The sequence below is a fragment of the Lentimicrobium sp. L6 genome (genome assembly GCF_013166655.1).
Taxonomy (GTDB): Bacteria; Bacteroidota; Bacteroidia; order Bacteroidales; family UBA12170; genus UBA12170.
Genome location: NZ_JABKCA010000049.1, coordinates 1 through 43,967 on the forward strand (window position 1 = coordinate 1; position 43,967 = coordinate 43,967).

The 43,967-nt window shown below is 34.9% G+C and carries 25 protein-coding genes and 1 rRNA gene; 8 read left to right on the plus strand and 18 right to left on the minus strand.

Annotated elements, in window-relative coordinates:
- Positions 1-130 precede the first annotated feature (130 nt).
- The 3 genes from rrf (at position 131) to HNS38_RS12885 (ending at position 2,068) form a co-directional block, all read left to right on the plus strand.
- Positions 131-239, plus strand: a 5S ribosomal RNA gene (gene rrf, locus HNS38_RS12875).
- Positions 240-338: 99 nt separating this feature from the next.
- Positions 339-1,163, plus strand: coding sequence for a 1,4-dihydroxy-2-naphthoyl-CoA synthase (gene menB / locus HNS38_RS12880; RefSeq protein ID WP_172346576.1), 825 nt, complete (start codon positions 339-341; stop codon positions 1,161-1,163).
- 5 nt (positions 1,164-1,168) lie between these two features.
- Positions 1,169-2,068, plus strand: a complete 900-nt coding sequence (locus HNS38_RS12885) for a 1,4-dihydroxy-2-naphthoate polyprenyltransferase (protein WP_172281997.1) — start codon at positions 1,169-1,171, stop codon at positions 2,066-2,068.
- A gap of 74 nt (positions 2,069-2,142) precedes the next feature.
- Here the strand turns inward: HNS38_RS12885 and HNS38_RS12890 are convergent, their stop codons facing one another.
- The 10 genes from HNS38_RS12890 to HNS38_RS12935 all read right to left on the minus strand — a co-directional run bounded on the left by HNS38_RS12890 (position 2,143) and on the right by HNS38_RS12935 (position 24,462).
- A complete protein-coding gene (locus HNS38_RS12890) occupies positions 2,143-5,664 on the minus strand; it encodes a C25 family cysteine peptidase (RefSeq protein WP_172281999.1) in 3,522 nt (1,173 codons plus the stop codon).
- Between the two features lie 162 nt (positions 5,665-5,826).
- The gene (locus HNS38_RS12895) at positions 5,827-8,907 is read right to left on the minus strand and encodes a collagen-like protein (protein WP_172346577.1); all 3,081 of its coding nucleotides are present in this window, start codon (positions 8,905-8,907) and stop codon (positions 5,827-5,829) included.
- 31 nt (positions 8,908-8,938) lie between these two features.
- A complete protein-coding gene (locus HNS38_RS12900; protein ID WP_172282003.1) occupies positions 8,939-9,424 on the minus strand; it encodes a T9SS type A sorting domain-containing protein in 486 nt (161 codons plus the stop codon).
- Positions 9,425-9,627: 203 nt separating this feature from the next.
- Positions 9,628-11,457 carry a SusF/SusE family outer membrane protein gene (locus HNS38_RS12905; protein ID WP_172282005.1) on the minus strand — a complete coding sequence of 610 codons (1,830 nt, stop codon included), beginning with the start codon at positions 11,455-11,457 and terminating at the stop codon, positions 9,628-9,630.
- A gap of 69 nt (positions 11,458-11,526) precedes the next feature.
- Positions 11,527-13,014 carry a RagB/SusD family nutrient uptake outer membrane protein gene (locus tag HNS38_RS12910; protein WP_172346578.1) on the minus strand — a complete coding sequence of 496 codons (1,488 nt, stop codon included), beginning with the start codon at positions 13,012-13,014 and terminating at the stop codon, positions 11,527-11,529.
- Between the two features lie 13 nt (positions 13,015-13,027).
- Complete coding sequence (locus HNS38_RS12915) at positions 13,028-16,003, minus strand: SusC/RagA family TonB-linked outer membrane protein (RefSeq protein WP_216663717.1); 2,976 nt, start codon at positions 16,001-16,003, stop codon at positions 13,028-13,030.
- Between the two features lie 192 nt (positions 16,004-16,195).
- Positions 16,196-18,040 carry a glycoside hydrolase family 13 protein gene (locus tag HNS38_RS12920; protein ID WP_172346580.1) on the minus strand — a complete coding sequence of 615 codons (1,845 nt, stop codon included), beginning with the start codon at positions 18,038-18,040 and terminating at the stop codon, positions 16,196-16,198.
- A gap of 79 nt (positions 18,041-18,119) precedes the next feature.
- On the minus strand, positions 18,120-19,253 hold the full coding sequence (locus tag HNS38_RS12925; protein WP_172346581.1) for a SusE domain-containing protein: 1,134 nt from the start codon (positions 19,251-19,253) through the stop codon (positions 18,120-18,122).
- Between the two features lie 19 nt (positions 19,254-19,272).
- Positions 19,273-21,468 carry a RagB/SusD family nutrient uptake outer membrane protein gene (locus tag HNS38_RS20230; RefSeq protein WP_216663718.1) on the minus strand — a complete coding sequence of 732 codons (2,196 nt, stop codon included), beginning with the start codon at positions 21,466-21,468 and terminating at the stop codon, positions 19,273-19,275.
- Between the two features lie 18 nt (positions 21,469-21,486).
- Positions 21,487-24,462, minus strand: coding sequence for a TonB-dependent receptor (locus HNS38_RS12935; protein ID WP_172282014.1), 2,976 nt, complete (start codon positions 24,460-24,462; stop codon positions 21,487-21,489).
- Between the two features lie 193 nt (positions 24,463-24,655).
- Between HNS38_RS12935 and HNS38_RS12940 the strand changes: the two genes are divergently transcribed.
- Positions 24,656-25,663: a LacI family DNA-binding transcriptional regulator gene (locus tag HNS38_RS12940; RefSeq protein WP_172282015.1), complete on the plus strand. Its 1,008-nt coding sequence runs from the start codon at positions 24,656-24,658 to the stop codon at positions 25,661-25,663.
- Between the two features lie 8 nt (positions 25,664-25,671).
- Here the strand turns inward: HNS38_RS12940 and HNS38_RS12945 are convergent, their stop codons facing one another.
- Complete coding sequence (locus HNS38_RS12945) at positions 25,672-26,235, minus strand: molybdenum cofactor guanylyltransferase (protein ID WP_172346582.1); 564 nt, start codon at positions 26,233-26,235, stop codon at positions 25,672-25,674.
- A 105-nt stretch (positions 26,236-26,340) separates the two neighbouring features.
- Here HNS38_RS12945 and HNS38_RS12950 point away from each other — a divergent pair, with 105 nt between their 5' ends.
- From HNS38_RS12950 to HNS38_RS12960, 3 genes are all read left to right on the plus strand, one after another.
- Positions 26,341-27,546 (plus strand): M20 family metallopeptidase, encoded by a 1,206-nt coding sequence (locus HNS38_RS12950; RefSeq protein ID WP_172282017.1) that lies wholly within the window; start codon positions 26,341-26,343, stop codon positions 27,544-27,546.
- 208 nt (positions 27,547-27,754) lie between these two features.
- Positions 27,755-28,864, plus strand: coding sequence for a hybrid sensor histidine kinase/response regulator (locus tag HNS38_RS12955; RefSeq protein ID WP_172282018.1), 1,110 nt, complete (start codon positions 27,755-27,757; stop codon positions 28,862-28,864).
- Between the two features lie 116 nt (positions 28,865-28,980).
- Positions 28,981-31,677: a histidine kinase gene (locus HNS38_RS12960; RefSeq protein ID WP_172346583.1), complete on the plus strand. Its 2,697-nt coding sequence runs from the start codon at positions 28,981-28,983 to the stop codon at positions 31,675-31,677.
- A gap of 7 nt (positions 31,678-31,684) precedes the next feature.
- On the opposite strand, the gene HNS38_RS12965 is transcribed toward HNS38_RS12960, so the two are convergent.
- The 5 genes from HNS38_RS12965 to HNS38_RS12985 form a co-directional block, all read right to left on the minus strand.
- Positions 31,685-33,697: an alpha-amylase family glycosyl hydrolase gene (locus HNS38_RS12965; protein ID WP_172346584.1), complete on the minus strand. Its 2,013-nt coding sequence runs from the start codon at positions 33,695-33,697 to the stop codon at positions 31,685-31,687.
- Positions 33,698-33,730: 33 nt separating this feature from the next.
- Positions 33,731-35,410: an alpha-amylase family protein gene (locus HNS38_RS12970; RefSeq protein ID WP_172346585.1), complete on the minus strand. Its 1,680-nt coding sequence runs from the start codon at positions 35,408-35,410 to the stop codon at positions 33,731-33,733.
- Positions 35,411-35,491: 81 nt separating this feature from the next.
- Complete coding sequence (locus HNS38_RS12975; RefSeq protein ID WP_172282025.1) at positions 35,492-36,127, minus strand: P-loop NTPase fold protein; 636 nt, start codon at positions 36,125-36,127, stop codon at positions 35,492-35,494.
- Positions 36,128-36,196: 69 nt separating this feature from the next.
- Positions 36,197-39,343, minus strand: coding sequence for a beta-phosphoglucomutase family hydrolase (locus HNS38_RS12980; RefSeq protein WP_172346586.1), 3,147 nt, complete (start codon positions 39,341-39,343; stop codon positions 36,197-36,199).
- Positions 39,344-39,537: 194 nt separating this feature from the next.
- Positions 39,538-41,241 carry an alpha-amylase family glycosyl hydrolase gene (locus HNS38_RS12985; RefSeq protein WP_172282029.1) on the minus strand — a complete coding sequence of 568 codons (1,704 nt, stop codon included), beginning with the start codon at positions 41,239-41,241 and terminating at the stop codon, positions 39,538-39,540.
- Between the two features lie 253 nt (positions 41,242-41,494).
- Here HNS38_RS12985 and HNS38_RS12990 point away from each other — a divergent pair, with 253 nt between their 5' ends.
- Positions 41,495-42,343 carry a T9SS type A sorting domain-containing protein gene (locus tag HNS38_RS12990; protein ID WP_172282031.1) on the plus strand — a complete coding sequence of 283 codons (849 nt, stop codon included), beginning with the start codon at positions 41,495-41,497 and terminating at the stop codon, positions 42,341-42,343.
- Positions 42,344-42,376: 33 nt separating this feature from the next.
- On the opposite strand, the gene HNS38_RS12995 is transcribed toward HNS38_RS12990, so the two are convergent.
- Positions 42,377-43,396 carry an isochorismate synthase gene (locus HNS38_RS12995; protein WP_172346587.1) on the minus strand — a complete coding sequence of 340 codons (1,020 nt, stop codon included), beginning with the start codon at positions 43,394-43,396 and terminating at the stop codon, positions 42,377-42,379.
- A gap of 2 nt (positions 43,397-43,398) precedes the next feature.
- Positions 43,399-43,815 (minus strand): hotdog fold thioesterase, encoded by a 417-nt coding sequence (locus tag HNS38_RS13000; protein ID WP_172282035.1) that lies wholly within the window; start codon positions 43,813-43,815, stop codon positions 43,399-43,401.
- Positions 43,816-43,967 lie beyond the last annotated feature (152 nt).

The following is a 43,967-nucleotide window of genomic DNA, read 5'->3' on the forward strand; positions in this document are numbered from 1 at the left end:
GTCGCCACTCCTTTATAATAGCAAGTTCAATTTTTTTGAACTTGCTTTTTTTATATCTCTATGTATTATAGAGTTTTTCTTTGCATCTTTTTATACTGTATATGATTAGTAAAAGCTAATATCAAGATATTATGGTGATTATGGCAGCGGGGTACACCTCTTCCCTTTCCGAACAGAGAAGTTAAGACCGCTAGCGCTGATGGTACTGCCAATGGTGGGAGAGTAAGTCATCGCCATTCCTTTTTAAAGCGAGTTCAATTTATTTTGAGCTCGCTTTCTTTGTATAAAACCTATAGATTCCTTTAGATTAATTACTATTTTTGTAAAAAAGTATAAATATGTCAGAGAAAAGAAATTGGGTCAGTTTATATGACTTCGAAGATATAAGATTAGAGTTTTGGGAAGGAATTGCAAAAATAACTATCAATAGGCCAAGATATTATAATGCATTTACACCTACAACAACAACTGAAATGTCTGTAGCAATGGATATTTGCCGCGAAAATCAAGATGTTTTAACTGTAGTGATTACTGGAGAAGGGGATAAAGCATTTTGTGCTGGCGGAGATCAAAATGTAAAAGGTAAAGGTGGCTATATTGGAAAAGATGGAATTCCACGTTTAAATGTTCTTGATGTACAAAGAAAAATTAGATCTATACCTAAACCTGTAATAGCTATGGTGAATGGATATGCCATCGGAGGAGGACATGTTTTACATGTTGTTTGTGATTTAACTGTTGCTTCTGATAATGCTAAATTTGGACAAACAGGTCCCAAAGTAGGTAGTTTTGATGCTGGTTTGGGTTCCTCATATTTAGCTGCTATAGTAGGACAGAAAAAAGCTAGAGAGATTTGGTTTCTGAATAAGCAATATACTGCTGATGAAGCATTAGAAATGGGGTTAGTTAATAGAGTTGTTCCTTTCGATAAATTAGAAGATGAAGTAGTGGATTGGTGTAAAACAATGCATATGCGAAGTCCAATGGCTTTGAGAATGATAAAATTGGGTATGAATGCAGAGCTTGATGGTCAAATTGGGATCCAAGAATTCGCTGGTAATGCAACACTACTCTATTATATGACTGATGAAGCACAAGAAGGAAAGAATGCCTTTCTTGAGAAAAGAGATCCTGATTTTCATAAATACCCTAAATTCCCATAGTGTAAATGAGCAAGTTTAATAATTGGTTAAATGCATTTAGGCTTCGTACTCTTCCTTTAGCATTAGCCAGTATACTAATGGGAATCGCTGCGAGCGAAATGCATGGTGTTTTTAATTTAGATGTAAGTATATTTGCTATTATTACTACTCTTTTCCTTCAAATTCTTTCAAACTTGGCTAATGATTATGGGGATGGTATTAAAGGTACGGACAATGAGAACAGACTAGGACCAAAGAGAACAATACAATCAGGACTTATTTCTATTGAGGAGATGAGGAATGCGATTATTGTATTCTCCATATTTTCTTTAGTTTCGGGTTTATATTTAGTCTATATCAGTCAGATAAATATTCTAGAAATTACAATCTTCATTCTTCTTGGGGTTTTTGCTATTCTAGCTGCTATCTTTTATACTGTTGGTGAAAAATCTTATGGTTATCGTGGTTGGGGTGATATATTTGTATTTCTTTTTTTCGGTTTGTTGGCTGTATTAGGTTCTTTCTATTTGAATGCAAAATACTTTAGTCTAGATGTTGTTTTTCCTGCCATCACAGTAGGCCTTTTGAGTACAGCAGTATTGAACCTTAATAATATCAGAGACCTGAAGAATGATAAAGAAAATGGGAAAATGACCATTGCAGTTAAGCTAGGGGTGAAAAGGGCAAAATTTTATCATACCTTATTAATTAATCTGGCATTTTTTGCTTTACTGCTTTTCGTCAGTATGAGTGCAACTGCATGGCAGAATTATTTCGTATTCTTTATGTATCCTTTTTTCCTAATGGATTTATTGAAGATTGATAAAGAAACCGATTTGAAGAAATTGGATCCATATTTGAAGAAGACTGCATTAAAAACCTTTTTATTGGTTTTAATTTTCACCTTATTAGTATTTATATATTAGTAAGTAATGATAAAAGCAAAACAGGCTGTTCATTTAAATTTGAACAGCCTGTTTTTATTGTATTGTTTATTCCATTAAAGTTTAATAAATGGAATAATTTGTTGGTCACCTTTATTATTCAAAAGTTGAATATAATAGGTTGTAGGCTTGAATAAATGAGTATTAATTATAAAGCTACTCGAATTACTTCCACTTTCTATCAACTGTCCCATAGTATTAAAGATACGATATTCAATTTCCTCTTCAGATTTCAGTTTGATATTCAATACTTCTGAAATTGGATTTGGATATAATTGAGCAAGGTTATTATTCTTTGAAGAAGAAATATCTTCATTGCCTAAAATAACTGGATTTCCTGGAGGAAGAATAATAAAATCTAACCATGCAGCATCTAAACCACTTTCTCCGGTCTCATCCTTCATATATTCCCATTTAAATTCATGAATACCTTCAGTTACTGGGAACATAAATTGTTCAAATAAAACTAAACCACTCCATGCTGAAACTAAATAATCATCTATATAGAAATTTAGATAATCATGATTTTCTTCACTTGAAACCTGAAGATAGAATGATATTTCATTATCCGCAATTAATTCATATTCTAATGATAAAATGGAACTTTGATTGTCAGATATTTCACCAGAACGAGCTGAGAAATCTCCATCAACAGTATAATTATCCGCTATTGTCCATTCGAAGTCTCCTGTATTAGTCCAATTAAAACTATCAAAATTTTCAGATTCCCAATTTTCCACAATGATTCCAATATTGAAATAGAGCTCATTTTGAATAGTGAACGGATTAGCATCTAGCTCAAAAATTATGTTTGCAATATAGCCTATAGGTGCTGAAACATCTGTGATAATTTCAAAAGTTGCAGCTAAAGTTTCACCAATTTCAATTTGTTCAAAATTTGAGTTGCCTGAGTTGAGGGTGATAAATTCAGAATTAGGACTTATACTGATAGAACCTGCTGGTAATTTCATATGCCCATTATTCTTGATTTCTATAATTCCTGTAGCAGATTCACCTGCATCTAAATAGCCATTTCCATTGCCTTCAGTTTCCTCAAAACTAATGACGCTAAATTCTAAAGAAGGAGCAAAGACTTTAATTTTGAAGGTGCTTTCCCAAATAGAGTTACCATCAGTAGCAGAGAATGTAAATTCTACATTATGATTATCTGGAATATCAACTGAGGTGTTAAAACTAAAAGCATCAGTAATATTTATTTCCTCACCCGATGATAGGTTGCCAACAGAATATTCTGAACTTGTAATAGTAATATAAGAATCATCAGTTAAAAGTGAAATAATTACATTTTCAGCATCTGCAGAACCAATGTTTTTCACAATAAAATCTAAATCCACGGTTTCATTATAAGCAACGATACCATCCTCAGTTTCATCATTAATGGTATAACTTGTTTTCATAACATAGGCTCCTTCTGATGGAACAACTAAAATTTCACCTTCGTGACGGTAATAGTTTTGCTTAGTAATTACAATTTTAATGATAGTTCCCTCATTTTGATTAGGAATGGTTAAATTAGCAATACCATCCTCTATAAATCCATTGGAGATTAACTCTCCATCTACTGAAAGACCAATCAATGAACCATTTTCCCCACTGACTTGAATATTTGTAGTCGAAGTAGTTATTCCAGCTTCATAAGCAACTGGATTTTCTATAGGAACTTCAGTGTATACAGTATTAAAAGCATCACCATGGTGATGAAATAACCTATAAGTAATAGTTTTCATACTATTACTAGCCCAATTTGTTGAGGATAAGAAGTATTTTCCAGATGCTACTCCAAATGCAGGTCTAAAATCCCGTTCAGGAATTAGATTCCCACCGTAGTCTGGCATAAAATCTGGCCACATATTGTCATATAAACCCCAAACTAAAGCATCGTTTACAAAACTATAGGATACTTGTGTTGGAGCGGTTAGACTTAATGCTCCACCATTTTCATGCCTATGAAATTTTTCAGCGAAACAATTTTCACCTTCATTAAATTGACCTGTTTGGCAATTAATTGTAAATACATGACTTAATAAGTCAGCATTAGTTAATGAGTTAATATTATTGGTGTTAAAGTCTGGTTCTCCCCATCCATTATAATTTCCGTGATCTCTATGTTGAAGAATAAAAGCCCCAGCGTTTAGAGCATTGATAACATCAGTTTCAGTGCCACCGGTCCAATTTCCTAATTCGCCAGGTGTTGCAGGAAGGTATCCTAGACCATTTGGGCCAAAATAGCCTAAAACTGAACTTGTATTTGAAGCTGTAGACCATGGATCTATGGTGGGATTACCTTCGTATATAGCATTGATTCTAGTTGGATTTTTTCCAAGGACAGTTCGCATATATCCACCAACGGTCTCAGAACAAATTTGAAACCATCTTTCGGTTTGCCAACCAAGTGCTGTAATGGGTTCGTTATAAAAAGATTCTAGGGTAGGAGGGTTACGTTCATAATTCACAAATTTGTGTACCAGTACTTCAAATTCTTCATAACTTCTACCTGTCATACGGGCAAATACAAAATCAGGAAGGTTGTTTCCGGTAACATCTGCATAATAATTATCTGAGATATAAGTACCTTCATAGGGATGTGTCCATGAATTAGAAGTAATTCCATTTTCATCTTCACTGTAATCTGCCATTAGTAATACTGCTGATGGAACAGGATCCCAATTATCATATACTTCTTCAAAAAAACTATTAATATTTTCAATGTCATTGCCACCAATTTCGTCAACGGTCATTATTTTAGTATGAATACCTTGTTCATTTCGGAATTTTTTTATGGTATCTGCCCAAGGCAAGAAGTCTATATTATCAGGTACAACAATTAAATATTCACAACCTTCTTCTTTTGTGGTATTCATTCTTTTTGAATAGTCTATAGCAGGAATATCATCAATATTATAAGTTAAATCGCTTAAAATTTGATCCCAGAAAGGAGAACGGAATCTATCTTCACCATAGGTGCCTTTTGATTGACTTAATGAGATTTCTATTTCAATATTGTGATGAACCATTAATTCTTTACTTATGGCATTAAATTGGAAAGGTGAAATGGCAATTTGCAAGAATTGCATTCCTCTAATTTCTGATTGCTCAAAACTTGCAATGCTGCTTGGGTAAAATTCGTTTTTTTGATATTGAACTCCTTTTTTAGCCTTTATACTTTTTTGGGTGTCGAAAGGAATTGGAGCATTTGGAGCTAAATTAATACTTTCAATTATTTCTGATTGCGTGCTTTTAATAGCCAAATGAGGAATGGCACCATCGGGAATTAAAATTGATCTACTAAAGAAAGGAAGCTCGGGAGCCCCTTCAAGGCCAGGAACTAAACTTTCTTGGAATATTACTTTATTGAAATTCTCTCCATCAACTTCAGCTTCAATAAGTGTAAACTGATGAATATTAAAGCTTAAGTTTATAACTTCTTGTTTTGAGGAATTAATAATTAATCCTTCTTTACCTTTATTTGCGTCATAAGTATATTGCTGTGCTTGAAGAAATAAACCAATACTTAAAAATGAAAATATAAAAGTAAATTGTTTTAAAAAATGACTCATAGAGGTAAGTTTGTGTGTTTGAATGCACAAATCTAACAAAAATGACTAAGAATCCCCCCGATAGTTCAGACTCTTAAGTATTTATTTTGAAATATAATAAATAATGCCTACAATTAGCAATTATCTTTGTAGGCATTAAGTTCAGCTATTTTTAAATTGAGTTTATCTTGTAAAACAACATCTAAACGATTTGTTATTACTCATATCTTCTGTACTTGCATCATTACATGAGCCGTTACCTACTACAGTTGCTGTAGGAGATGCACCAGGTTGACCAGTATTTAACCATTCCCAGTCATTGGTCATATTAGTAGTACCACTGCCTGACTTCTGACATGTGTAATACCATTCGTCCCAAGTGCATAAACGGGAATCTTGATCACCACATAGTTTTGAAGCATCCCACCAGGTAATTGCACTTCTTTCATTAACTTCTATACAGAACTGTTCATTGATTGCCGACCAATCTCCAGCAGGGCAATCTCTTAAACTCGTTCCAGCAGGACCAATTGGTCCAGTGGGTCCTTGAGGACCTGTGGCACCATCAATTGTCATGATACTCCATGTACTTCCATTATATATGAAAGAAGCTTTCAATACGATATTATAATAAGCATCGTTTAGACTTGGGTTTGCAGGATCTCCTGCAGCTAATCCTCGCCAATTGATACTAGTGCCATCTGCTCCTGCAGGACCTGTATTTCCATCTGGTCCCTGAGCACCAGTTGCTCCAGTAGCACCAACACTTCCTTGTGGTCCAATAGGACCTTGGATTCCTTGAGGCCCAGTAAAATCTTCGCTAAGGAATGTAGTTCCATCTGTATAGGTTATAGTGAAAGTTCCATTGCCATTATTTACAGTTGATTGGATCCCAAGCCCTGTATTTCCAATTGGTCCTACGACACCTTGGGGACCAATAGGTCCTTGTACACCTTGAGGACCAGTTAGATCATCACTTATAAAAGTATTCCCATCAGTATAAGTTATTGTAAATGTTCCATTACCATTATTAACAGCAGATTGTATTCCCAAGCCTGTGGCACCTGTTAATCCAGCAGGTCCTTGGGTTCCAGTGACTCCTGTAGGTCCTTGAGGACCAGTTAAATCATCACTTATAAAAGTATTCCCATCAGTATAAGTAATGGTGAAAGTTCCATTTCCATTATTAACAGCAGATTGTATTCCTAAGCCTGTAGCTCCAGTTAATCCAGTTGGACCTTGGGTTCCAGTGGCTCCTGTTGGTCCTTGAGGACCCGTAAAATCATCACTAATGAAAGTTGTTCCATTAGTATAGGTAATAGTGAAAGTTCCATTTCCATTATTTATAGTGGATTGTATTCCAAGTCCGGTAGCTCCAGTTGCTCCTGCTACACCTTGCGGTCCAACAGGGCCTTGTACGCCTTGAATACCTTGTGGTCCTGTTAAATCGTCACTAATAAATATAGTTCCATTTGTATAGGTAAGAGTGAAGGTCCCATCTCCGTTATTTATAGCTGATTGTATACCTACTCCATCCGTTCCAGCAGGCCCTGTTGAACCACTTTCTCCTTGAGGACCTTGTGGTCCTTCTTGTCCAATAATAGAAGAAATATCTAGTGTGTTTCCAGAACTTATACTTAATGAATTTCCATCTAGACTTAAATACTGATTATCTGATGAAGTGATATCTAAGGTTTTGGTGGCAGGATTAAAAAATAAATTCGTCGCACCTGCTCCATTAATTTGCAATTGCTCTCCTAATTGAACCTCCCCAGAGTTTCCATGATCATCGTTTATTGTAATGGCAGAATGCTCTAATTTTTCATTAGTCACATTGGCATCGGCAATTTTATTAGTGATGATAGAGGCGGGGTTTAATATCATAACTCCAGTATTTGTTAATTGCGCATCGCCACTCAAATTAACTCCTGTAGCTATATTACTATTATTACCAATAAATATTTTTCCATTTTCTAGGCTTGGGTCTAAACCTCCTCCAGCTAATCCATTGATTTGATTCTGGAAGTGGGTACTATCTGTTATATTTTTGTTGTATAAAATTTGAATGGAGTCACTATTAACTGCATCTCGGTAGATGGCACGTGTTATTTCGGCTTGCAAAGAAAAATCTAAAGCATTTATTTGATTTTGAAAGCTTGTACTGTCTTCAAATATATTTAGTTGATTGATTAAAATCTCTTGAGTGTTGGCAGAAATACTATTTGAATTTTGCAATTCAGCTGAAATAGCTCTTGTAATTTCACCCAAAATAGAATTGGTATTGGCATCTATTAATTGTTTGAAATATAATGAATCACCATCGTATGAATTCTGAAGATTAGCAATAGCATCTGTATTGATTTGAATATTACTATTATTGATGGCTTCAGACATTATTGCACGAGTTACTTCTTGTAATATGGCATTTTGATTGGCATCGATAAGTGATTTGAGGTAAATACTGTCAGAAATAATTTTAGAGGTATTATTATCGATGAGGGATTGAAAGTAAAGACTGTCACTTTCAAATGAAATATTATCAAATAGATCTTGGAAATATAAACTGTCGCTAATAATTTGGATGGCATTCTGGTTGATAAGTTCTGCCAATTCAGTTTCAGCTCCAATGGCTCTATTCATTTCTTCAATGATACTCAGATCTAACAGCTCAAGAGCTTCATCTATACTCTGGAAATTTGACTCAAAATACAAACTATCGACTTTTATTTTTGAAATAAGTTCTTGAATTTCTTGAGAATTATCGAAAAAACTTAAATCAATACTTCCCCCTTCTTGAAGAAGGCTTAGAATATTCCCTTCCAATTTTATTTTTTGTAGTTCGTTGGTATTGCTAGTATCCACTACATTACCAGCAACAGCAGCATAACTAGCCATAGGTACAGATAATAATTGGGAAGTTCCCATCAGTACCCAGTTAGTACCTCCTTGGGGGTCTATACTCACTTCAATAAAATGTTCACCAAATCCCCAATCGATATCATTAAATGAACCTTGAGTCATTTCACCATTACCTACTTCAATGTTGATTAGTCCAAAACTATTGGTAGTCACAAAATGAGCTTCTAAATAATCAGCTGCATTTTCGCTAGTTATTTTAATTTGAATACTTACGTCGGCATCAGCGATAGGATAGCCAGCAGCATCACGAGCCACAGCTTGATATTTAAATGCCTGAGTATTTTGTCCAAAAGCAATGATTTGCAAGAGGAGCAATAAAAATAGAGGTATAGCTTTATATTTCATTTTTCTGTTTTTTAAATCGAGGATTCAATAATTATTGTTTAATAATTTTGAAAGTTTTAGTTTGTTGACCAAATACTATTTTCAAAATATAATGAGATCTTTCAAAAGATTGAAGGTTCCATTGAATGATGTTATGGCTAGATATTTCTTTTTCTTCTTTTATTAATCGGCCATTGGCATCGAAGAGTTGAACAAGGCAATTTTCATTGATTTGTTTTTCAGTATTAATTTTGATATTGACAAAATTGGGAGTAGGGTTAGGGTAAATATCTACTGATACATTATCTAATTTTATTTCATCAATAGCAGTAATAATATATAAATCCTGATGAAATCCTTGGGTTAAAATGTAATTTCCTTCAAATGTAGCAATGACAGGTTCCCCAAGAGTCCAACTTAAAGACACATTCCCATTTTCAAAATGATCACCTGCTGATGCAATAACTTCTGGACTAAGTTGTTGACTATAAGAATTTAATCCAAAAATTACAAATACGATTATAATAATTTGTTTCATGATCATTTGATTTTAATTTCAGTTTCACTCATCATTAGCTGTTTCTACGCAGAGCTATTGAAAATGTTACTTGTTTGGCGTGTTTTTGAGTTCTCATCCATCAAGCCTAACAAAGTTAAGAATATTGAAGAGGGATATCAATTAATGGCATAAAAAAAAGGCTACCTGAATAAGGCAGCCTTTATGAGAAATCTTATTAAAGCTTATTGAGCGATATACGACCAAGTAAGCGCATTAATATCAACTGTAAATTCATAAGAACCAGCAGCAGGAACTTCTAAGTTTCCAGCACTAGGATCGATAGATAAAGTACCATCTGTATCACCAGCTCCATAATTTGTGCCATCCCAAGAACCTTCAGAGGTAAACTTGAAAATAAGTTCATCACCAGTAATATCAACTATACCTACGAAAATACCATCAGCATTATCATCAGTTATTGTAGGTGCTGTTGCAGGATCCCATCCTTGATGAGCACCAGGAACATATAACATAGCTACAGGAGCATCAGAAACTACAGAATAGGTCATGTCATTTGTATTAACAGTGATAACATAAGTACCATCTGCTTCAACAGGGATTGCAGCAGGATCTGTACCAGTACCATCATTAACAGCAAGTTCACCAGCATTAGCTCCCATACCATATTGTGGTTGCCATTGACCAAGAACTGAAATAAACTTGATACCTTCACCACCAGCAATTAAATCAGCAGTGAGAGTGTATACTCCACCTGTTCCATTAAATGGAATAGCAACAGTATTATCCCAACCTGCAGCACAACCATCACCTAACATATAAAGTTCTGGATCAGTAGTACCTGCAGATTTAACTGTAAGTGTATAAAGTTCAGTTATAGCATCAATTTCTAATACGAAATCATATGTTCCATCAGCAAGAGGAACAAAGTTTCCATCACCATTACCTTCGAAATCAGCAGCAGCAGTACCAGCCATTGTTACATCTGGGAAACCGATTGATTTACCATTCCAGTCTTGACCTTCTCTAATTTTGAAAGAACCAGCAGTAGTTACTTCAACACCTTCATAAGTCCATGTGTAATTTGTTTCATCTACAGCAGGAACAGAAGTAAGAATAGTAACATCCCAGTTATGTTGCTCTCCACCAACTACAAGACCGTCACCAACTAAACCTAGTTCAGTAGCAGAATAGTCAATAGTTTCCAAGTCACCAGTTTTAACCATAGTAGCTACAGTACCACCAGTTAGAGACCAAGTTACTGTGATTGTATATTTACCAGGAGTATCATTAACAATATTATCTCCACCAGGAACTAATGCATTAACAGCACCACCATAGTTAGAGTTAACTTTGATACCAGCATTTCCATCACCAAGATCAAAATCGGGGCTTAAGATAACTTTCCAACCATTAGAATAACGGAATTTGAAATCAGCTTTAGTCATGACGATGTCAGTACCTGAGAAAGTCATAGTATTAAGATCGAAAGTAGCATCTAATTGAGTACTTCCACCCCATCCACCAGGAGTAGCAGCACCAATAACACCCCAAACCACTTTAGCTACAGTTACAACTCCCAATTCTGAGTCATAAGCAATATGGTATAAACCATCTTCAGATACTGTGAAAGGTGTAGTTGATTCAACTAAAGAACCACGATATAAACCTAAAGTAGGCTCATCACCATCAAGGTCTGCTTCAGCAACCATTCCGAAATCAGCACCAGGACCATAAATAGTCTGAGTAGCACCATCAACAGTAATAATATTGAATCCTTCAGTACCACCTTTAATAGCAACATAAAGATCCATTAATTCTGCTCTATCTTCTTGTAAAACTTCGTTACGAGTGATAGCCATTTTACCTTTAGTATCGAAATCAACTAAGGCTGTTCCAGCACCTTTAACATAAGTTCCATCCAATACGATTACTGGAGGAGTATCATTTGTATCATCGTCATCATCTTTGGTACAGGATGTACTAATTAATGCGAATGACATTAACATTACCCATGCGATATGGGTTAATTTGAAAAGATTATTCTTTTTCATAAGTCTAATTTTTGATAATTATTTAATCAGTTAATAAATTATATTTTGTTTTTGTAATGACAAAGATAGTTAATTTCCTAAATTGGGGTTACCATCGATAGCCCATTGTGGAATAGGGAAGATTTCTTTCTCAGCAGTCTGAGCTTCTTTTTCCCACCAAGAGTTTCCCCATTTACCAAAACGGATTAAATCTTGACGTCTATGACCTTCCACAAACATTTCGCGACCTCGTTCTTCAAGAAGTTGATCTAATGTACATCCACTATAAGGAGAAACATTTGCTCTTGTTCTTATTGGGTTCACCCATTCGTCACCACTATTTCCTAGTCTAATTTCACATTCAGCTTTCATTAAGTAAAAGTCTGACAAACGGAATAACGGAAAATCGTTGGATAAATTTTCTTTGGCACCTTTTTTTATTTCATATTTACCAATTCTTGCACCAGTTGTTCTAATTTGTTCTGGAGAAAAATCATCTGTCATTGACAATGCTGGCAAATATGGATCGATAACTAGAGGCTCTCCTAATACACTTTCTATGATTTCTTCACCAGTACTAGCATATTGCGGACCCCAAATAAAATGAGCTTCTTTTCTTAAATCAATATCTTCATAGGTATCAAAATGAGTAGGTACAACAGCAAAACCATTCCATGGTCCTACAGGCATATCATAAGTAAGGTTATGTTGATAATGTAGTGTTCTCATATGCAGTCTAAAACCTTCGAAGTTGTTTTCGTCATAAGGAATAGAGAAAATAATTTCTGGAGAAGCATCATTATCAGTTACAAATGGCGACTTTACATCATTTGCAAGACTATAAGGACCTGACATTACACTATCACAATATTGGTTAGCTTTTGACCATTGTGCAGTTCCAGTATATACTTCAGCATTAATATAAAGCTTCGTTAATAAGGCAAAAGCCATATTTTTAGTAGCCATATATTTTAAATTACCTTGATTTAAATACTTTAAGTTTTGTTCAACAGTCGAAACTAAACTGTCATAAATAGCCTCACGTTCAATTTTTTCTGGTAAGAAACTTTCAGCTTGAACTGAAGTTACATAAGGAACATCACCATAATTATCGATTAATAAATAATAGAAGAAAGCTCTTAAAACTTCTAATTCTGCAATTTTAGCTTTGATATCATCACTGTCACCAATGCTTTCTAATTGCCCAATTGTTTGGTTACAAACTGTAACTCCACCCCAAAAGAGGCTCCACATTCTATTTACACCTTCGATATCATTTGTCCAACGATGCGTGTGCATATCGGCCCATTTTCCACCATCAAACCAGTCAGCACCTCTAGTAGGTCCACAAAGTTCATCTGATGTAATTTCTTGAGCCAAAAACCACCAACCATTATCATCAGCCATATTTTGTAGTTGTTTATAAGCGTTAACACTTAATGTAGCAACCTGGTCGCTGTTCTCAGGATATAATTCTGCTGGTATTTGATCGTAATATTTTTCGTCGAGTTTCGTACATGAAGATGACAAAAACAATAGAATTACGAATAAAGATGATATAATTTTTATATTTTTCATTTTTTATTCCTCCTTAAAATGTTGCTGTTAAACCAAAAGTTATTGTTCTGGTATTAGGATAGACATTATATTGATCCCAACCATAGGTAAGCCCATTATAATATATTTCTGGGTCAGCACCACTGTATTTTGATAATGTGAATACATTATTTACAACAGCAAATAGTTTTAAATTACTAATCCATTTTATATTTTGAGTGTTGAAATTATATCCTAGAGAAATATAATCTAATTTAACAAATGAAGCATCCTCTAGATATTCAGTGGCTATAACTGCAGTTGTTACACGACCTTGTTCAGCCCAATCTAATGCTTCTTCTACAGCATTTAATTCAGGTAAATCAAAAGGTGCATCCATAAACATTTGTGTTGCATTATATTTCTGATGACCAATCATTGATCTAAATGAAAAGTCTAAGGTCCAATTTTTAAAGAAAGTCATATAGTTAGCCCAACCCAACTCAATATCTGGGTTTGGAGAGCCAACAAATTTTCTTTCTGCATTTGCCATTTGGTCAGTATATCCTCCTGTTTTAGACCTGAAAATAAACTGTCCATTTTGAATAGTTGCAATTTCTGGCAAATAAAACTCACTAACTTCATGTCCCTGTTGGTTTCTAATTAAATAAAAACCATCACCTATAGCACCACGTCCTGAAACGTAACCTCCATTTTGAAAACCATCATCACCAGTTCCACCTTCACTCACTAATTCAATCCATTTAGATTTATTATGAGCCATTGTTAAAGATGTTTTGTAAGAGAAATTCGATTTATTAATAACATGTGCTTGTAAATACAATTCAATACCTCTATTTTCAATATTACCAGCATTGTCAAAAGTAACAGCAGCTAAATTTGATCCTTCTGAGGAAGTAGATCTAGGGTATAAAAGATCTGTAGTGTTTTTATAATAAACTTCTAGACTACCATTAATTTTACTGTTGAATATCGCAAAATCAATACCTAAGTTAGTTTCAGCTGTTCGTTCCCACTTTAAATCTGGATTATCATTACGAGCAGCTACAAAGGTAATTACTTGATTGCCATTTTCAGGGTTAGTAGCAAGTCCACTAGATATGTATGATACTTGACTGCTTCCTGGACTGAAATCTTGATTCCCAGAAACTCCATAACTTGCTCTAAGTTTTAGCTGATCTAGCCAAGTGACATTTTCTAAAAAATCTTCTTCTTGCATGTTCCAAGAGGCAGAAGCTGTTGGGAACCAACCCCATTTGTTATTTTTACCAAATTTGGATGAACCATCTCTTCTTAAACTACCAGTTAAATAATACTTTCCTTTATAATTGTATTGAGCTCGTCCGAAGAAACCGATTAGAATATCATCAGGATTTCTATAAGACCCAACATCGCCCCAAACAACATCGGTAAATGTTCCTAGGTTATTAGCTCCAATATAGGGAGACTGAGGGTCTCTAGCTTGGGCATTAAATCCTTTAGAGGTTTTTTCACTCCAAGAATATCCAGCCATAAAATTAATATTATGAACTTCATTAATACTCTTTATATAAGTTAAATAAGCTTCTAATTGTTTGTTATCTTGCGTGTGATAGCTTCTGCTTCCGTATCCATCATCTGCTGAGGCATATACACCCTTAGGGCGGAAATACGTATATTCTTGATCTGTTCTTTTGTAACTAAGTGTAGCAGTTCCAGTTAGACCTTCAAAAAACTCAAAGTCTCCTTTTAAACTTCCTAAATAGCTTTTTGCATCGCGAATATTAGTGATATTATTGATTACAGAAATTGGATTTTCATAATTAAATGCTCTCTGAGTCATATCATAACCGCCACTAGAATTATAAACAGGATCTGTAGGGTTCCTAGTTAAAGATTGATAAATAACAGCGTCTTTTCCGAAACCATTTAAGTTCTCATAATCATTGTTCTCAAAAGAAGTTATTAAGTTGGCATTTAATGTTAAACGATCTTCAACTCCCTTGTGAGTAATATTCATTTTTGCAGTAGTTCTTTCTTTCTCAGTACCATTCATAACACCAGTCCAGTTGTTATGATTAATAGAGGCACGGTAATAACTGTTTTCACTTCCACCTGCAAAACTCAAATTGTTTTCAGTATTATTTCCTGTTCTGTACAATTCATCTTGCCAGTCAGTGTTGGCTCCACCATCAATAAAGTCAATATTATTTTCACTGGCATAAGCTCTAATCTGACTAGCATCCAAAACCTGTTCGGTTTTAGCAACACTACTAATAGAATATTTAGTGCTGAAATTAACCTCTGAAACTAAAATTCCATTCTTTTTACCACCTTTTTTTGTAGTTATGATAATTACTCCATTTGCACCTTGTGAACCATAAATAGCAGTAGAAGCAGCATCTTTAAGAATATTATAACTTTCAATATCTTCAGATGCGATACTTGTAGGATCACCACCAGGAACACCATCAATCACATAAAGTGGACTTGATGAAGCTGTAAATCCTGATGAACCACGGATTCTTATAGAAAATCCACCATTCGGGTCACCACCTTTTTTAGTAATGGAAACTCCGGCTGCTTTTCCTTGTAATCCTTGAATCGGATCAGAAAGTGCACCTTGATTTAACTCCTCAGCAGTAACATGTGAAACAGCTCCAGTTTTGTCTGTTTTCTTTTGTGTACCATAACCAATAATAATGACTTCATCTAATAACTCAGATTTTGGAGCAAGGATGATATCAATGGTTGATTGTGCAGCTACAACTTCTTGTTCGTTATAGCCAATGTAAGAATAAACGAGCGTAGAACCTTGTTCAACAGTAATGGAATAATTTCCATCGAAATCTGTAGTAGTACCTTGTGTGGTACCTTTTTGAATTACAGAGACACCTATTAATGTAGTTCCATCTTCCGAATCGGTAATGGTACCAGTCACGGTGATTTGCTGTGCGTTAGATAGCGATACCATTCCTATCATCAAGAATAGAAAAAGTATAGGCCATTTCCCCAGTTTTTGTAACATCATACTATGTTTTTAGTGTTAATTTTTGATTAATAACCCCGCTAAAGTAGTAAATTTTTAGTGATTTACAGTGGTTTTGCTATATAGAAGAGTCAATAAAGTCCGCAATCGTTTGCGAAAACGTTTGATGTTGACAAATATTAAAAAAGGCCATATTTATTAATATGGCCTTTAAATATTTTGTAAGTAATTTACTTATTTGAACTGGATGATGGTAGATTCTTTTGCGGGAATCTCAAAATCATCGATAATAATGGTTTCTTTTGAAAAAATATCAGTCCCTTCAATATTAGCTATTTCCATTTCAGGAAAGCTAGAAGAATTCAACTTTCTACTTCTATTTCCTTTATTGATGATCACCATGATTTTCTGATTTTCATCATATCTAAAGAATACATATAATCCACTGTCAGGGGCATAATGCATTAATTTCCCTTGATGGATGGTGCTACAGTTCTTTCTAAAATTCAATAAAGTTTTGAGGAATTCTTGTGCTTCTAAAGCTTTTGGACTTAAGTTTTCTCCAGTAAATGCATTCACTTTATCATTTGGCCATCCACCAGGAAAATCTGTTCTGATTTCACCATGATCGTGGGAAAGTGGATTTGACATCAGAATTTCAGTTCCATAGTATATTTGAGGTATTCCTCTTGTGGTGGCAAAGTAAGTTAATCCCATTTTATAGAGCTCAAAATCTTCATTCAACTGCGTATAATATCTGTCCATATCGTGGTTGTCGGGAAAGATAACCAAGTTATTGGCATTTGGGTAAACATAGTCACAGGCAATGAGTTCGTATAGGTTATTTAAACCAGTATTCCATGCTTCCTCTTGTTTTAGGGACTCTACTAGTGTAGCCTGTAAAGGGAAGTCCATTAATGATGGAAGGCATGAGTTTAGGTTTTTGGTTTGTTCATTTCCTCTTTGCCATTTGGCGATAATAGAGGGGTTTAGGCTCCATTCTTCACCCACTATATTAAAGTTTGGGTATTCATCCATGATGGCACAGGTATAGGCTGACATGAATTCTGCTCCTGGATAAGGATGGGTATCGTGACGGATTCCTCCGAGGTCGGCTACTTCAACCCACCAAATGCTATTTTGTATCAAATTATCGCGTAGTAGGGGATGATCGCCATTTAAGTCTGGCATTTCACTAACAAACCAGCCTTTTTCGAATTTCGCTTTGTCTGAAGGTGCCACATAAGGATCATTTATAACTGTTCTGCGGTGATTGGTGATTTGATAAATATCTTTATCATTGATCCAGTCTTGGTCAGGCATATCCTTCATCCACCAATGTTCGCTTCCACAGTGGTTCATGATTTGATCCATGATGAGTTTAATCCCTCTTTTATCTGCTTCTTTGGAGAGGAGGATATAATCATCAATTGTACCATAGCGAGGATCTATTTTATAATAATCGGTTGTGGCATAACCATGATAAGAAGTACGAGGCATATGGTTAATGAGTATTGGATTCAGCCAAATGGCAGTGAATCCCATTTCTTGAATATAGTCTAAATGATCGATGACACCTTGTAAATCTCCTCCATGCCTTGCTTGGTTATCTTTCCTATTGAGCTCATCTCCTAATTCATCAAAGTGATCATTATAAGGATTTCCATTGGCAAAACGATCTGGAGTAATGAGATACATCACATCGGAGCTGTTGAAACCTTCTCGCTGAGCTGATTTTTCTCGTCTGTCTTTTAATTCATATTGTATAGAGGAGGCTATTTTATTATTCTTGAGAAAATTTATTTTAAAGGCATCCTCCGAAAACTTTTCATCGATAGCAATATAGATAAACAAGTAATTGGAGTTGTTGGTGAGCTCAGTTCTTAAGAGCTGAATCTGTTTATTCTCGATTTCAATTTTATGTTCAGCAATATTCTCTCCATAAAACATGATTTGTAATTCAGGATTATTCATGTTTTTCCACCAAAAAGGAGGTTCCATTCTTTCAACCAACTCTTCTTGGGCAAAACTATTTATTGAAAATATAATGGCTAGAATTAAGATTATATATTTCTTCATTATTGAGATTATTTAATATAAAAAAGCTGCTTATGAATTAGCAAACTAAAACATAAGCAGCAATGATTTGATCACCTTTTTACTGAGGTGTTAAATTATAAGTTTGAGCAGCTAAATCTACTTCAATAAGGTAGGTTCCATCAGCAGGAACAGGAATATTCACTGGGTCGGGATCTGCTTCAGTTGGTCTGAAAGCTAAACTTCCACCATAACCAGAAGCTCCGTCTACAGTTCCCCATTGTGGCGCCCATTGACCAAGTACTTCAACAAATTTGATGCTATTGGCAGTTAAATCAGCTGTAAGCGAGAATTTACCAGCTCCATCATTTGTCATTTCGGTAGCAGCAGTATTGTCCCAACCAGCAGGTGAACCATCGCCTAATAAATATAGAGTTGAAGATGCAGCATAAACCTCATATGTAAGATTTGCAGTATCCACAACAATTCTATATAATCCAGCATCTGTTGGACATGGCATAGCCACAGGATCTGCTACATCTTCTGTTGGACGGTAAACTAAGTTTCCATTCTCACCAGTTCCGGCATCATCAGTTCCCCATTGAGGAGCCCATTGACCAAGAACAGAGATGAATTTGAAGAATAACCCTTCACCTCCTAGATTTGCTATAATGCCAAATTTACCATCAGCAATATGACTGGCTGGAAGAGCGTCTGTATTTGACCATCCGGGGTCTGTACCATCACCTAACATATAGATAGACTTAATTTTAATTTCAGAAGAATAAGGAGTAATACTAAGAGTAATGGTTTCAGAAACAGCAGATTCGCTAGTGTTGTTTGAAGTGATATTAGACTTCACACGGAAGTTTAAATTAGCAGCTTCATCAGCAGGGAAATTATTGGTGAGAAGCAAAGTATTCATTTGTGCAACTGTATAGTTGATTTCCAATTCTTGGGTGTTTTCTAAGAATATAGGAGATTCAAAATTATTTGATGCTTCATCCATTTCCACAGTATAAACAGTATTTGCTAAATTATTGAGGTTGTATCCAGTAGCTTTCCATTGAAAGGCATCAAACATTTCAGAAGCATTAGCTTCCAATAGTACATGAGCAGTTCCGCTGCTGGGGCTTGTAAATACTGGAGCGGCTATTTGCTCTGTATTTAAGATAGGTTCTTTTTCTTCCTTTTCACAAGAATACATCAGGAGTAAACTGAACAATCCAAGGTATAATATTGTTATTTTTTTCATTGTCTTCGTTTTTAAAAAATTAGTATCCACTGTTTTGTGTAAGATTAGGGTTAGCACCTATATCTGTTGATGGAATAGGAAATAGATTATATTTTTCATCAACAGCAGTACCTGTAGCTACATTTCCTTTCCAATCCCAAAGATAATTACCACTAGTGAATTTACCGAAGCGAATGAGGTCGGTTCTTCTGTGACCTTCCCAATACAATTCTCTAGCCCTTTCATCTAATAAGAAATCAAGAGTTAAATCTGCAGCTGTAATGTTTTGAGAATCCTCACCAAAAGCTCTGGAGCGAACTCTGTTTACATATTCTACGGCTTTTCCTAGGTCACCATTACCACCTCTAATAACAGCTTCAGCATACATCAAGTAGAAATCAGCCAATCTGAAGACAGCATAGTCATTATCTGGATAGGTTAAATCAGAACCAATACTTCCATCTCTATTGATATTTCTAAACTTGGTGATGGCATAACCTTCAGTAAATTCAAAGATATTGTCAATCATTAATGTTTGACCATCAGCATGAAAAGCTGCACGAGAATCGTAAGAAGGAGCAGAGAATAATTCAACTAAATAAGTATAATCTGGAGCTCCAAGTTTGAGGCTGATTTTATAGGTTCCAGGAGCTGCAATAGCTATATTGTCTCCTCCCTCAGTTAGGATGCCGTCAGCACCAGTATCACCATAGTTTAGGTCCCAAGCATCATTAGCACGGAATTTAATTTCACCTTCTGCAAGGTCTGTAGTTAGTTCCCACATAGAAGTTTCGCTATTATAAACCATATCTTGGTCGGTATCCCATCCACCAGCAGTAGCAGAACCAATAAGTCCCCAATACGTATTTAATAAGGTATATGTTTTAGCAATTGTATCTACATTGATTTTATAGTATCCTGCATCGGAAGCAACAATATTTGCACCGCTTCTGTCTAAAGTTCCATCAGCATCATCATCACCCCAATCGTATGACCAGTCAGGATTAGTTGTAAATTTAAATTCTGTGCCTGCATCAGGGAAATTTAAGTATCCTTCATAAGTTCCATCATCAAGTACTGAAGCCAATACAGTTTCAGTATTACTTGGGTCCCAACCTTGGTGTGAACCGGGTACATATAATAATGGATAGTCGTTTAACTGTGGAGTAGGTGATAGCTTTAATGTCTCCTCGGTAATCTCTGGGTAGAATTTCTTAACGAAAGCACTTGTTGTACGAGTTCCTCCCCATCCACCATCGATACCAAAAGCAGCAGGATCCATAGTTCCACCAACTGCAGCATGAATGATAAAGGTCATACCTCCCCATGTACGAGTACTTATTCCATCAAATGTAACTGGGAAAATAACCTCAGAGCTTAAATGATTGTCAGCATTGAAATTATTGAAATAATTGTCTTCTAGTGAATAACCACCATCAATAATTTTACTACAATACTCAATAGCTTCAGTATTCATTTCAGAGTTGATATAAACATTTGCATTTAAATACAATTTGGCTAAAAGCGCCCAAGCAGCAGCTTTGTCAGCTCTTCCATATTCATTTGTTTTAGGATCGGGTAATTGACTTTCAATTGACTTTAATTCACCTTCAACATAAGCAAATAAAGCAGTTCTATCTATTTGTGTAGGTTGGAATGCTCCAACAGCATCGTTCTCAGTTACAAAAGGAGTGCTTCCATACATATCAAGCGCATGATAATAACTTAAGGCTCTTAAGTAACGAGCTTCTTGTCTATAGGCAATAATATTGGTTTTGTCATCTCCTGTGATATTTCTTTCAGATAATTTATCATCAGTAGATTCTCTAATGAACTCATTACATAAAGAAATTTGATAGAAAATACGATTATACATGGCAGTAACAAATTCATTTGAAGCTGTCCAATCCATGTCATGATAATCTCTTAAGTTACCATCGTTCCAAGCAATAACAGCTTCATCTGTTGTTAACTCTTGAGCTTTCCAATATTGTCTTAAATAGGTTGAAAACCCTTCGTCGATACCTGCTATATCGGGTTGTCCGGCAGGACCTTCTTGTCCACTAACAGAAAGGCCAGCATATAGTTTGGCCAGTACATTATAGTAATTAGCAGGGTTTTCATATACAGAGGCGGATGTGATCACAGTCTCATCCAAAGGGGTGGTGTCTAAATCTTTCATGCATGAAGAAAGACCAAGAGCCAATACTAATAATATGATATAATATTTTTTCATGATTTTATTTTCTTTGGATTAGATATTTAATTTTAAGCCTAGTACGAAGTTTCTAGAGCGTGGATAAACATTATTATCAACGCCACCAAATACTTCAGGATCAAGACCAGAATATTTTGTAAGAACAAATGCATTTTGCACTGTGAAAGATACATTAAGGTCTGATTTTTCACTAAAAAGTTTGCTAAATGTATATCCCAATCTAATATAATCCATTCTAAAGAAAGAAGCATCTTCTAGATAGTAATCTGAGAAATATTCATAATTACTAAAGTTAGTTTCAAGAGCGTCTTGTGTTACATTTATTAAATACTGAGTGTTGTTATACATTTGACCAACAGCTCCAGTAGAAGAACGAACATTATTATAGACATAATTTCCAATGTTACCATGACCTGCAAAGCTCAATTCTAATTGTTTGTAAGTAAATCTAGAGTTGATACCAAATGAATAATCTGCTGTAGGTTTATGAACTCTATATTTATCATCATCAGTAATAGTACCATCACCATTTCTGTCTACATAAAGGCCTTGTATGGGTTTACCTGCTTCATCATAAACTTGTTCATAAACATAGAATGAATTCATTGGGTAACCAACAGTATGAATTTGAATATTATTTCCTACACCACCACTGATTCCTCCGGTTGGAACGCCAATATAATCTGGATCATCATTTAGTGTTAATTTGGTGATTTTGTTTTCATTATAATTCATGTTTACACCTAATTCCCAATAAGTGTTTTGAGTAGAAATAATTCGTCCCGTTAAAGTAACTTCATAACCTTTGTTTTCCATAGAACCAATATTGGTTAAGATATAGTTAGACAAGTTTGATCCAGCAGGTACAGGAATGAAATTAATCATATCATCTGTGGTTTTCTCATAATATTCTAAGGAACCAAATATTCTATCTCTAGCAAAACCAAAATCTAAACCAACATTAAGCGTTGTTGTTTCTTCCCATTTAATATCTGGGTCATAACCACTAGGACGTAAGGTATATACAAATTGATTTCCGAATTGATACATAGCTGTCATTTCACTCCACATATATAACGGAAGGTAAGGATAATTAGATGTTCCAATATCTTGTTGACCTGTGACACCCCAACCTCCTCGTAATTTCAATTGAGATATGGCATTCACATCTTTCAGGAATGATTCTTCATTAATTTTCCAAGCTAAAGCAACGGAAGGAAATATACCAGCTCTAGTATCCTTAGAGAATCTGGAAGAATTATCATTTCTAACTGTAGCAGTTAAAAGATATTTCTCGTTAAGAGTATAGTTTAATCTACCAAAGAAAGATATTAAATAACTTTCAGTTGGTCTAATTGGACCATCTACAATATCAGTTTGAGAGATATTACTGTTATATCTATAGTCGTTACGATAAAAATGCTGCCAAGAATAACCAGCTGTCACATCAAATTTTGATTTAATGGACTCAATAGTTTTAGTATAATTTAAGTAAAAATCTAAAGTATTGTTTCTTTTGGCTTGAGAATAGTGATTCATGGTACCACCAATGAGGTTACCATCTCCATCAATGTCCCAAGAACTTCTTGCATTCATCGGAACATCTATTCTGCCTCTTGAACCACTAACATCGAAAGCCATATTCAGGTTGGCACGAAGTTCGGGTAAGAAATGGAATTTATAATCAGCCATAAAGTTTCCTAAATATCGGCTGACTTCTGAACGATCTTCTCTTTGTTCTAGCATTCCAACTGGGTTAGCAGGAGCAATAGTTATTGGATTCCCATTATCTTGCAACCATTCCCAATACCCACCATAGGCGTTTCCTTCGTCTCGAACAGGTTGAGTAGGGTCAAATGTTACAGCATTACCTATAGCACCATTATCGGCAAATCGGGTTTCTGTAAACATAGTTTTTATATTGAAATTTAGTTTTAAGTAATCATCAAAGAGTGTAGGGCTTAATGAAACGGCTGCAGTAGTTCTTTTGTAATTAGAAGTATTTACAATACCATTTTGGTCCATATATCCTAGAGATACATAATAAGGTATGTTTTCTGTACTTCCCTTTACGCTAACGGTGTGGTCTTGGCTAAAAGAATTACTCATGATTTCTTTTTGCCAATCGGTATTTGCAGTTCCTAATAAGGCCGCTTGAGTGGATTCCTCTCCAAAATAGCTTTTGATTTGGCTTCTGAATTGATTTGCATCAAGAGACTCTATATAGGCAGGAATAGTATTTACCGTAGCTTTTCCATTATAAGTCAATACAAAAGGAGCTCCCTTTGTACCTCTTTTGGTAGTCACCTGAATAACACCATTTGAAGCTCTAGAACCATAAATAGCAGTAGCACTCGCATCTTTTAGTACCGTCATAGATGCAATATCATCAGGGTTAATAGTACTTAAGGGATTACCTAATCCAGAAATTCCATCATTATCCACTGGAATACCATCGATGACCACAAGTGGATCATTGTTTGCACTCATACTAGCACTTCCTCTAATTCTTATAGTGCTACCACCACCAGGTGCACCATCAGTAGTAACTTGAACACCAGCAATTTTACCTGTAAGTAGTTCTTGCGGAGAAGTGATAACACCTTGGTTAAAGTCTTTTTCACCAATAGTGGCCACAGCTCCTGTTGCATCCCCTTTTTTTACTTCACCATAACCAATAACTACAATTTCATTTAAAATCTCTGATTTGTAGTTCATGCTGACATTAATTCGAGTACCAGATACTAGAATCTCTTGTTCCTCATAACCAATGTAAGTGAAAATTAATGTAGCACCTTCATTAACGGAAATAGAATACCTTCCGTCGATATCGGTAATGGTACCATTCATAGTACCTTTTTCAAGAACAGTTACACCAATTAAGGTAATACCGTCTGATTCATCAATTATTGTCCCGTCCACAGTCGTTTTCTGACCATAAACCATAACTGAAAATCCAAATGCTAAAATTAAAAGGCATAAGGACCGTAGTTTTTGATAAATTTGTAACATATTTGATTTGTTTGATGTGTTATTAAAATAACATAGTTTTGATTAAAAATTCAAAGCACTAATTTAAGAAAAATTAACATGAATAACAGGAAATCAATATTATAATAAAATATAGCTAACGCAATCGTTTTCACAAACGTTTGCAGTTGAAAAAAAATGTGTAATTTTATACCATAAAACTAAGAATAATCACATGAGTAGACACCCAATCACCATAAAAGATATAGCTAGAATTCTTAATGTCTCCGTTTCCACGGTGAGTAGAGCTTTAAAAGATCATCCGGATATTAGTAAAGCTACTAAAAAATCGGTGCAAGATATGGCTCGTGAACTCAATTATCGGCCTAATGAAATTGCATTGAGTTTAAAGAATAGAAGAAGTAAAATTATTGGGATTATGGTACCTCAGTTGGTACATCATTTTTTCTCTTCTGTGATTGAGGGTGTTGAGAATGTAGCCTATGATCAAGGCTATCAAGTTATGATTTATCATAGTGATGAATTATTAGAAAGAGAATTGCAATTGATTCAGTCTTTTATGTCCTATAGATTGGATGGTTTAGTGGTTTCTATGAGTAAGGAAACCAAAGATTTTGCTCACTTTAATAAACTCTCACAACTGGGCGTCCCCATTGTGTATTTTGATAGAGTTCCTGAAGGCGATTATAATAAAGTTTTATTTGATGATTATCAAGGTGCTTTTGATGCCGTTCAACATATGATAGATTGTGGATGTAAGAAGATTATTCATTTTGCAGCCTCCTCAAGTATGGATATTGGAAAAAAGAGAAAGCAAGGGTATATTGATGCATTGAAAAAGAATGGATTAGAGGTGAATGATGCCTTTATTGTAGAATGTGATACCTATGAATGTGCTTTGAAATCTGCAGAGGATATACTCTATTTGTTTCCTGATTTGGATGGGATTTTTGCGGTTAACGATTTAACAGCAATTGGAACGATGAAGCAATTGGTGAAAAAAGGCAAGAGAATTCCTGAAGATATTAAAGTAATGGGCTTTACTAATGAAACGAGTTCCGCTATTTATTCGCCAAGTTTGAGTACAGTGGATCAACAAGGTGTGCAAATGGGAGAGGAGGCTGCTAAACTCTTATTAGACAATATGGATGGGATAAAGCGTGCCATAACCAAAACCATCTCGGCTAGTTTAGTTTTACGAGAATCAACAGGAGTAAAATAGTTGAGTAATTACCAGTCGTTTGGTAAATCTTTTTGAGAATTAAAATTTCTAAAACATGTTTGTAAAGCATCTTCATGAGAAAGTTTGATGATATTATGTGATCTGCTTCTGATAAAACTAATAAGTTTTACCTTCTTGCTTTTGATATGCTCTTGCATGCTTTCCAGAATGCTTTTATGATAAAAACCAATGAGTGGATGTATTTTTCCGTCAGCTGTTTCAAATAATAGGATTTCCTCACCATTATAAGTATCAATGAGCTTTTGAATTAATTCTTCGGAAATAAATGGGCTGTCACAGGGCAGTATTAAATTTAATGCTAGATTTGATTCCATTAATGAAGAATATAATCCGCCCATAGGCCCTAGTTCTGGATAAATATCATGGATAACTGGATATCCAAAACGAAGATAATCTTTTTGATTGGCAGATATTAAAATTTTCGTGGAAAATATTTGCGCCATTTCTAGGGCATATTCTATCATTTGTTTCTTCCTGAAAACAAAAAGTCCCTTATCAGTACCAAACCGACTGCTTTTTCCCCCTGATAAAATAATAGATCCGAATTTCATATATGCAAAAGTACTATAATATTCAGTATGGATTGTGAATCGAAGTACCACGAAAAATATCTTTAAATTGCCATACAATTTATATCTTTGAAAAAAATTGCAAGCATGCTACTTAAAGAGAGAATACTGAGTTTGTCTGAAGAACTTTTTGAAACCATTAATGGACACAGAAATTGGCTTCACCAACATCCTGAAACTGCTTTTGAGGAGTTTAAAACAGCTAATTATATCTGTGCATTTTTAAAGGAGCAAGGCATTAAATATGAATATGGTATTGCTAAAACGGGGATAGTTGGAATCATAGAAGGCAAGAATCCTCAGAAGAAGGTCATTGCACTTAGAGCTGACATGGATGCTTTGGAAATTAAGGAGGAAAACGAAATTCCTTATAAGTCATTAAATGCGGGAATGATGCATGCCTGTGGTCATGATGCTCATATGGCATCATTAATGGGAACATTGAGTATTTTAAATCAAATAAGAGATCAATTTGAAGGCACTGTTAAATTTATTTTTCAGCCTTCGGAGGAGAAAAATCCCGGTGGTGCTAGTGTTATGATTAAAGAAGGAATTCTTGAAAATCCAGCACCAGAAAGTATCTTCGGACAACATGTTTATCCAGATTTAGAAGTTGGAAAAGTGGGTTTCAGACCAGGGAAGTATATGGCAAGTACCGATGAGATATATTTAGATGTACGAGCTAAAGGAGGACACGGAGGAATGCCACATCAAATTATTGATACTGTATTGATTGCATCGCATATCATTGTGGCATTACAACAGATAAGCAGTAGACGAGCCAACCCGACTATGCCCACAGTTTTATCCTTTGGTAAGTTTATAGCAAACGGACAGACTAATGTAATTCCAAGTCATGTTCGTATAGAAGGAACCATGCGTACTTTTAATGAGGCATGGAGGCAAGAGATGCATCAAGAAATCAAGCAAATTGCCTCAGGAATAGCAAAAAGTATGGGTGGAGGTTGCGAGGTTGAAATAAGTCATGGTTATCCATTTGTAGATAATAATGAGGAACTAACATTAAGAGCAAAACAGAATGCTATTGAGCTTTTGGGTGAAGACTTAGTTGTGGATTTAGATATGCGAATGACTGGTGAAGATTTTGGTTTTTATTCACAAGAAATACCAGGGTGTTTTTACCGTTTTGGAACAAAAAATGAAAAGCTAGGTATTCAATCTAAACTTCACACACCAACATTTGATATTGACTCAGATGCACTAAAAACGGGTATGGCCCTTATGGCATGGTTGGCTATTAAAGAATTACAAAATGTTGCGAATCAAATTTAAAAGCTCTACTTTTACATCTGCTTATTTAAAATCAAATTTATTGCCAATCATTTACTTGAATTAAATGCTTAAGTCTGTCATGTTGTTGGTTGCTAGTGCTGTATGATGGGTTTGAAATGGGTTGACGAATATAAAACTGTTTGGTAGAAGAAAAAATATTCTATTGGCACTTTATGCGTTTGATTACTAGAGAATAAAAATTAACGTCATGTTGGAGGATAAAAAGAAAGTTTTAATTGTAGATGATTCAATAACCAATTTGCAAGTTATTGGCAAGATGCTTGAAAGAGAACAATTTCAAGTTATTTTTGTTGAGAGTGGTTATGAAGCCCTAAATCTTTTAAAAGAGAATTACATGCCGGATATTCTTCTTCTTGATATTATGATGCCGGGTATGAGTGGTTTTGATTTTAAGGAACAAATTAATAAACATGAAATCTGGAAAACAATTCCAGTTATTGTCATTAGCGCCCTGTATGAGCAAAATGATAAATCAACAGCATTTGAATTGGGCTGTGTGGATTTCATGGTTAAGCCGATTCACAAGCTTGAGGTTTTGCACCGGATAAATGTGCAGTTAAACGCTAAAGAACAACAAAGGCAATTAAATACCATAAACTCAGAACTTCAAGAGGCCAATAAATCTAGAGATAAAATTTTTTCTATTATATCTCATGACTTGAGAACTTCTATAGGGAACATAAAAAATGTTTTTAGGTTTATTTTGGATGGTCTAATTGATCCTAAAGAGGATTTTGAGCTTTTATCCGATGCTGAAATCACAGCACGTAATACTTATAATCTTTTAGAGAATTTATTGTTTTGGGCGAAATCTCAACAAGGCCAAATCATTTATCGTCCGGAGTTGATTAATTTATCACGACTAATTTCCGGAATTGTGGAAATGGAAAGAGGTTCTATAGTAAGTAAAGAAATAGAACTAGTTGAAGCAGTTCCTGCAGATTTCTTTGTTTGGTCAGATAAAGTACTACTTTCCATTGTTGTTAGAAACCTTTTGGCTAATGCCGTTAAATTTACGGATGAAAAAGGTAAAATTATCATCCAAGCACTGCCAGACGTAGATAAAATTAAACTTTCCATTATTGATAATGGAGTTGGAATGAATGAAGAACAATTGAATAAAATAAAAGGTAAAGAAACCTTCACTTCGATGGGTACTCATAATGAAAAGGGCACTGGATTAGGATTGATTCTGGTTAAAGATTATGTGGAGACATGTAATGGAGAATTTGAGGTGAAGTCAGTTCTTAATGAAGGCAGTGAGTTTATTGTTTTTTTACCTATAGAAGAAGATTGATGAAATTATTGTATTCAAAAGCAAAGATTGTATCACTAATTATTCTATTTTGTTTTTTATTTATAGGAAATTTAAAATCACATGGTTTCGTTTTTGCCTCCTATGAAAATATATTATTGAATAAGGGTTACAAAAATGCGAATGGGTTAAAGGCAGCTAAGAATTTAGAAGATAATTGGTATTGTAATGAGGACAGGTTAGTACTTATTGATAGTTTGCTTAATCAGTATAAGAATGATGCTCAGATGACAGAGTATTTAATGATTCAGAAAAGCACTCATTTTAGGTTTTTTTCCAAGCATGATGAGTCTTTGAAAATTTTAGATCAGGCTCTTCAAAATAAAATAGTATTTAATAAAGGCTTATTACTACAGTTAAAAGCTGTCAGTTACATTCAAGATAATCAACTTGCCCAAGCATATGATTTACTTCTTTTAGAACAAGAAGTAGAAGAAAATAATACAGATACTATTCGTCTTATATATAATAGAGTTTCTCTAATGAATACTCTAAGGAACTATCGTGATTTATTTTTTTCGAGCAAATATTATTTTGAAGCATTATTACTAGCTGAAAGCTATGGGAATAATGTAGCTTTAGCTTCCGTGCTTAGAAGATTTGGACACCTTAATACTATCGAAAACCCTGATTTTGCAGGAGAACTATTTGCTAAATCTTGGGATATCATGAGAAATGAGAAAAGTGTTCAGAGAATCCGTGGAGCAATATCATATTTAAAATTTTTAGTTACTCATAATAATTATGAAAAATTTAATATTGTTTTCAAGGAAATAGAAAAAGAACTAGATGAATCTTGTTTTTATAATTTAGCAGGAACAATATTTACACTCAATGCATTTAAGTATTCAAAATTACAACAATATGATTCTTCACGAATTTATAATAGTTTGGCTTTAGAATCTCGACTAAAGGGAGGAGTGGCTCAACTAATTGGAGCTTCGTATTTAAATCTTTTTCAGAATGCTTTGAAAATTAATGAATTAGATGAGGCTTATGAGTGTCTATCTTTGTCAAAGAGTTATTTATTGCAGAATAAAGCATTGAGTAATAAACGATATTATTTACAATATAAACTTGATTATTATACTATTGTTAATAATACTGATTCTATTATTGATACTCAAAATCAGTTGATTGGATTAAATGAAAAGTTTTATAAAGAGCAAAATGCATCTTATGTGGCACGGATAAACTTAGAACATAATCTAAAAGTTAAACTTGAAAGGGAAACCTTTGAAATAGAAATAAAGAGCAGAAAGAGTAAGATTACCTATTTGATAGTTATTTCCTTTTTACTCGTGATTATTATTATTGGTTTAAGTTATTTATTCGTCAATAAATCTAGAAGGTTTAATATTCTTAAGATTCGCTCAAAAATAAGCTTCGCCAGTATTGATGAATACAAAAAAGAAATAAAGCAATTAAAAAATGTATTTGAAAATGCTGTAACTGGATTTTTTATACTTGATAGGGATTTTAAAACTCGCTATGTAAATAAGAGAGCGGAAAGTATTTTTCAATCGCATGAGAAACAGATGGCGTCAAAGCCATTTTCTGATATGTTTTTAGATATATATCATAAAGAAATTGAAAAGGGTTTGGAGAAAGTAACTATGACTTTGCAAAATTGCGAGTTGCAGGTGAAACATAGAATTAATGAAAGTGATTTAGTATTAAATCTCTCTTTCTCCCCAATGATCATTAATAATGAACTAGAATCTATTTTGGTAATTGCTCTTGATATATCCAGTAGGGTTAAAGCACTTGAATTAGAAAAGAAGCAGCGAATGATTCTACAAACTTTGTTTAATTCAGTTACCGAGTCTATTATATTATTGGATGGCGAAGGAAATATTGAATCCATAAATGAAACTGCAGCAAAACGCCTTGGTAAAACGGTTGAGGAATTAATAGGAGATAATTATTTTAATCAGTTGCCAGAAATAGTTAAAGCAGGTAGAATTCAGAAAGTGAGAAAATCTATTCAAGATAAAAAGGCAGTTATTTATGATGAAAATATCGATTCATATAATTCATTAGTTTCTATTTATCCCAGTTTCGATGCTGATGGTGATGTCAATTATATTGCGGAATTTCTACAAGATATTACAGAACGGAGGATGGCAGTTGAGCAGATAAATTCTTTAAGGCAAAAAGTATTGAGATCACAAATGAACCCTCATTTTGTCTTTAATTCATTGAATGCAATACAAAGCTATGTTTTGAAAAATGATGCTAAAAAAGCTGTAAAATATCTAAATAGTTTTGCAAAATTAATTCGGATGATTTTAGATAGTTCTCGATTTGACTATATCAATCTTGATAAAGAAATACACATTTTGGAATATTACCTAGACTTACAACAACTCAGGTTTGGCGATAAATTTGATTGGTCTTTAAATGTAGATCCTAAAATTGATACTGATGGTACTTTAATTCCTGCTATGTTAGCACAGCCATTTATTGAGAATGCTATTGAGCATGGCTTGCAGCACTTAGAAGGTTCTGGTACTGTGAAAATCAGTTTTGTTAGAGATAAAGAAACTATTGTTTTCAAAGTGGTTGATAATGGAATTGGCAGAGAAGAAAGTAAGAAGTTAGATAAGGGAGAATCTCGTAGTGCTGAAAGTCTTTCTACAAAGCTATTTAAAGAACGTCTTTATACACTCAATAAATATACCGAACGAAAAATTACTTACGATATCATTGACCTAAAAGATGAACAGTCAAAGTCAAAAGGTACAATGGTGGTCATTAACTTGCCTATCATCTATAATTCTAATATAGATTAGTCTGTTATTATACTACTCTTCTATAAACTTGAACACTTCTATTTGGAGAATAGATATTCATTTTTGGCATGCCATTCTCATGTTTTGATAAGAATGGTAGATTTCCTTGGATTCTATCGAAGCCACCAAAATAACCAGCATCGGAATTGAAAACTAATTCATAAGAACCAATCTGAGGAGTCTGAATTGAATAATTAAAAGGACTGTTGATAGGGTGGAGGTTGAAAACAAAAACTAAGTTTTTGCGTTCAAATGCAATGATATTATTGGTCTCGTCCAGCCAAAGTTCTTGTGGAGCTCCGGATTTTAATATATCATTTTCTTTAGTAAAAGATATCATCGCCTTATCAAACTCTGAAAGATATTGGTATTTAAGACTGTCATTCTCTAGTAAAGACCATTGACGTCTAGCATACTGAAAGCTCCAATTATTTCCTTCTCTAGGAAAATCGATCCATTCAGGATGACCAAATTCATTACCCATAAAGTTGAGATAGGAATCACCACCTAATGAGATGGTCATCATTCGCATAACATTATGAAGATTGATACCTCTATCTACAATAATATTGGCGTCATCTTTTTTCATGTGGAAATACATCTCCTGATCCATCAGTCTGAAGGCAATGGTTTTGTCACCTACCAATGCTTGGTCATGAGATTCAGCATAGGCAATGGTTTTAATATGATAGTTTCTATCCACCATCGTGTGATAGAGCTGTTGCATATTCCATTCTTCATCGCTTTGTTCTTTGAGGAGCTTGATCCAATTGTCAGGAATTCCCATGGCCAAACGGTAGTTGAAGCCAAGGCCTCCATCCTCAATGGGGTGGCATAAACCTGGCAAGCCACTCACATCTTCTGCAATGGTAATGGCATTTGGATTAATGCTGTGACAAAGGTCGTTGGCCAATTGCAAATAGGTAACTGCATCAAATTCTACTCCTTGACTAAAATACCCATCTCTATTTCCAAAATCAACTCCTAGACCATGATGATGATATAGCATACTGGTTACGCCATCGAACCTAAAACCATCAAATTGGAATTCTTTCATCCAGTATTGAACATTGGAAAGTAAGAATTGTAAAACCTCTGTTTTCCCATAATTGAAAAGCTTAGAATCCCAAGCATCATGATATCCTCTAGGTCCTTCGTGGAAATATTGGTCTGGACTACCATCAAATTCATTCAAGCCTTCGAAAACATTTTTCACAGTATGACTATGCACAATATCCATAATCACACGAACTCCCATTCCATGGGCAGTATCTATAAGTGATTTGAGTTCTTCGGGAGTTCCAAAACGAGAGGAGGGAGCAAAGAAATTACTCACATGATAACCAAATGAGCCATAATAAGGATGCTCAGCAATGGCCATAATTTGAATGGTATTATAACCGCATTCTTTAATATATGGAAGTAGGTTTTCTTCGAACTCAGCATAGGTTCCAACATCAGCTTTTTCCTGTGCCATCCCCACATGAGTCTCATAGATAAACAAACTGTCATCAGCATTGAAATCAGCTTTGTTCTTCCATTTATAGTTTTCTTCCATCCATAACTGTCCAGTAAAATCTTTAGTCTCCTCATTTTGCAATAAGCGATTCATATAGGCAGGAATTCTAGCTGTGACCCCATTTTCCGTTTGAACTGCTACTTTTATTTTACTACCATGAATGAGTTTTTGATTTTCACTTCTCTTGATTTTAATTTCCCAAATTCCATTCTTTTTTAGGCTTAGTGGGTGTGTGAAATATTCCCAATCGTTAAAATCGCCCATTAAATACAAGCCTCTTGCTGCAGGCGCCCATTCTCTATAAATGATATAGTCTTTATCTTCAGAAAAATGAAAGCCCATATATTGATAAGCAGAAGCAAAGTTTTTTAAACTTCCGAACTCATTTTCTATGTTCTTTTTTCTATCAACATATCTTTGATAACGTTCGTAAATATCTTTAGATACAGGCTCTAGCCATGGATCTTCATTAACAATAGGCATTATTTTATATTCACTCATTGACCAGGGATTTTAGAGCACTAATTTAAGAAATTAAAATTCAAAAACTTGATAATAATAGGGTTTTAAATTCACAGATATTCCATCATTTACCATGGTATAATAAGGGAGTTTAATATTTTCTTTTGAAAAGACATTTTTGAAAACTTGATCTTTTAGTTTTGTGGTGTCTTTTTGTGCAAATTCAAGGGCGTGTCCAGGAATAATTACTTTTTGCTCCAATGTTTTATCAGAGAAATTAAGGATAAAAAGCAAACATTTTTTTTCAAAAGATCGGAAATAAGCAAAAACATGATTATGATAAAAATGATGGTTATATCTATTGGCCCATGTTAAATCATAAAATTCTCCATTTGCTATAATCGGATTGTTGATGCTCAGTTTCAATATCTTCTGATATTCCTTTTGAAGTAGTTTTTGACTAGAATTTAAGCCAGAACCAGAATAGGCTGACTTTCCTCTCCACTTTTGAATAGTCTCTACATTCCAATAATCGAAAATCGTTGTTCTGCTATCATCACCACTAAATCCTGTTGAGCCTTGGGCTGCTTCTCCAAATTCTTGTCCGAAATATGTCATGATTGGGCCATTATGCATAGTTGCACTAAGTAACATGGCGGGAATGGCTTTTTCTGCTTGTCCAGCAAAATAAGAGGAAGGAATTCTTTGCTCATCATGATTTTCAAGAAAACGGAGCATATATTCGTCCAAACCTTGTAAACTTTTCCAACTGTCGCTTAAGGTGCTTGCTGGTTTTTCTCCTCTAAGCACTGCTTTTAATTGGTCATATAATCCTACTTTATCGTATAGATAATCGAATTTTCCTTCTTTAATATAAGCTTCATATAGTTGAGGCTGATAGACTTCGCCAATAAATAGAATCTCTGGGTTTATCTTTTTAACCTGAGGTATAGCCCAAGCCCAAAAAGCTACAGGAACCATTTCTACCATATCGCAGCGGAATCCATGGATGTTTTTAGCTGTCCAGAATTTGAGTATTTCGAGCATTCGCTCCCAAGTGTTTGGAATGGGAGAGAAGTGCTGCTGGTAGTGGTTTTGAACATCAACCCCATAATTGAGTTTGATGGTTTCGTACCAATCTGTTATTTGAGGATGGGCATGAAAGCAATCATTGCCACTAAATTTGGCTGGGTTCTCAATGTATTTTTGCTGTTCACAGAAATCAAGTTTCAAATCTTCACCAGGTAGGTAATAAAAATTGTTTTGAGGATTAAAGCTTTGGTTTTTGTTATCAGTTTCACCTAAGTCTTGGATTCCCTTTGGCTTGTTCAAACTATTATAATCTCGACTTACATGATTGGGAATAAAATCGATGATGGTTTTCATTCCAGCAGCATTTGTTCTTTCAATAAGCTCCTCAAATTCTTTCATTCTTTGTGAAACATCCACTGCCAAATCGGGATTTACATCATAATAATCGGTGATGGCATAGGGAGAACCGGCTTTCCCTTTTACTATGCATTGGTCTTGCGACTTAAGCTTAGGATAATTTGTAGTGGTGGCATGGCGAATAATTCCAGTATACCAAATATAATTGATTCCTAGGTTTCTCGTCTTTTCTAAAGCCTGAGGAGTGAAATCATTAAACTTTCCGCATCCATTTTCATGGATATTGCCATTTGGGATTGGTTTTTTGTTTTGGTTTCCGAAGAGTCTGGGTAAGACTTGGTATATTGAGATTTTTTCTGTCATAGTTTCTGTAGTATAAAAGAACAAGGCGAATTTAGTAAAAATCGCCTTGTTGGTATTATGAGTATTAGCTTTGTGAATTCTTTAAGCTTTCACCACCTGATATTCCATATTCACCAATAAGTGAGCTTTGGGCTTTATAGACTGAACTACTTTGTGCTCTTGCTCTAAAACTCTTGCACGATATTCGTTTTGAGGTTCTTTGCCTCTCACTTTTTGCGCTTTTTTGGTTTCGTGATAAGTAAGCTCTATGAAAACACCTAAATCTACGCCGTTAGTTTCAACAGCATAAAGTCCATCAATAATCAACATATCCACTTCTGAATAATCTGTAGTGAGTTGGTCTACTTGCTCTGTCACTAGATCTACACATGGGCCTGTTGATTTGCTTCCAGTTTTGAACTCTTCTACATTTCTGTAGATGGTATCCCAATCATATTCGCCCAATCCTACAGCCGTTTCAATTCCATTCTCAGTTCTCCATTGTGTTCTTTCTAATGGGAGAATGCGATAATAATTATCAATATGTAATGGTTTAGCCGTAATCTTATGGCTTTTAAGTTCTTTCGCCACAGCGTGTGCCAATTCACTTTTTCCGGAACCACTTTCACCTGAAATGGCAATGATAAATTTATTTTTCTTTTGCTCTAAAATGACTTTAACAATATCATGAGCAGCATTTATATGCTTTTCTGTGATTAATAATACGTCGCCTAACATAAGTCTAAGTTTAAAGTTTAAAGTTTAAAGTTTAAAGTTGGTGCACTCACACAACTCATCCCTCCGTTGTTAAACTAGGTTGATTATTTCTTTAATATTTTCTTTTAAAGATACTTCTTTTCCTGATATGATCACTGTTGTATTTTGATTTGTTGTGATGCAAATTTCAGATTTAGAAATATTTATATTGAATTTGACTCCTCTGAATACCATATTGAATTTAATGGTTTTCCAATGTTTTGGTAATTGAGGGGTGATTTCGAGTATTTCTTTGTGGAGGTTGATTCCTGCATAATTGGTTAAAGCTACCATTACTGTTGAAGCCATTACTCCAGTATGAATGCCTTCTCCAGTAGTTCCGCCTTGAATATCTACATAATCACTACCCAAAGCATCTTCGTATAATTCCCAGCTGAGCTTTTCATTATCGATGATATTGGCCAATTGAGCATGAACCACACGGCTTAAGGAAGAACCATGAGAAGTACGAGCCAAATAGTAATCCAAGTTTTTCTCCAAATAGTTATCTGGAAGTTTATATCCTAAATTCTCGAAAATCTCGTCTACCTCTTTTTTCTCCAAATTAAAGAAGGTCATTAAAGTATCGGCTTGCTTTGCTACTTTATAATCGTCGGCAGATTTTCCTTCAGCTTTGAGGAGTCTGTCCATGCGGTAAATGTTGGTGTATTTTTCGCGATAAGCTTTCCAATCTAATTCCTTTAAATCAAAATAACCATCGTATTGCGAAATAATACCCTTCTCGGAAATCACGATGTTTAAGTTGGCAGCAATATCGTCCCAATGCAACATTTCCTGATAGGTAAGCTGTATTTTTAATAATACATTCTCCTCTGCAGAGCAGTCCATTTTGCTGGTGATTTCTTTTACTTTTCCAAGCATCCAGGCCACCATAATATTGGTGTAGGCATTGTCTCTTAAACCACCTTCTTTAGCATCAGGATACATTTCATGGAATTCATCAGGGCCCATAACTTTGTCGATACTGTATTTCCCAGTTTCTTCATTTTTTGAAGACTTACTAGCCCAGAAACGACATATTTCGAGGAACATTTCAGCTCCATATTCTTCCATGAATTTTACATCATTGGTGGCTACGAAATATTCATATACATTATATGCAATCGCTAAACTGACATGTCTTTGTAGGCAGCTATTGTCTTCGCCCCATTTGCCAGAAAGAGGGTTTAAATGAACAGTTTGTGTTTGCTCACTTCCATCTGATCCACTTTGCCAAGCAAACATCGCTCCTTGATAACCATTCTCTTTGGCATATTCGCGAGATTTGTTTAATCGGCGATATCGATACATCAATAATGACTTAGAGATTTCTGGGTAATGGATATTATAGAAAGGAAGAATAAATAATTCATCCCAGAAAATATGTCCACGATAAGCTTCCCCATGAAGTCCACGAGCAGTTACACTGGCATCTAATTCAGTATTGAATTCAGAAGCAGAAAGCATCATGTGATAGGAGTGGAGACGTAAAAGTTTTTGACTCATTCTATCTCCTTCTACTTGTATATCTATATCTTTCCAAATCTCAGCCCATTTTGCTTTGCTTTCTTCAAAAAGGGTGTCAAATGACTCTAAATCATTTAATTGATCCAGTGCTAAAGTCTCTGGTTTTTTAACTACATGAGAGCTATAAATACTGAGGAGCTTTTCAATACTGAAGCTTTGTTTTTCTTTTAAATCTGCCTCATAATAGGCATAAGCACCATCGTACTCTACTTTTGACTTGAAAGTGTGGTTTTTTGTAGCATCAGAAGTTTGAGCGAAGTGTTTAATAGCTTGGCTTACTGAAATGTTCGATTGACGAGTTTTTACGTTTACGAGTAGCTTCTCATCGGTTGCATTGGCAGATATAAACTCCAAATGGTTCTGATTTAGAGTGTTATATCTGTTGACTCCTCTGTTTTCAATCTGTCCATCAATTCCAATTCTGAAAGTGATTTTTCCGTCGAAGTTTAACGGCGTGAACACATATTGTTGTGCTCCAGCATGCTGACGAACCATGCTCGCCATTCTTTTCGATTCAATTTGGAATCGCTTGCCATCAGCAGCTTTTATGATTAAATTTTTTGAAAATAAGCCTGTCTTGAGGCATAAATGTTTCTTATAAACTTCGAATTCAGCAGTTTTGTAGTCCCACCATTCGCCATCATTGATTTTAAATTCTATCAATGTCCAGTTTGGGGTATTTACAAAATCTTCGTTGGGAATCATGCGGTCACCAATGGGCGACTCTAATGTATTATATAAACTAGCAATATAAGTTCCTGGGTAATGTTTCTCGTCGGCTCGTACTTCTTCCATAGCTCCTCGGTTACCAAAATAACCATTTCCAACTGCTAATAATGACTCACGACTTTTTTCTTTGGCCTCCTCATATTCATGATAAGTGATAGACCAATTGTCTTTATCTAAACCATCCTCAAACCATTTATTAATGCCTTCGAGTTTGATTTCTTCAATATCTTCGACTACAACATCGGCTCCATTTCTATAAAGCTCCTCAATATTATGCTCACGAGCTAATCCTAATACAAAACCAAAGTTTCCAGCTTTTCCTGCAGCTACTCCAGAGGAGGCGTCCTCTACAACCACAGCTCTATCATAGCTAACACCTAAATTATCGGCTGCAGTGGTGAAAATATCTGGTGCTGGTTTTCCATTTAAACCTAAACGAGCAGCATCTGTTCCATCAACTATGGTTTCCACGATATCAAAGACACCAGCGGCTTTTAATACGGAACGGCAGTTTTTACTTGAAGAAGCCACACCCAAACGAAGATTATGCTCTTTCATCTGGTGCATCAGTTCTATAGTGCTATCGAAAGGACTAACGCCATCACGATCCAATACCTCGTTGAAGGCTTTGTTTTTTCTGTTTCCAAGGCCACAAACAGTGACTAGTTCGATACTGTCTTCTACATCGCCAAATTCGAGCTCTATATTACGACTAGCGAGAAAATCCCTAACCCCATTATAGCGTGGTTTTCCATCTACAAATGGGAGATAGTCTTTTACATAATCAAACTCCTGAAAAGGCTCACCAGTTTCTTGAGCTCTATCCATTAGGTATTCATCAAACATTTTTTTCCATGCTGCGGCATGAACTTCTGCTGTTTTAGTGATAACCCCATCTAGGTCGAAGATGATGGCATCGAAGTTGAATTTTGAATTTGACATTTTTATTTAGGTTTTTTATTATCTATTTTATGTATTTGCCACGAAGTCACAAAGTCACAAAGAGTATTTTGATTTAGTCAATGTTTTAACTTTGTTTCTTAATATTATATGTTTTTTACTATTGTTATTTTTTACTACGCAAAGTCATGTAGTCAAAACTTCCTTTAAGTTCTAGTTTTAGTGCCTTTGTGGTATTATTTTAGCGCAATCCAATAATAAGAATAAGCAGGAATCATTACTTTGTTTTTCAAGGTTCTGATATTTTGCCCTAGTATATCTTGGAATGGAAAACGACCATCGTAGTCATAACTAATATCAGTTCCAGATAGGTTAATTAGAACTAATATTTCTTCATTTTCGAATTTTCGTTTGAAGCTTAATAGACCCAATTCATTATTTTCTAGCCACTCAATTTCTCCTCTACCGAAGGCTTTGTATTTATTTCTGGCATTTACCATGGCGCTTAAGCCAGCAAAAATCTGTGATTCAAAGGAGTCGCGCTTGTCCAGCTGAGCTTCTACCTCTTCCCAGTTCACTTTTCCACGAACTAAAAACCTGGTATCATCTTTACCGGTCATCTGAATCATTTCTTTATAGAACTCCTCATCGTTTCCTTTTCCAAATTCGTCACCGTAATATAGTACAGGTGTTCCAGGTAAAGAAAGCATTAAGCTATATGCTAATTTTATTTTCTGTACATCTTTTTTGAAAAGTTCTGACATGCGAGAAGAAATACCTTCTCCAACTCTAAAATCCCATTCTGGTTGGTGGCAATAGTTTTTATGAATATAGGCTCTATCAGCTTCATCCACATAGACCAATTCGAGACTTAACTCATCGTGGCAACGAAGGAAGGTAAACCATTGGCTATTGGCTGGAATTTCTGGTGTGACTTCTGGGCTCAGGGTTTTTAATACAGGTTCTGCACTTTCCATGCTTAATGCTTTAAACATTTGAGGCATCAATGGGAAGTGGTAAGCCGCATTACATTCATTACCAGTTTTAATATAATCCACTACATCTTGTGGTTTTTGGCAAGCTTCGGCTAATAATAAAGTACCTGGACTTAGATATTCACTTACGGCTCTGAAAAATCGGAGGATGGTATGGGTTTTAGGTAAGTTTTCACAATCAGTACCTTCTTCTTTCCAAAGGTAAGGAATGGCATCGGCTCTAAAACCATCAACGCCTTGCTGCATCCAGAAAGCAATATTTCGGCTCATGTCTAATAAGACAGCTGGATTGCGGTAATTCCAATCGGGTTGGAATTCGAAAAAGCGATGGAAGAAATACTCTTCTCCATCTTTTTCCCAATTGCTAGGGCACATGCCTTTAAAAAGAAGACGAGCCTCTTTATATTTTTCAGTGTCTTTATTCCAAATGAAATAATCGCGATAGGGATTGTCTTTTCCTTTACGAGCTTCTTGAAACCATGGGTGTTCCATGCTGCAATGATTCATGGCAATATCGAATATTACCTTGATACCTTTACTATGTGCATGTTCTAAAAATTCACGAAATTTCACTTGTTGATCTTCTGAAGAAGCCGTGTCGGGCATATTAAAAAGCTCTGGACGAATTCTACGATAGTCTTTAATATCGAAACCCGCATCTTTCATGGGTGAATCGAGGATGGGGAGTAACCATAGACAAGTCACACCCAAAGAGGCAATATGATCGAGTTTATCTATTAAACCATTAAAATCTTTATTAAACAAATCCACGTAAAGGCTATAAACCACAGCATCTTTATACCAATCTGGATTCTCATTAGTAGGGATTTCTTTCTTTAAATCAGTAAGTTCCGAAATGAAACTCTCTAATTTGCTTAAAGGCTCATTTGGATATAGTTCCTTGAAACTGTTCTTTAAGATTTCAAAATTTTGTGCTTTATTCATGATAAAAACCTTGATGATTTGTTCAATTTGTTTAATTCCTTTTATGCAAATCTAGTAACAAAAGGAGTGGTTTATACTAAGATACAAAAAGTATGGGACTTTCAATCGTTTGCGTTAAAAAGTTTTGCATTGGTAACGTTTGCGGTTTGTGGGATTGGGGAAAATGCTTAAAATTGAAATTATCAGTAAATTCACGTATAAATTAGGTGTAATATTTTTGATATATTTACATGCTGCATATAAAACAATAAATATGAAAAAGAATTACTATTTAACTTTTGCTATCATCCTTATATCATCATTTAATGCATTGAGCCAAGAATTTCCTACCCGAGGAGAAGTCTATGATTATGAAATTGGGGATGTTTTTCATATGGTAAATACTGAAAAGGCAGGGGAATATGGTGAGTGGTATTATACAGATAGTATTGTTAGAATTAAAAAAGTAATTGATAAAGTTTATTCTATCAATAATGATACTGTAATATTTGAATTTTTTGTTAAAGAAGCTAAGATATTTGAGTATCAGCCCAATATATATAGTGAGTATGAGCTGACATTATATTATACAAATTTGGATGAAATTGTGTCAGGAGATTCTATAATAGAGGATCCTGAAGTCTTTAATGGTAGAAAAATGGTGCTTTTTGATACGATTTATATTGAGGGCGCAGAAGAGGATCGCTATGAGAGAAGTTGGGTAATAGGTTGTGGCCAAACAAAAAATAATAGCGATTACTTTTCTTGGGCTAACATTATGAGACAATTATATACAAGGGAACTAGTCTACTTTAAAAAAGGAGAGGAAGAATGGGGTGAAGAGCTAGTTATGGTTGGGGTAGAGGAGGATATTTTTGAAAACAATTTTACAGTATTTCCAAACCCAGTTCAAGATAGGCTATATATTTCAACCCATATTGCCAGCCAGAATCAATTTTCGATTCAATTTTATAATTCCACAGGTCAATTGATGAATACTCTTAGTGTCTCATCGAATGATGTATACGTAGATATGAGTAATTATTCCAATGGGTTGTATTATGTTAAACTCCTTAATGAAAGCGGAAGTATCCTTGCAAAACAGAAAGTTTTGAAAATTTAAAATAGTCTAGTCTGATTTATCTCAGAATAGAAATCATAAAAATGCACTCAAGGTCTGAGCTTTATTTTCAGTTTCTTGATACTCATCTTCTGCAATACTATCTTTTGTAATTCCTCCACCTAAATATAAATGGAAAGCCTCATCATCGATTTGCATACAGCGTAGATTGACGAATAAATGGAATTTCTGAGGAGCGTAAATACCAATAAATCCAGTATAATATATTCGATCGTGCTTTTCAATTTGCAATAGGAAATCTTTAGCTTTTTGAGTTGGTGTGCCACAAACGGCAGGAGTGGGGTGGAGTTGGAGGAGTAGCTGGGTGGCGATGGTCGCTGCAGCCATAGCGGAGAAATCACTTCGTATATGTGCAACTGGGCCAGCAATAGCACTATAAGGTTCTGATTGTGTGAAATTGAGCATATGACTTTTGAATAGACTTCTGATATAATTCTGAACCCAAATTTGCTCGTCCTGCTCTTTTACTGGCCAGACCAAATCCTCTGCATTTTCTTTGTCTATCACCTTAGTTCCTGCCAAAGCCATAGTCTCAAATTTAGACTCCTCAAATTTTGCTAAGGTTTCTGGGCTTGCGCCACACCAGATTTGCCCATTAGGCAATTGAGTGAGGTAGACAAAAGCATTGGGGTATTTATCACATAATTGAGTAAATACCTGCTTAATGGATTTGTCATTTCTTTTGAAAGCTTGTACTCTACTCAATACTACTTTTTTCAGTTCTCCTTTTTCTATTTCTTCAATAATTTGATGAACTTGCTTTTGGTGTTCTTTAGCTGAAGCATGATGTGTCTCGAAAGGCTTCGATTTAAAATCTAAGGCTAAATCAATCCATTCTTCAGAATTTATTCTTTTTGTATGCTTAGAATTAAATGCAAATATGGGGCAAGCTGATTCTTCATCAAAGGGAGTCATTATAAAATGACTTTCTTTTAAATCACAGATTTTCTCGATGATACGTGCTTTACTTGAATTATAATATAGTTCAGTTTGCTGGGGGAGTCTATAAACTACAAATGAAGGACTCTTTGTCATTTTTATTTTTCTTTAGACTCTAAAATGAAATTGGTTAAACGAGCTATAGATACCAAACGCTCCTGCTCATCGAAGATTTTAATATCCCAAATATGGGTGTTTTTTCCAAGGTGAATAGGTCTAGCTTCTCCTATCACATAGCCACTTCGCACCGCTCTTAAATGGCTGGCATTTATTCCGGCTCCACGAGAAGTTTTATTGGAATTAGGACCAATAATAATATGAGAACCCACACTACCAATAGTTTCAGCCAAAGCTAAACTAGCACCGCCATGTAATATTTTAAAAGGCTGGAAAGTTCTTTCATCCACAGGCATTTTAGCACGGATTAGGTCTTTTTCCACTGTAATCATTTCAATATTCAAAGCTTCCATTAAGGTGCCTTTGCTCATGCTATTTACTTGATCTATTAAGCTCATATAAAGATTGGGGTTTCGTATAAACAAAATAAAGAAAAATTATTGATTCTAACACGAATTTCATTTGAGGTATTATAAAGCATTTTCGGCTAATGTTGGGTCACATAAAAAATTATGGGGAGCAATGGTTTTTAGCCTTTTCATAATTTAAA

Excerpts from the sequence above, each read along its gene's own strand:
- menB (WP_172346576.1), top strand. The coding sequence starts at position 339 with ATGTCAGAGAAAAGAAATTGGGTCAGTTTATATGACTTCGAAGATATA.
- HNS38_RS12885 (WP_172281997.1), top strand. The coding sequence starts at position 1,169 with ATGAGCAAGTTTAATAATTGGTTAAATGCATTTAGGCTTCGTACTCTT.
- HNS38_RS12890 (WP_172281999.1), bottom strand. The coding sequence starts at position 5,664 with ATGAGTCATTTTTTAAAACAATTTACTTTTATATTTTCATTTTTAAGT.
- HNS38_RS12895 (WP_172346577.1), bottom strand. The coding sequence starts at position 8,907 with ATGAAATATAAAGCTATACCTCTATTTTTATTGCTCCTCTTGCAAATC.
- HNS38_RS12900 (WP_172282003.1), bottom strand. The coding sequence starts at position 9,424 with ATGAAACAAATTATTATAATCGTATTTGTAATTTTTGGATTAAATTCT.
- HNS38_RS12905 (WP_172282005.1), bottom strand. The coding sequence starts at position 11,457 with ATGAAAAAGAATAATCTTTTCAAATTAACCCATATCGCATGGGTAATG.
- HNS38_RS12910 (WP_172346578.1), bottom strand. The coding sequence starts at position 13,014 with ATGAAAAATATAAAAATTATATCATCTTTATTCGTAATTCTATTGTTT.
- HNS38_RS12915 (WP_216663717.1), bottom strand. The coding sequence starts at position 16,003 with ATGATGTTACAAAAACTGGGGAAATGGCCTATACTTTTTCTATTCTTG.
- HNS38_RS12920 (WP_172346580.1), bottom strand. The coding sequence starts at position 18,040 with ATGAAGAAATATATAATCTTAATTCTAGCCATTATATTTTCAATAAAT.
- HNS38_RS12925 (WP_172346581.1), bottom strand. The coding sequence starts at position 19,253 with ATGAAAAAAATAACAATATTATACCTTGGATTGTTCAGTTTACTCCTG.
- HNS38_RS20230 (WP_216663718.1), bottom strand. The coding sequence starts at position 21,468 with ATGAAAAAATATTATATCATATTATTAGTATTGGCTCTTGGTCTTTCT.
- HNS38_RS12935 (WP_172282014.1), bottom strand. The coding sequence starts at position 24,462 with ATGTTACAAATTTATCAAAAACTACGGTCCTTATGCCTTTTAATTTTA.
- HNS38_RS12940 (WP_172282015.1), top strand. The coding sequence starts at position 24,656 with ATGAGTAGACACCCAATCACCATAAAAGATATAGCTAGAATTCTTAAT.
- HNS38_RS12945 (WP_172346582.1), bottom strand. The coding sequence starts at position 26,235 with ATGAAATTCGGATCTATTATTTTATCAGGGGGAAAAAGCAGTCGGTTT.
- HNS38_RS12950 (WP_172282017.1), top strand. The coding sequence starts at position 26,341 with ATGCTACTTAAAGAGAGAATACTGAGTTTGTCTGAAGAACTTTTTGAA.
- HNS38_RS12955 (WP_172282018.1), top strand. The coding sequence starts at position 27,755 with ATGTTGGAGGATAAAAAGAAAGTTTTAATTGTAGATGATTCAATAACC.
- HNS38_RS12965 (WP_172346584.1), bottom strand. The coding sequence starts at position 33,697 with ATGAGTGAATATAAAATAATGCCTATTGTTAATGAAGATCCATGGCTA.
- HNS38_RS12970 (WP_172346585.1), bottom strand. The coding sequence starts at position 35,410 with ATGACAGAAAAAATCTCAATATACCAAGTCTTACCCAGACTCTTCGGA.
- HNS38_RS12975 (WP_172282025.1), bottom strand. The coding sequence starts at position 36,127 with ATGTTAGGCGACGTATTATTAATCACAGAAAAGCATATAAATGCTGCT.
- HNS38_RS12980 (WP_172346586.1), bottom strand. The coding sequence starts at position 39,343 with ATGTCAAATTCAAAATTCAACTTCGATGCCATCATCTTCGACCTAGAT.
- HNS38_RS12985 (WP_172282029.1), bottom strand. The coding sequence starts at position 41,241 with ATGAATAAAGCACAAAATTTTGAAATCTTAAAGAACAGTTTCAAGGAA.
- HNS38_RS12990 (WP_172282031.1), top strand. The coding sequence starts at position 41,495 with ATGAAAAAGAATTACTATTTAACTTTTGCTATCATCCTTATATCATCA.
- HNS38_RS12995 (WP_172346587.1), bottom strand. The coding sequence starts at position 43,396 with ATGACAAAGAGTCCTTCATTTGTAGTTTATAGACTCCCCCAGCAAACT.
- HNS38_RS13000 (WP_172282035.1), bottom strand. The coding sequence starts at position 43,815 with ATGAGCTTAATAGATCAAGTAAATAGCATGAGCAAAGGCACCTTAATG.